Origin of the sequence: Leekyejoonella antrihumi, assembly GCF_007845645.1 — a bacterium.
Lineage (GTDB): Bacteria > Actinomycetota > Actinomycetes > Actinomycetales > Dermatophilaceae > Leekyejoonella > Leekyejoonella antrihumi.
In genome coordinates this window covers 1-54,812 of record NZ_VCQV01000035.1, presented here as the reverse complement: position 1 = coordinate 54,812, position 54,812 = coordinate 1, and the positions used below count along the sequence as shown (strand labels likewise).

58 protein-coding genes, 1 tRNA gene and 3 pseudogenes are annotated in these 54,812 nt (G+C 66.7%); 34 read left to right on the top strand and 28 right to left on the bottom strand.

What is annotated here, in order from left to right:
• The first annotated feature begins 97 nt into the window (after positions 1-97).
• Both FGL98_RS25540 and FGL98_RS19905 read left to right on the top strand, forming a co-directional pair.
• Positions 98-162: transfer RNA gene (locus FGL98_RS25540), tRNA-Ile, on the top strand.
• 141 nt (positions 163-303) lie between these two features.
• A complete protein-coding gene (locus FGL98_RS19905) occupies positions 304-912 on the top strand; it encodes a flavin reductase family protein (RefSeq protein ID WP_146319750.1) in 609 nt (202 codons plus the stop codon).
• A gap of 67 nt (positions 913-979) precedes the next feature.
• Here FGL98_RS19905 and FGL98_RS19900 read toward each other — a convergent pair whose 3' ends face one another.
• Positions 980-1,699: an alpha/beta hydrolase gene (locus FGL98_RS19900; protein ID WP_146319748.1), complete on the bottom strand. Its 720-nt coding sequence runs from the start codon at positions 1,697-1,699 to the stop codon at positions 980-982.
• A gap of 190 nt (positions 1,700-1,889) precedes the next feature.
• On the opposite strand from FGL98_RS19900, the gene bluB reads away from it, so the two are divergent.
• Positions 1,890-3,662: a 5,6-dimethylbenzimidazole synthase gene (bluB, locus tag FGL98_RS19895; protein ID WP_146319746.1), complete on the top strand. Its 1,773-nt coding sequence runs from the start codon at positions 1,890-1,892 to the stop codon at positions 3,660-3,662.
• Between the two features lie 302 nt (positions 3,663-3,964).
• Entirely contained in the window at positions 3,965-4,756 is a 792-nt protein-coding gene (locus FGL98_RS19890) for an SGNH/GDSL hydrolase family protein (RefSeq protein ID WP_146319744.1), read from the top strand.
• 51 nt (positions 4,757-4,807) lie between these two features.
• Here the strand turns inward: FGL98_RS19890 and FGL98_RS19885 are convergent, their stop codons facing one another.
• Entirely contained in the window at positions 4,808-5,869 is a 1,062-nt protein-coding gene (locus FGL98_RS19885) for an alpha/beta fold hydrolase (RefSeq protein WP_146319742.1), read from the bottom strand.
• Positions 5,870-5,966: 97 nt separating this feature from the next.
• On the opposite strand from FGL98_RS19885, the gene FGL98_RS19880 reads away from it, so the two are divergent.
• The 6 genes from FGL98_RS19880 (at position 5,967) to FGL98_RS19855 (ending at position 9,843) form a co-directional block, all read left to right on the top strand.
• On the top strand, positions 5,967-6,698 hold the full coding sequence (locus FGL98_RS19880; protein WP_146319740.1) for a hypothetical protein: 732 nt from the start codon (positions 5,967-5,969) through the stop codon (positions 6,696-6,698).
• A 75-nt stretch (positions 6,699-6,773) separates the two neighbouring features.
• Positions 6,774-7,037 carry a hypothetical protein gene (locus FGL98_RS19875; protein ID WP_146319738.1) on the top strand — a complete coding sequence of 88 codons (264 nt, stop codon included), beginning with the start codon at positions 6,774-6,776 and terminating at the stop codon, positions 7,035-7,037.
• Entirely contained in the window at positions 7,034-8,005 is a 972-nt protein-coding gene (locus FGL98_RS19870) for an FAD:protein FMN transferase (protein WP_146319736.1), read from the top strand. Before FGL98_RS19875 ends, FGL98_RS19870 begins: the two co-directional genes overlap by 4 nt.
• On the top strand, positions 8,002-8,565 hold the full coding sequence (locus FGL98_RS19865; protein ID WP_146319734.1) for a ferric reductase-like transmembrane domain-containing protein: 564 nt from the start codon (positions 8,002-8,004) through the stop codon (positions 8,563-8,565). The genes FGL98_RS19870 and FGL98_RS19865 overlap by 4 nt, the downstream gene beginning before the upstream one ends.
• Positions 8,562-9,644, top strand: coding sequence for an NADH-ubiquinone oxidoreductase-F iron-sulfur binding region domain-containing protein (locus FGL98_RS19860; RefSeq protein WP_146319732.1), 1,083 nt, complete (start codon positions 8,562-8,564; stop codon positions 9,642-9,644). Before FGL98_RS19865 ends, FGL98_RS19860 begins: the two co-directional genes overlap by 4 nt.
• Positions 9,631-9,843, top strand: coding sequence for a ferredoxin (locus FGL98_RS19855; protein WP_146319730.1), 213 nt, complete (start codon positions 9,631-9,633; stop codon positions 9,841-9,843). The genes FGL98_RS19860 and FGL98_RS19855 overlap by 14 nt, the downstream gene beginning before the upstream one ends.
• Before the next feature lie 2 nt (positions 9,844-9,845).
• Here FGL98_RS19855 and FGL98_RS19850 read toward each other — a convergent pair whose 3' ends face one another.
• Positions 9,846-10,208, bottom strand: coding sequence for a HAMP domain-containing histidine kinase (locus FGL98_RS19850; RefSeq protein ID WP_146319728.1), 363 nt, complete (start codon positions 10,206-10,208; stop codon positions 9,846-9,848).
• Positions 10,175-10,333, bottom strand: a pseudogene (locus FGL98_RS27220) (hypothetical protein); the annotation flags it as partial. The pseudogene FGL98_RS27220 and the gene FGL98_RS19850, both read right to left, overlap by 34 nt.
• Before the next feature lie 208 nt (positions 10,334-10,541).
• Here FGL98_RS27220 and FGL98_RS19840 point away from each other — a divergent pair.
• Complete coding sequence (locus FGL98_RS19840; protein WP_146319726.1) at positions 10,542-10,727, top strand: hypothetical protein; 186 nt, start codon at positions 10,542-10,544, stop codon at positions 10,725-10,727.
• On the opposite strand, the gene FGL98_RS19835 is transcribed toward FGL98_RS19840, so the two are convergent.
• Complete coding sequence (locus tag FGL98_RS19835; RefSeq protein ID WP_146319724.1) at positions 10,714-11,127, bottom strand: hypothetical protein; 414 nt, start codon at positions 11,125-11,127, stop codon at positions 10,714-10,716. The two genes, FGL98_RS19840 and FGL98_RS19835, sit on opposite strands and share 14 nt — an antisense overlap.
• Positions 11,124-11,318, bottom strand: a complete 195-nt coding sequence (locus FGL98_RS19830; protein WP_425461012.1) for a winged helix-turn-helix domain-containing protein — start codon at positions 11,316-11,318, stop codon at positions 11,124-11,126. Before FGL98_RS19830 ends, FGL98_RS19835 begins: the two co-directional genes overlap by 4 nt.
• Between FGL98_RS19830 and FGL98_RS26500 the strand changes: the two genes are divergently transcribed.
• Complete coding sequence (locus FGL98_RS26500; protein ID WP_246136657.1) at positions 11,307-11,465, top strand: hypothetical protein; 159 nt, start codon at positions 11,307-11,309, stop codon at positions 11,463-11,465. The genes FGL98_RS19830 and FGL98_RS26500 overlap by 12 nt on opposite strands.
• Positions 11,466-11,694: 229 nt before the next feature.
• On the opposite strand, the gene FGL98_RS19825 is transcribed toward FGL98_RS26500, so the two are convergent.
• The gene (locus FGL98_RS19825) at positions 11,695-11,985 is read right to left on the bottom strand and encodes a YrhK family protein (RefSeq protein WP_146319720.1); all 291 of its coding nucleotides are present in this window, start codon (positions 11,983-11,985) and stop codon (positions 11,695-11,697) included.
• A gap of 375 nt (positions 11,986-12,360) precedes the next feature.
• Here FGL98_RS19825 and FGL98_RS19820 point away from each other — a divergent pair, with 375 nt between their 5' ends.
• The 4 genes from FGL98_RS19820 (at position 12,361) to FGL98_RS19805 (ending at position 16,339) form a co-directional block, all read left to right on the top strand.
• Complete coding sequence (locus FGL98_RS19820; protein ID WP_146319718.1) at positions 12,361-12,822, top strand: hypothetical protein; 462 nt, start codon at positions 12,361-12,363, stop codon at positions 12,820-12,822.
• 111 nt (positions 12,823-12,933) lie between these two features.
• Positions 12,934-13,560, top strand: a complete 627-nt coding sequence (locus FGL98_RS19815) for a gluconate 2-dehydrogenase subunit 3 family protein (protein ID WP_222432286.1) — start codon at positions 12,934-12,936, stop codon at positions 13,558-13,560.
• A complete protein-coding gene (locus FGL98_RS19810) occupies positions 13,557-15,272 on the top strand; it encodes a GMC family oxidoreductase (RefSeq protein ID WP_146319714.1) in 1,716 nt (571 codons plus the stop codon). The genes FGL98_RS19815 and FGL98_RS19810 overlap by 4 nt, the downstream gene beginning before the upstream one ends.
• Before the next feature lie 8 nt (positions 15,273-15,280).
• Positions 15,281-16,339, top strand: coding sequence for a tellurite resistance/C4-dicarboxylate transporter family protein (locus tag FGL98_RS19805; RefSeq protein ID WP_146319712.1), 1,059 nt, complete (start codon positions 15,281-15,283; stop codon positions 16,337-16,339).
• Here the strand turns inward: FGL98_RS19805 and FGL98_RS19800 are convergent.
• Both FGL98_RS19800 and FGL98_RS19795 read right to left on the bottom strand, forming a co-directional pair.
• The gene (locus FGL98_RS19800) at positions 16,302-17,408 is read right to left on the bottom strand and encodes an enolase C-terminal domain-like protein (protein ID WP_146319710.1); all 1,107 of its coding nucleotides are present in this window, start codon (positions 17,406-17,408) and stop codon (positions 16,302-16,304) included. The genes FGL98_RS19805 and FGL98_RS19800 overlap by 38 nt on opposite strands.
• Before the next feature lie 107 nt (positions 17,409-17,515).
• A complete protein-coding gene (locus FGL98_RS19795) occupies positions 17,516-17,992 on the bottom strand; it encodes a MarR family transcriptional regulator (protein ID WP_186526269.1) in 477 nt (158 codons plus the stop codon).
• Between the two features lie 140 nt (positions 17,993-18,132).
• On the opposite strand from FGL98_RS19795, the gene FGL98_RS19790 reads away from it, so the two are divergent.
• Positions 18,133-19,398: a PP2C family protein-serine/threonine phosphatase gene (locus FGL98_RS19790; RefSeq protein ID WP_146319706.1), complete on the top strand. Its 1,266-nt coding sequence runs from the start codon at positions 18,133-18,135 to the stop codon at positions 19,396-19,398.
• Positions 19,399-19,418: 20 nt separating this feature from the next.
• Here the strand turns inward: FGL98_RS19790 and FGL98_RS19785 are convergent, their stop codons facing one another.
• The 5 genes from FGL98_RS19785 to FGL98_RS19765 all read right to left on the bottom strand — a co-directional run bounded on the left by FGL98_RS19785 (position 19,419) and on the right by FGL98_RS19765 (position 25,085).
• Entirely contained in the window at positions 19,419-21,242 is a 1,824-nt protein-coding gene (locus FGL98_RS19785; RefSeq protein ID WP_146319704.1) for a thiamine pyrophosphate-requiring protein, read from the bottom strand.
• Between the two features lie 139 nt (positions 21,243-21,381).
• Positions 21,382-21,831, bottom strand: a complete 450-nt coding sequence (locus FGL98_RS19780; protein ID WP_222432285.1) for a hypothetical protein — start codon at positions 21,829-21,831, stop codon at positions 21,382-21,384.
• Between the two features lie 72 nt (positions 21,832-21,903).
• Positions 21,904-23,697: a glycoside hydrolase family 15 protein gene (locus tag FGL98_RS19775; RefSeq protein ID WP_186526268.1), complete on the bottom strand. Its 1,794-nt coding sequence runs from the start codon at positions 23,695-23,697 to the stop codon at positions 21,904-21,906.
• The gene (locus FGL98_RS19770) at positions 23,697-24,710 is read right to left on the bottom strand and encodes an SDR family oxidoreductase (protein ID WP_146319700.1); all 1,014 of its coding nucleotides are present in this window, start codon (positions 24,708-24,710) and stop codon (positions 23,697-23,699) included. The genes FGL98_RS19775 and FGL98_RS19770 overlap by 1 nt, the downstream gene beginning before the upstream one ends.
• A gap of 180 nt (positions 24,711-24,890) precedes the next feature.
• Positions 24,891-25,085: a hypothetical protein gene (locus tag FGL98_RS19765; protein ID WP_146319698.1), complete on the bottom strand. Its 195-nt coding sequence runs from the start codon at positions 25,083-25,085 to the stop codon at positions 24,891-24,893.
• 307 nt (positions 25,086-25,392) lie between these two features.
• On the opposite strand from FGL98_RS19765, the gene FGL98_RS19760 reads away from it, so the two are divergent.
• The gene (locus FGL98_RS19760; protein ID WP_146319696.1) at positions 25,393-25,671 is read left to right on the top strand and encodes a DUF2277 domain-containing protein; all 279 of its coding nucleotides are present in this window, start codon (positions 25,393-25,395) and stop codon (positions 25,669-25,671) included.
• Positions 25,672-25,732: 61 nt separating this feature from the next.
• On the opposite strand, the gene bla is transcribed toward FGL98_RS19760, so the two are convergent.
• The 3 genes from bla to FGL98_RS19745 form a co-directional block, all read right to left on the bottom strand.
• Positions 25,733-26,683, bottom strand: a complete 951-nt coding sequence (gene bla / locus FGL98_RS19755; RefSeq protein WP_222432284.1) for a class A beta-lactamase — start codon at positions 26,681-26,683, stop codon at positions 25,733-25,735.
• 48 nt (positions 26,684-26,731) lie between these two features.
• On the bottom strand, positions 26,732-27,913 hold the full coding sequence (cds1, locus tag FGL98_RS19750) for an L-cysteine desulfhydrase Cds1 (RefSeq protein ID WP_146319694.1): 1,182 nt from the start codon (positions 27,911-27,913) through the stop codon (positions 26,732-26,734).
• A 201-nt stretch (positions 27,914-28,114) separates the two neighbouring features.
• Entirely contained in the window at positions 28,115-28,435 is a 321-nt protein-coding gene (locus tag FGL98_RS19745; RefSeq protein WP_146319692.1) for an ArsR/SmtB family transcription factor, read from the bottom strand.
• An 86-nt stretch (positions 28,436-28,521) separates the two neighbouring features.
• On the opposite strand from FGL98_RS19745, the gene FGL98_RS19740 reads away from it, so the two are divergent.
• From FGL98_RS19740 to FGL98_RS19715, 6 genes are all read left to right on the top strand, one after another.
• Positions 28,522-29,796: an MFS transporter gene (locus FGL98_RS19740; RefSeq protein ID WP_222432283.1), complete on the top strand. Its 1,275-nt coding sequence runs from the start codon at positions 28,522-28,524 to the stop codon at positions 29,794-29,796.
• 452 nt (positions 29,797-30,248) lie between these two features.
• On the top strand, positions 30,249-30,977 hold the full coding sequence (locus FGL98_RS19735; protein WP_222432288.1) for an amino acid ABC transporter ATP-binding protein: 729 nt from the start codon (positions 30,249-30,251) through the stop codon (positions 30,975-30,977).
• A gap of 75 nt (positions 30,978-31,052) precedes the next feature.
• Positions 31,053-31,883, top strand: coding sequence for a glutamate ABC transporter substrate-binding protein (locus tag FGL98_RS19730; protein ID WP_146319688.1), 831 nt, complete (start codon positions 31,053-31,055; stop codon positions 31,881-31,883).
• Between the two features lie 72 nt (positions 31,884-31,955).
• Positions 31,956-32,636: an amino acid ABC transporter permease gene (locus FGL98_RS19725; protein ID WP_146319686.1), complete on the top strand. Its 681-nt coding sequence runs from the start codon at positions 31,956-31,958 to the stop codon at positions 32,634-32,636.
• On the top strand, positions 32,633-33,508 hold the full coding sequence (locus FGL98_RS19720) for an amino acid ABC transporter permease (protein WP_146319684.1): 876 nt from the start codon (positions 32,633-32,635) through the stop codon (positions 33,506-33,508). Before FGL98_RS19725 ends, FGL98_RS19720 begins: the two co-directional genes overlap by 4 nt.
• A gap of 64 nt (positions 33,509-33,572) precedes the next feature.
• Positions 33,573-34,316 (top strand): enoyl-CoA hydratase-related protein, encoded by a 744-nt coding sequence (locus tag FGL98_RS19715; protein WP_146319682.1) that lies wholly within the window; start codon positions 33,573-33,575, stop codon positions 34,314-34,316.
• A 25-nt stretch (positions 34,317-34,341) separates the two neighbouring features.
• Here FGL98_RS19715 and FGL98_RS19710 read toward each other — a convergent pair whose 3' ends face one another.
• The 5 genes from FGL98_RS19710 to FGL98_RS19690 form a co-directional block, all read right to left on the bottom strand.
• Positions 34,342-35,370 carry a DUF2332 domain-containing protein gene (locus FGL98_RS19710; RefSeq protein WP_146319680.1) on the bottom strand — a complete coding sequence of 343 codons (1,029 nt, stop codon included), beginning with the start codon at positions 35,368-35,370 and terminating at the stop codon, positions 34,342-34,344.
• A gap of 51 nt (positions 35,371-35,421) precedes the next feature.
• Positions 35,422-36,309: a GNAT family N-acetyltransferase gene (locus FGL98_RS19705; protein WP_186526267.1), complete on the bottom strand. Its 888-nt coding sequence runs from the start codon at positions 36,307-36,309 to the stop codon at positions 35,422-35,424.
• Between the two features lie 76 nt (positions 36,310-36,385).
• Positions 36,386-37,498 (bottom strand): right-handed parallel beta-helix repeat-containing protein, encoded by a 1,113-nt coding sequence (locus tag FGL98_RS19700; protein WP_186526266.1) that lies wholly within the window; start codon positions 37,496-37,498, stop codon positions 36,386-36,388.
• Between the two features lie 196 nt (positions 37,499-37,694).
• Positions 37,695-39,131, bottom strand: a complete 1,437-nt coding sequence (locus tag FGL98_RS19695; protein ID WP_186526265.1) for a peptidoglycan DD-metalloendopeptidase family protein — start codon at positions 39,129-39,131, stop codon at positions 37,695-37,697.
• A 164-nt stretch (positions 39,132-39,295) separates the two neighbouring features.
• A complete protein-coding gene (locus tag FGL98_RS19690) occupies positions 39,296-40,579 on the bottom strand; it encodes a PucR family transcriptional regulator (protein WP_146319672.1) in 1,284 nt (427 codons plus the stop codon).
• A gap of 209 nt (positions 40,580-40,788) precedes the next feature.
• On the opposite strand from FGL98_RS19690, the pseudogene FGL98_RS26495 reads away from it, so the two are divergent.
• From FGL98_RS26495 to FGL98_RS19670, 8 genes and pseudogenes are all read left to right on the top strand, one after another.
• A pseudogene (locus FGL98_RS26495) lies at positions 40,789-41,768 on the top strand (class I adenylate-forming enzyme family protein); the annotation flags it as partial.
• Positions 41,745-42,269: a class I adenylate-forming enzyme family protein gene (locus tag FGL98_RS26825; protein ID WP_342779988.1), complete on the top strand. Its 525-nt coding sequence runs from the start codon at positions 41,745-41,747 to the stop codon at positions 42,267-42,269. The pseudogene FGL98_RS26495 and the gene FGL98_RS26825, both read left to right, overlap by 24 nt.
• Before the next feature lie 3 nt (positions 42,270-42,272).
• The gene (locus tag FGL98_RS26820; RefSeq protein WP_222432281.1) at positions 42,273-43,388 is read left to right on the top strand and encodes a DUF3556 domain-containing protein; all 1,116 of its coding nucleotides are present in this window, start codon (positions 42,273-42,275) and stop codon (positions 43,386-43,388) included.
• Positions 43,385-44,086: a DUF3556 domain-containing protein gene (locus tag FGL98_RS26815; RefSeq protein ID WP_222432280.1), complete on the top strand. Its 702-nt coding sequence runs from the start codon at positions 43,385-43,387 to the stop codon at positions 44,084-44,086. The genes FGL98_RS26820 and FGL98_RS26815 overlap by 4 nt, the downstream gene beginning before the upstream one ends.
• Positions 44,083-44,205, top strand: a pseudogene (locus FGL98_RS26480) (FAD-dependent oxidoreductase); the annotation flags it as partial. The gene FGL98_RS26815 and the pseudogene FGL98_RS26480, both read left to right, overlap by 4 nt.
• A 28-nt stretch (positions 44,206-44,233) precedes the next feature.
• Entirely contained in the window at positions 44,234-44,527 is a 294-nt protein-coding gene (locus tag FGL98_RS26475; RefSeq protein WP_246136660.1) for a hypothetical protein, read from the top strand.
• Positions 44,503-45,009, top strand: coding sequence for a phytoene desaturase family protein (locus tag FGL98_RS26470; protein WP_246136659.1), 507 nt, complete (start codon positions 44,503-44,505; stop codon positions 45,007-45,009). The genes FGL98_RS26475 and FGL98_RS26470 overlap by 25 nt, the downstream gene beginning before the upstream one ends.
• Positions 45,010-45,045: 36 nt before the next feature.
• Positions 45,046-46,707, top strand: a complete 1,662-nt coding sequence (locus tag FGL98_RS19670; protein ID WP_146319670.1) for an amidohydrolase — start codon at positions 45,046-45,048, stop codon at positions 46,705-46,707.
• Between the two features lie 38 nt (positions 46,708-46,745).
• On the opposite strand, the gene FGL98_RS19665 is transcribed toward FGL98_RS19670, so the two are convergent.
• Genes FGL98_RS19665 through FGL98_RS19640 form a run of 6 tightly spaced genes read right to left on the bottom strand, consistent with a single transcriptional unit; the run spans position 46,746 to position 53,250 of the window.
• Complete coding sequence (locus tag FGL98_RS19665; protein WP_146319668.1) at positions 46,746-47,516, bottom strand: enoyl-CoA hydratase/isomerase family protein; 771 nt, start codon at positions 47,514-47,516, stop codon at positions 46,746-46,748.
• Positions 47,513-48,781, bottom strand: a complete 1,269-nt coding sequence (locus FGL98_RS19660; protein WP_146319666.1) for a CaiB/BaiF CoA transferase family protein — start codon at positions 48,779-48,781, stop codon at positions 47,513-47,515. Before FGL98_RS19660 ends, FGL98_RS19665 begins: the two co-directional genes overlap by 4 nt.
• A 51-nt stretch (positions 48,782-48,832) precedes the next feature.
• Complete coding sequence (locus FGL98_RS19655; protein ID WP_146319664.1) at positions 48,833-50,116, bottom strand: amidohydrolase; 1,284 nt, start codon at positions 50,114-50,116, stop codon at positions 48,833-48,835.
• Between the two features lies 1 nt (position 50,117).
• The gene (locus FGL98_RS19650) at positions 50,118-51,533 is read right to left on the bottom strand and encodes an amidase (RefSeq protein WP_146319662.1); all 1,416 of its coding nucleotides are present in this window, start codon (positions 51,531-51,533) and stop codon (positions 50,118-50,120) included.
• A complete protein-coding gene (locus tag FGL98_RS19645; RefSeq protein ID WP_146319660.1) occupies positions 51,530-52,978 on the bottom strand; it encodes a sodium:solute symporter family protein in 1,449 nt (482 codons plus the stop codon). The genes FGL98_RS19650 and FGL98_RS19645 overlap by 4 nt, the downstream gene beginning before the upstream one ends.
• The gene (locus FGL98_RS19640; protein ID WP_146319658.1) at positions 52,975-53,250 is read right to left on the bottom strand and encodes a hypothetical protein; all 276 of its coding nucleotides are present in this window, start codon (positions 53,248-53,250) and stop codon (positions 52,975-52,977) included. The genes FGL98_RS19645 and FGL98_RS19640 overlap by 4 nt, the downstream gene beginning before the upstream one ends.
• Before the next feature lie 114 nt (positions 53,251-53,364).
• On the opposite strand from FGL98_RS19640, the gene FGL98_RS19635 reads away from it, so the two are divergent.
• Together FGL98_RS19635 and FGL98_RS19630 are read left to right on the top strand one after the other, a co-directional pair.
• Positions 53,365-54,372: an Lrp/AsnC family transcriptional regulator gene (locus tag FGL98_RS19635; protein ID WP_146319656.1), complete on the top strand. Its 1,008-nt coding sequence runs from the start codon at positions 53,365-53,367 to the stop codon at positions 54,370-54,372.
• 274 nt (positions 54,373-54,646) lie between these two features.
• Positions 54,647-54,812: AsnC family transcriptional regulator (locus FGL98_RS19630; protein ID WP_146319654.1), on the top strand; the 166-nt coding region annotated here is incomplete at its 3' end.

Below are 54,812 nucleotides of genomic sequence, written 5' to 3'. Positions count from 1 at the left end.
CCGGCAGGCCATCCTTCCACCTGTCCCCGACGGACCACATTCTCGCTCAGACTGCCACTCACTGTGTCACCATTGTGTCACGCGGTTACATTTATGCAGGTCAGCGGCCTTCACAGCGGACTCATAATCCGTCGGTCCTGGGTTCAAGCCCCAGCCGCCCCACTCATATCTACGCACGTCAGAAGGCCATACCCCAACTCTGGCTCCTCCATGGCTCCTCCATGGCCCCTCCGGCGTCCCCTTGAGGCTGCCGGTAGGCGCGTCTGCCTTGGAGCGGCGGCGGTTCTCTGCTGACATAGACGGGTGACCGAACACTTCTACCGTCCCGCGGACGGCCACCGGCTGCCGCACGACCCCTTCAACTCCATCGTCGCGCCGCGCCCGATCGGCTGGATCGGGACGCTGGACGCGCAGGGTCGACGCAACCTCGCCCCGTACAGCTTCTTCAACGCGCTCAACTACATCCCGCCACTGGTGGGTTTCTCCAGCAACGGCTGGAAGGGGACCGTGGCCAACGTCGACGCGACGCGCGAGTTCACCTGGAACCTCGCCACCCGTTCGCTGGCCGAGCAGATGAACGCGACCTCAACCACCGAGGACATCGATGAATTCGAGGCGGCCGGGCTCGAGGCCGGAGCCTCGCTGGAGGTGAAGGCGCCGCGTGTGGCGGCGGCGCCAGTCACCTTCGAGTGCCGAGTCACCCAGATCATCGAACTGCAGACTGCCGCGGGTGATGCCACCGGGTCCTGGTTCACGGTCGGTGAGGTGGTAGGCGTGCACATCGACGAGGACCTGCTCGTGGACGGCATCTACGACACGGCTCGTGCGCAGCCGATCCTGCGGGCAGGTGGCCCAACAGCCTACTTCGGCATCGACACCAGCAACCGTTTCGACATGCGCCGCCCGACCTGACGCGACTGCTCAGGTCCGAGTCGCGCACTCGCTGCGCAGCGTTGCTCTAGCTACAGAACGCGCCAGTTCAACGTCCGAACGCCCAGGCAATCATGAGGGGGAACTCGTCCGCCCAGAAGCGGCCCCCGTGGTTGCCGACTCGCTGCGTCATCACGACGTCCGCGCCGGCATCGCGCAGGGCGTCCGCCCACCGGCTCGCGTTCTCGAGGAAGAACGGTTCCAGCGTGCCGGCGACGAGATAGGTGCGCGGCAACCGGCTCGGCATCACAGCAGGCGGCCGGTAGCCGGCTCCCGGCGAGGCGGAGAAGACCACCCCGTAGACGTCCGGATGGCGGAGCCCCATGGCCAGTGAGAGCTCCCCGCTCGCCGACACACCACCCACCGCTGTGCGTTCGGGCGGCAGCGCGACACCGAAGCGGGACCGCACCCATTGGCGGACGTCCTCGACGAAGAATCTCTCGTGCGCGGCGAAACGGTGTTCGTCGAACGACGGCGAGTACTCATGGATGCGCACCATCTCATCCTCGTCGGCCGTCGGGTAGGCACCGACGATCATCGTCGACGGTACGTCGGCCGCCTCCAGGTAGCCGCCCCAATGCGAGATCAGCTGGCCGTCGCCGGCGAACACGACCCCCTCGGGCGGATCCGGCGGTACGTACACAGTGACTCGCCGCCCACCGTCATAATCAAAGGCCTCGGACACGAGTTCGCCCGCTATCGCGTCGGCTCGCGGTGGTTCTGGCTCAGCTTCGGAATCGTTCGCGCCGCCGGTCGCTTGACGAACCATGCCCGCACCTCGATCACTCGAATGTTTCGATGGGCAATCAGTCTTAGCACCACGATGCCACCGAACCGCTCGGGTGCTGCAGATGTGATGTCTCCGCGGCCACCAGAGGTACGGGATCAGACGCTCGTGGGTTTGAGCGTAGAGGCGATCGGGCTCGCCCGTCCCAGCCGTGACGGGTAGCGTGCGCACCATGCCTTGGCCGCGCCCCGTCCCACTCATCGGTGACCAGACCTCCGCCGCACAGCGCGCAACCGATCCGGCGGGGTGGGCACTGGACCCGGCTACGAACGAGTCTCTGGACACCGTGGTCGGCGCCCGTCGAGACATCCGCAGGTTCCGGCCCGACCCGGTGCCACCGCACGTCCTACGGGACATTCTGGCGGCCGGCCACCGGGCACCGTCCGTCGGGCACTCGCAGCCATGGCGATTCATCGTCGTGCAGGAGCAGACCACCCGTGATCATGCTGCTCGGCTTGCGGACCGTGAACGCCTGCGCCAGGCGAACGGGCTCACTCCCGACCGTCGTGCCCGGCTGCTCGACCTCAAGCTCGACGGCATCCGAGACGCCCCGCTCGGCGTCGTCGTAGCCTGCGACCGACGCACAGCGCCCGGCGGTGTGCTCGGACGTGCCAGCTTCCCAGACACGGACCTGTGGAGCTGCGCCTGCGCCATCGAGAACATCTGGCTGACCGCCCGCGCGCGAGGTCTTGGCCTCGGCTGGGTGACACTGTTCCAACCGGCCGACCTGGCGCGCCTGCTGCATCTGCCCGACGGTGTGGAGACACTTGGGTGGCTGTGCCTCGGCTGGCCGGACGAGCGGCCACCGTCGCCGGGCCTGGAGCGGCACGGCTGGTCCAAACGTGCGCCGCTCGAGGAGGTGGTGCTTGCCGAACGATGGCCGGATGGTGGCGAGCCGGCCGCGCCGGCCTCGCATCTCGCCGCATCGCCGGAGCGGCAGGTCGTTGACCCAGCCGTCCGCACGCCCCACGTGACCGCGCCGGATCAGGGGCAGGTCGTAGCGGCCCGTGACAGCGGCGCACGGCTGCTCAGCGTGCCCGGTTCGCTCGGAGTGCTGGACACGGCCGCCGACCGAGTGCTTGCACTCACCCCCACCCAACCCGTCGGCGGCACTGTGGTGCTTGCCGCGGGGAACCACCCGGTCACTCGCCACCGGATCTCCGCCTACGACCCATCGGTCACGGGCGAGGTGCTGGATGCGGCACGCAACGGGGTCAGCCTCGGCGCCAGCACCGCACGTGCCGCCGGACTTGCCTCGAAGGTGGTGTATGCAGAATGCGCCGGGCCCGTCGGAGATCTCGTGACTGCCGACGCGATGAGCATCCACGACACGGAAGCGCTTGTCGCGCAGGGCACTTCCCTGGGCGAAGACCTGGCAACAGCGGGTCTCGTGTGCCTTGGCGAGGTCGGCGTCGGCAACACCACTGTCGCCTCCTGCCTACTGGCCGCGATGCTCGGCCTGAGCCCCGAGGATGCCATCGGCCTCGGCTCGGGGGCGGACACTGCCATGCTGGAACGCAAACGCGACGTCGTCACCGCGTCTTTGGCGCGCGCACGGACCGAGCACGCCGAGCGACTTCGGGACCCGATGACCCTCACTGCGGCTCTCGGTGGGCCCGAGATCGCGTTGCTGGTCGGGGTGGTGCTCGGCGCGGCGTCTCGGCGGGCACCCATCATCCTGGACGGACTGGTCACCTCGGTGGCTGCGCTGCTCGCGGTGCGGATGCAGCCCGCTGCGCAGAGCATGCTCATCGCCGGTCAGTGCAGCCGCGAGCGGGGACACCAGGCAGTGCTCACCGAGCTGGGCTTGGAACCGTTGCTGCAGCTACGGCTTCGAGCCGGCGAGGGCGTTGGCGCCGCCCTCGCCGCGCAGCTGCTGCTCACCGCGATCGGCGCACGGGCAACGTCGGCAGTTGTGGAGGATGACGCTGCGGCGACCCAGTAGCGGATGGCCATCGATGCCTGTTGCTCACTCGACGTGCACCGCAATACCCAACCTGTTCCGCCAGGCACCGGGCGGCTCACCGAATGAGTCGGGGTATGAAGTCGCCCGTTCCATACGGCGGCCACGGCGATGACGACGCACCGCAAGCGGATTGCTCTACGGGAGTTGGGTTCCGTCTGGCGCCACACCGAGGAGTGTTGCGCCACGGTCCGCTGCTGGCCTGTGGCTTGGTTTGTGGGGGTGCGCAAACGCCTCGAATGGTGGTAGACCTGGCATGTCCCACCCGGTGAAAGGCACCGACCATGCATCGACTCCGCTCCGCTCTCGTCGCACTACTCGCCTTGGTCATGGCCGTGATCGTGGCCGCCCCGGCGCAGGCCGCATCGCCCGCGAGTTACGTCGCGTTGGGTGATTCGTACTCCTCCGGAGTGGGTGCCGGTGGGAGCTATTCCGGGGGCAGCTGCGACAGGAGCAACAACGCGTATGCGGCGCTGTGGGCTGCTGCCCACCCGTCCGCCGCGTTCTTGTCGGTGGCCTGCTCGGGTGCGAGCACGTCGAGCGTGTTGAGCAGCCAGGTGCCCTCGCTGTCGGCGTCCACGACGTTGGTCAGCCTGACCGTAGGCGGCAATGACGTCGGCTTCGCCGCGGACATGTCCACCTGCGTCCTGAAGGGCACGAGCGCCTGCGTCAGCGCGGTCCAGGCGGCCGAGAACACCGCGACCTCGGTGCTGCCCGGCCGGCTCGCTTCCCTGTTTGCGGCCATTCACAGTGCCGCGCCATCGGCGAAGGTGGTGGTGCTGGACTACCCGGTGTTCTACAAACTGGGCGTCTGGTACTGCATCGGGTTGTCCAGCACGTCACGGGCCAAGATCGACCAGGGCATCAACCTGCTGGACGGAGTGCTGCGGGAGTCCGCTGCGAAGGCCGGCGTCACCTTCGTCGACGTCCGCAGCGCCTTCGTCGGACACCAGATCTGCAGCAGCAGCTCGTGGCTGCACTCCGTGGACTTCTTCGATCTCAGCGAGTCCTACCACCCCACGAGCACCGGCCAGTCCAGCGGCTACCTCCGGGCATTCTCCACCGCGGTAGGCTGACCCGCCCGGAGGGCGCGCTGCGAGGCAGTCGCCCGGTTACGGCTGACCGGGTCAGTTGGAGGTCGCGAGCAGTTCGCCGAGGTGCCGGTCGATCTGCGTCATGAAGGTCGGCGTGAGACTGAACAGGCCCAGATGTCCGGCAATGTCCTCGACGACGCGGAGCTCGCTGTTCTTGATCAGTCGTTGCTCGGGCTCGCAATCACGCGGCGGGAACAGCACGTCCTCGTCGATCGGCATGACGAACGTCTTCGCGGTGATCCGCCCCAGCGCCGCCGCGAGGTCTCCGTCGGTGTGGCGGCTGACGTCACCACGCTGCCACTTCCATGCCTGGGTGAGCAGGTCGTTGGGGTCCATGGCGGTGAAGTACGGCTCCAAGAATCCTTCGACGAATGCCTCCTTCGAGTCGAACTCCAGCGCACGCCACACTTCCTGCTTCCAGAACTCGCTGGAGAACCCGGTCAACGCCCAGACGTGCGCCTGTCTCTTGAGGCCAGCCTCCGCGTCCTCATTGGACTGGTACTCGCCACCGTTCCAGCCGGGATCGGACATGATGCTCTCACGGCAGTACTCGGCAATCAAAAAGTCGTGGGGTGTGTTCTTCGCGGTGCCGGCGATCGGCGCGGCCCGCAATACCTTGTCCGGGAAACGGACCGCCCACTCGTAGGTCTGCTGGGCACCCATGGAGCCACCGACCACGAGCTGGAGCTGCTCGATACCGAAGTGCTCGCGCAGCAACCGCTCCTGGGCAACCACGTCATCGCCGATGCGCACGCGTGGGAACTTCGACATCGTCAACGGGGCGTTCGCGCCATCGGCATTGTGCGGGGACGTCGACAGCCCACTGCCGATCTGGTCGACCGCGACGATGAAGTACCGCTCCGGATCCAGTGCATGGCCCGCGCCGACGTAGGCATCACGCCAGATCTGGTGAGTGCCCGAATACCAGGAGGTGATCAAGATCGCGTTGTCTTTCGCCTCGCTGAGCTCGCCGAACGTGGCCACCGCCAAGCGACAATCCGGGATCGAACCGCCCTCCTCGAGGTCGAGCGCTCCCACGCCCACGAGCTCGTAGTCACCGTGGAACTCGTGCGTGTAATACCCGTTGTTGATCATGATCGTCCTCCAGGCTCGTCCCACTCACTGATCAAAGCCTCTCACGATTCAGTGTGCGGCGCGCCGGCCGACGTCCACTGTGAGAGCGTCGTCAACGATGTCTCGCGACACTGGTGGGTATGACGCCGACGGACGGCCCGATCCTCGAGCAGCGCGCGCTCAGGTCGCGATCGAGGAGATCACCGGCCGCGCGACCCGGCGCGACCCGATCCTGCCGCGGACCGGAGGGCCCGCCGGCAACGCACGCCTGACCGCCTGGACGGGCCTGGTGCTGTTGGTCCTGCTGGCGGTCGAGGGGGCGACCCTGCTCGATATGCACGGTCTGATCAACTGGCACATCATCGTCGGATTGCTGCTCATCCCACCAGCTCTGCTCAAAGTAGGAACCACCGGCTGGCGGATCGCGCGCTATTACACCGGCGACACGGCCTACCGGCAGGCGGGCGCACCCCAAGCGGTGCTGCGCGTCCTTGGGCCCTTGGTCGTGCTCTTCACGTTGCTGCTGCTCGCCACGGGCCTGCTACTCACGATCGACGGCCCCGCGCAACGCGACAGCAGCGTCCTCGGACTTCCCTTCGGTGCGATGTTCTTGCATCAGGCGTCCTTCTTCGCGTGGCTGGTGGTCATGACCGTCCACGTCCTGGCGCGCACGATGAATGCAGCGAAGATCGTCAGCGGGCGGGCCGTCTCACGTGCCGCGGTCGCCGGCCGTGGGACGCGTGGCGCGGTGCTGCTGGCCATGGCCGGATCCAGCGTCGTGTTGGCAGTGCTGCTCGCGGGGCCATGGATCTCCAGGTGGTCGCAGACCGGGTTCCACTTCCGGCACTGAGTCATAGCCCACCCTGAGCAGGCTCATAGGTTGGGCCGCGACGCTGGAGATGTTCCCGAAGAGAAGGACAATCCGATGATTCCCACCCTCCGGCGCGCTCGGCGCCTCACTCGCGCCACTCTTGCCGTCAGCGCCGTCGCCACGGTCGCCGTCGTCGGCCACCTCGCGGCGGCGGCTCCAGCCAACGCCGCGAACACCGACACGCACACGAGCACCCGCGGTACGTCGGCCACCCCGTCCTCCACCTCGAGCCCCAAGCGGAGCAGCCTCAGCGCCGTCCCGAAGGCCAGCACACCCTCGGCAACGCAGTCGACCCAGGCCAGCACGCACACGTCATGACCGGTTCCCTGCAGCTGCGCGCAATCGGCGTCGACTGCCGGCTCGTGGTCACCCGACCGCAGGTCATGCATGTCGCCGGTCGGTTGATGGAGCAGCGTCTCGCCGACCTCGACGCAGCTGCCTCACGCTTCCGACCCGATTCCGAGGTCTCGGCGCTGGCGGCCCTACCGGCCACGCACCCGGGCACGCCCGTGACGGTCCCCGCGTCCGCCCTTCTCCGGTCCCTGGTCGACGACGCGCTCTGGGCGGCGGACGTGACCGACGGCCTCGTCGATCCCACCCTCGGCCGGGCGATGGAGCTCCTCGGGTATGACGCGGATCTGGCCGACGTCCTCGCCCGGCCCACGGGCGACGGGGCCTCGACAGGCCGCCCGGCGCGCACGAAGCCGTCGGCACGGTTCCGCAGCACGCTGGGTGAGCTGAGCGTGAACGACCGGGCCGGCACGATTACCGCGGCGGCCGGGACACTGATCGACCTCGGTGCGACCGGCAAGGCCTCGATGGCGGACCGGATCGCCCACGAGCTGGACAGCGAGTTGCCCGGTGGGTTCCTGGTCGGCCTCGGTGGAGACATCGCGGTCGCCGGCGCAGCGCCGACAGGCGGGTGGGCCATCGCGGTGGATGACGCCGACCGGACTGTGCCACACCGCATCTCGTTGACTACCCAAGGTGTTGCCACCTCCGGAACCAACCGGAGACGCTGGTCAGTCGGCGACCAGCCCCGGCACCACCTGCTCGACCCGACAACATGCCGGCCCGTGCGGCATACCTGGCAGCAGGTCACCTGCATCGCAGCCTCCGCGTTGGAGGCGAACACCGCAACGACTGCGGCCTGCGCTCTCGGCGACGCCGCGGTCGGCTGGCTGTCCGAGCGTCGCATTCCGGCACGGCTGGTCTCGGAGCGCGGCGTGGTGTTCTGCACGTCATGGTGGCCGCTGCCGGACCGCCTCGTCGGGTGGGCGTCATGAGCGGCGGTCTCTGGTACCTGTCACGCGCGACCGGAATCCTCAGCATCGTGCTGATGACGGCGGTCATCCTGCTGGGGCTGGTGCTGTCCGGGTCTCGCCGGACCGCCGTGACCCGGACTACGGTCATCCAGGGCGTGCACCGCAGCCTGTCGCTCGGCATGCTCACCTTCCTGGTGGTGCACATCGCGACCGCAATCCTCCAGACCTACGTGCGCATCAACCCGATCTCGGCCGTCGTCCCGTTCACCTCGAGCTATGGCCGGTTCACTGTCGGGCTGGGGACGCTGGCCTTCGACCTGCTGGCGGCCATCGTCGTGACGTCCCTGATGCGGCACCGGATGAGCGAACGGGTCTGGCGCATTGTGCACCGGGGCACCTTCGCGATGTGGCCATTGGCACTTTGGCACGGGGTTGCGTTGGGTACCTCGAACGAGCCACTGCTGCGCGGCACCACCATCGCGTGCGCGATCGTCGGCGGAGTCGCCTTGCTGTGGCGGCTGGCCGGCTCACACCACGACAACAATCGTCGCCGTGAGGTCTTGCGACAGGAGTGGACATGAACCTGGTGACGCTGCTGGACGACGCCGGTCTCACCGGCCGCGGAGGGGCGCAGTACCCCACGAGCGTCAAGCTCCAGGCCGCGATCGATCACCGCGCGGACCTGATCGTCAACGCGTGCGACGGCGAGATCGGGGCGCACAAGGACGCGTTCGTCGTCGCGGAGCACCTCGGTGAGCTGCAGCACGGTGCCGGGCTGATCGCCCGCCGGGTGCGCTGGGCGGCCCACCGGGGCAGCGAGACCGAGCGTCGGCTGAGCGATGCCGGTCTGCACGTGCTGTCCGCGCCTGCTCGTTACGTCGCGTCGGAGGAGTCATCGCTGGTCAGCCTGCTCCACAGTGGTCGAGCTCGCCCGGTGATGAGACAGGGTCCGGTCGTGGCTGGCGGCAGGGATTCTCGCGGTCGGAAGCTTCGACCCACGCTCGTGCTCAACGCCGAGACCGTATGGCGGATCAGTCAGATCGAGCGGAATGGTGCCCGTTGGTTTCGCAGCTACGGCACACCGAGCGAGCCGGGACCGCGCCTGGTGACGATTGGCGGCTCGGTCGAGTGGCCAGGAGTGTATGACGCGCAGGCCGGCACTCCGCTGAGGGAGCTTCTCGAGACCGCGGGGGCTAAGGACGTCCGGGCCGTCGGGATATCTGGGCTGAGTGGCGGCTGGCTGTCGAGGGACATCGCACGATCGGTGGCCTGGTCGGACGCCGGCCTCGCAGCACGCGGCCTGTCGACCGGATCGAGCATCGTATACGTGCTCGAGCGCCGGTCCTGCCCGCTGGACCATGTTGCGCGGATGACCACCTATGCGGCGGGCGAGTCGGCCGGCCAGTGCGGGCCCTGCATGTTCGGTCTGCCGGCGGTTGCCGGACAGCTCAGGAATCTTGCAGACGGTGTCCTGCCACCGGTCGAGATGCCCACGCTGCATCAGCGGCTGGGCATGCTCCCCGGCCGGGGAGCATGCCGGCATCCCGACGGCGTTTCGCGATTCGTGACGTCGGCGTTGGAGGTCTTCGCGGCCGATGTCGACGCACACCTGGCCGGCAGCTGCGCCGCGATGAGGGAGCGTGCCGGTGCGAGGCGTTAGGCCGGGCGAGCAGCAGGTCATCGTCGATCGGGTCGCCTGCACGGCTCATGGGGTGTGCGCGGTGGTCTCAAACGGGGCCGTCGAGCTCGACGAGTTCGGATACCCCGTGCAGTCGCGCATCACCCTTACTCGCGCTGAGGCGCATCCGCTCGTCCAGCAGTGCCCGGCCCGGGCGCTGATCCTCGCTCGTCATCAGTAACCTCACCCGTTGGGCAAAGCCGGTTCTGGCGGCAGCGTGACGGTCACCGTCGTGTCCCCCGGTGCGCTCGCGCAATGTCGAGCGACCCGTCGTGTGACTGGGCTGCTTCCTGGACGATCGCCAGGCCCAGCCCGGTGCACATTGGCCACGAGGTTGCCGACCATCCGCCGCAGCTGCTCCTCGTCACCGCGCACCAGCACCGGCGTCTCAGGAACGCTCAGCGCCCAATGATGGTCGGGTGCGGCGGTCCGTGCGTCGTCGAACGCGTCGAGCAGCTGCCGAGTCAGGTCGACGTCCTCACGTCGCTCCCGAACCTCTCGATCGAGTCGGGTCAGCAGTAGCAAATCGTTGACAATGCTTGCCATTCGGCCGGTTCGTCGGTGATTCGGCCCAGCGAGCGGTGCACTTGCTCGGGCAGCTCGGTCGACGACATGTATTCGCGGAGCAGCTCGGCGTGGCTACGTGCGACAGCCAGCGGGGTGCGCAGCTCGTGGCTCGCATGGCGGCGAAGTCACGCAACCGCTGCTCACTCTTGTCCCGTTGCTCGAGGGCGAGGTCGACGTGCCCGAGCATCGCGTTCATCGCCTGCCCGACCTGAGCGACCTCGGTCGGCTCGTCGAGCTCTTCGGCGCGCACCTCGATCCGGCTCTGACCGACTCCAACGGCAGCTGCGTGACTCGACGGGCGACGGTGGCAAGGTGTTGCAGCGGACGCATCGAACGGCGCACGGCGATCGCGCCAAGGCCGGCAACAAGCAGGACGGCCGCAGCAAGGACGAGGCCTCGAGAGTGATCCGCTCGCGGATCGTGTGGTTGACCCGCTCCTGGGGCACGGCCGTGATCAGCTGGTCACCTCCCGAGATCGGGGTGATCAGCACGCGGTAGTCGCCGAGTGACGGGAGGCGCGCGGTCCTTGGGCGCCGCGCTGACGCCACCCTGCGCACGGCGGTCCGGTCGGCAGCCGTAGGCAGATGATCACCGTCAAGGTCGGCCGCCACCACCAGGTCGGTGATCGCTCCGTGCGCGACCTCGCCAGTGATCGTGCCCGGCGGGAGCCCCGTGTCGACGGGTCCGCGATTGTCGGCGTCGTGGTCGTTGTCTCCGGGTGGGTCATGAGTGAGACGTTGTGGGCGGCCGCCTGGGCCAGCTCGGTGTCGAGCTGGCCCATTAAAAGCGCGCGGATGCCGATCGTGCCGGCTACCCCGGCGATCGTGCCGGCGCAAAGTACGAGCGTGGCGAGCAGCAGGGCCAGCCGAGAGGTGAGCGTCCTGGGTCGCAGCCTCATGCGAGTGGTGGGCGCATCACGTAGCCTTCGCCACGAACAGTGTGGATCAACGGTTCTCGACCACTGTCGACCTTCTTGCGCAGGTAGCTCACATACAGCTCGACGACGTGCGCGGCCCCGTCGAAGTCCGCGCCCCAGACCTTGCGCAGCAGCTCGTCCTTCGACAGCACCCGGCGCTGATGCTCGGCCAGGTAACGCAGCAGCGCGAACTCGGTTGCGGTGAGGCTCAGCAGCTCTTGGGCGCGACGTGCCTCGTGCGCGTCGACATCGATAGCCAGATCGGCGACCTGCTACAGGCTGCCCTGCCGTTGCCGCAGGAGACCGGCGCGACGCATTGAGCCGGACGACCTCGGTCGCCTGACCGACCGTGCCTACGCTCTGGGCGTCCCATCCGCGAATGGAGAAGGCGGATACCAACACTTCGGCGAGGCCGGCCTCGTCCTCCACGACCAGGACCCGGAGCTTGCGACCATCGGCCGCCAGCGGAGCCCCGGGCGCCATACGGTCCGCCTCCGCTCAGCGGGATCGAACAGGTCGCCGGTCAGCGACGCGACGATCCGCAGCGGCTCAGAAGTCCATGGCGGACGATGCATACTTCGAGTCACCGCGCACCTTGGCCACGTGCACCTTGCGAGCCAGGCGGATGATGGGGCGGATAATCATCTCGACGCTGCCTGCCAGGAACAGCCAGATGGCCGCCGTGCTCGTGGACGCCGAAAAGAACAAGATGCTGCCGACGATGAACCACGTCCCGACCAGGATGTCGTTGGCGATGCTGAGAGCCTCGTAGCGTTGGCGGATTACCAGCTCGTCGTGACCGATCCGAAAGGTGAGGTCGGTCCGATCAGCGGTAGACATGAGCTCTCCTCAGGGGAACTTGCCCCAATTCTCAGACACGGAGGTGGATGACGCTGCTGCCGAGAGTGTAGCCTCGGGTGCTGTCTCGTAGCCGTTCGGTGACGGATGGATCGCACACGACCCGAAGCCTTCTCCCGCGATCGGCACGGTCACCGAGGGGCTCGTCGCTTCAGATTGCGCTACAGCACCCGTTGCGCCACTATGCTTGTTGTAAGGCAATGATCATCTCCGTGACCGCCGGCTCATTCTGGTCAGGTCCTGGCGCACTGCCGCCGGGCATCGGTTGCGATGAGAACGAGGAGAACCTGTGCGATCGTCGGTCAAGTCTCAGCCACCGCAGGCCGCGTGTCACCGCTCACAAGACGGCGTGCGCCGATGAGCGCGCAGGGGTTGGCCTCACCGGTCAGCGAGCATCTGCTGGACAGGCTGCTGGTCAATGTCGAGTACGGCCGGTTCGAGCGCACCCTGTCGGGGCTGACTGCGTTCGCCGCCGTGGTGACCTGCTCGGAGGTCTACCTGGAGCACTACAAGGCCAGCTTCGGAAACAAGGCCATGTGGAGTCCGATCGCCGTGACCCCACCACTTGTGGTGGCCGGCATCGGCGGCGTATTCAGCAAGAAGTGGGCCAAGACGGCCCTGCCGATCACCTCCGCAATCTTTATGCTCAACGGAATGGCCGGCGAGTACTACCACGCCCGTGGAGTCGCTCGAAAACCCGGCGGCTTCTCGCTGTGGACCTACAACCTGCCGATGGGCCCACCGATCTCGGCGCCGGGGCTGATGGCCATGGTCGGCGGCATGGGCCTGTTGGCTTCCGTGCTTCGTCGCGAGAAGTAGGCCTTGGTGCCCGACTTCCGCAAACCATCCCACCTACCGAATCTGCGCTCCGACGGCCAGCCACCGCACCCTTCTTGGCTGCCCCGTCAACGGGTCGGCATCAGTCCGCAGATGATTGGCCGATACCCCGACTTCGACGTGATGTCCGCGGTCGACACCTGGGATCACGCGACGAAGAAGGTGGTCCTGGCTCGCCTGGAGCCCAGCGGACCGATGAGATTCTTCGACACCGAGCAGGAGAAGACCCTGCGAGCGTTCTGCGATGTGGTGCTCGCACAGGACAGCGAGCCACGGGTGCCGGTGGCCGAGTCCATCGACGAGAAGATGGCGTCGGGTCAGTTGGACGGCTACCAGTACGCCGACATGCCCGATGACCGCGAGACGTGGAAGGCCGTGCTGGGCGGCCTCGACCAGACGGCGGGTGCGCGTGGTGGGCACAGTTTCGCCGAAGCGACGCTCGCCGACCAGGAAGCCATCATCGAAGACTTCTCGACGGGCAAGCTGTCCGGCGGCATCTGGGATCAGCTGGATCCGAAGCGAGCCTGGAGCGTTTGTATGCGCGCCGTCCTTTCGGGCTTCTACTCCCACCCGTGGGCCTGGAACGAGATCGGTTTCGGCGGCCCCGCCTACCCCCGCGGGTTTATGCGCCTGGGGCCCACCAGCACCACCGAGCCATTCGAGAAACACGGCTCGACCAGCGAAGATCCAGCCGACGTCGTCAAGGGGAGTCATTCATGAGCGATCTGCTGCGTGGCCTCCTCAAGGGCGCGGTCGGACCTACGGACAACGACTCCCGATTCTTGCTGGACGTGCACTCGCGCGAACTCCCCGGCGAGGACACCATGCGCCGATACGCTCCCAACGACGAGGTCGACCTCGTGGTCATCGGTGCCGGCGCAGGGGGCTCAGTGCTGGCCCAGCGGCTGGCCCGTCAGGGTTGGCAGGTCGTCATCCTGGAGGCCGGGCCGTTCTGGCACCCTGACGAGGACTGGGTCTCCGATGAGGCCGGCTCACACGGTTTGTACTGGACCCAGAAGCGGATCATCGGCGGATCGGACCCGATCGAGCTGGGCAAGAACAACTCCGGCCGCGGCGTCGGCGGCTCAATGGTTCACTATGCGGGATATACACCACGGTTTCACCCTTCGGACTTCTCCACGATGACCGACGACGCGGTCGGCGCCGACTGGCCGATCCGATACGAGGACATCCGCCCGCATTACGAACAGGTCGAGGCGGAACTGCCTGTGGCAGGCCAGAACTGGCCGTGGGGACACCCACACAAGTACCCGTTCTCACCGCACCCGGTCTCCGGGGCCGCGTCCCGGCTGTGGGAGGGTGCTCGACGCATGGGCATCGAGATGCGGGTCGGCCCGGTGGGCATCGTCAACGGCACGTTCGGCAATCGCCCGCACTGCATCTACCGTGGCTACTGCCTGCAGGGTTGCAAGGTCAACGCCAAGGCCAGCCCCTATGTCACGCACCTGCCGGACGCGCTGTCGCACTCCGTCGAGATCCGAGCCAACTGTATGGCGTCGCGCGTCGAGATCGACCAGTCCACCGGCAAGGCGACGGGCGTGGTCTATCACCAGGAGATCGGTGGGCAGGAAGTCCTGCAGCGCGCGAAATTTGTTGCCGTCGCGGGCTACTCGATCGAGACCCCGCGCCTGCTGCTGAACTCCACGTCGTCGCGCTTCCCGAACGGACTGTGCAACAACGAAGACCAGGTCGGGCGGTACATCATGGTCCAGGGCGCCAGCCAGACCGCTGGTCGATTCCCCGACGAGCTTCGGATGTACAAAGCCCCGCCACCGGAGATCTCCTCCGAGCAGTTCTACGAGACCGACTCCTCGCGCGGCTTCAAGCGCGGCTTCTCCATCCAAACCGTGTCGCCGCTGCCGATCGGTTGGGCCGAGCACGTGCTGGCCGACGGTCACTGGGGGCGAGCAATGCGCGAGTACATGCGCGACTACAACCACTGGGCCACGATCGGGGTGCTGAACGAGTTACTGCCTCAACCGGACAACAGGATCACCATCGCCGACGAGACCGACCCGTACGGCATACCGATCGCCCGGATGGACTACTCGCTGTGCGACAACGACCGCGCCAATGTGGCCTACTCCACGAAGATCATCACGGACATCCTGCATGCTGCCGGCAGCCAGGACGTGCTGACGATCCATCGCTATGCGCACCTGGTAGGCGGCGCGCGCATGGGCTCCACCCCGAGCAACAGCGTGATCGATGCCAATCAACGCAGTTGGGCAGTGCCGAACCTGTTCATCGCAGACGGGTCAGCGTGCCCGACACAGGGCTCGGCCAATCCGGCGCTGACGATCATGGCGCTGGCATCCCGGCTCGCGCAGCAGATGGCCTCAGGGGCAGCGATGAGCGATGATGCGGTGGTCCGAGCCGGCAGAGGAGCCAGCGAACCGGCTCGGCGGTAGGAGCCTGCGTGATCAAGCGTCTCGACCTTCCTCCTGACGTGTTCGCAGTGGTGATGGCGACCGGGATCGTCGCGATTGCCGCCCGCGACCACAGGTACAACGCGATCGACGACTCCCTCACCGCCGTCGCGGTCCTCGCGTTCATCGTCTTGTCGTTCGCCGCGGCGTGGCACCTTCTGCGCGCTCCGGTTCAGGCCGTCCGTCAGGCCCGTTCTCCCGAGGTTGCCATGTCGTCGTTCGCCTTTGTCGCGGCGTGTGCGGTGCTCGCTGCTCGGTTGACGGGGCAGCACGTCGTGACACAGATCCTGGGCGGCGCAGCGGTGCTCGGCTGGCTTGTCCTCGCCCCGTTAGCCACCAGCGACGTTCGCTCACGACCGATCCGCGGCTTGCGTCAGAATGCGCACGGCGGGTGGCTGCTGCCCAGCGTCGCCACTGCCGGCCTGGCGATCACCGCGGCCGGCCTTGCAGCGCAGCATCGCTGGGGCGGCTGGATCGTGCTCGCTGTCATCGCCTGGCTGCTGGCGATATTGCTCTACGCCACGATCGCCGGGCTGATTGTGAGCCGTGCGATCTCGCAGCGCGTGCACCCGGCGCAGGTGACCCCAGACAGCTGGATCTTGATGGGTGCGCTCGGGATAGCCGCCCTCGCGGGAGCTAAGATCTTGCACGACCTGAGCACGACCGGGCAGTACGAGTGGATGACGTCCATCGCACGTCCGCTCACCCTGATCGCCTGGGTCCTCGCCAGTGCGTGGATCCCCGTGCTGCTCTACGCCGAGATGTGGAGCGTCGATCATCGCCGGGGCGCGATGCGGTTCGGCAAGGCTTGGTGGTCCGCAGTGTTCCCGCTCGGAATGTATGCGACCGCGACCCAGGCAACCGCGACAGCACTCGATCTGCCCGCGCTGCACACCGTCTCGCTGGTGCTCTTCTGGAACGCCTTCGCGGTCTGGGTCCTCGTCGCGGTCGGACTGGTGCGCTGGTCGTTCACCACGCTGACCGACTCCACCCAGACCGACACCGGCCCGATCAGCCAACGCGGTACGGCTGCGCGTCGGACTCCTTGAGCTCAAGGCCCAGCCCTGGTTTTTCCTGATCGGGATGCATCGCCCCGCCCTGCGGCGACAGCGCGCCGGCGAAGACGAGATCCTCGATCCGCACGTGGTCGTGGAAGTACTCCAGGTGCGCGAGATTGGGCACCGACGCGGCGACGTGCGCGTGCAAGTTCGGCGCGCAGTGGCCGGACACTGACAGTCCGGCGGCGGCGGCCACCGCCGCGACCCGGACCCATTCGGTGATGCCGCCGCACCGGGTCACATCGACCTGCAGGCAGTCCACGGCCTGCGCCGCGACCATCCGAGCGAAATAGACCAGATCGAAGCCGTATTCGCCCGCAGTAACATCGACCAACAGCTGGTCCCGCACTTCTTTCAGGCCCACCAGATCGTCGGAGGAGACCGGTTCCTCGAACCAGCGCACGTCACACTGTGCCATTTGCTCACCCACGCGGATGGCCTGCTTGCGGGTGTAGCCGCCGTTGGCGTCGACGAAGAGTTCAACATCCGGTCCGATCACCTCGCGGCACAGCGCGATACGCGACAGATCCCGCGCAACATCATTTCCCCACGACTGTCCGATCTTGATCTTCACCCGCGGCAGCTGCCACTCCCCCACCCACTGGGCCAGCTGCTCACGCGTGGCCCGCTCGTCGTACGTCGTGAACCCGCCGCTGCCGTATACCGGCACGTCGGGGTGCACCACGCCCAGTAGCCGACACACGGGGGTGTCGAGCAGCTTGCCCTTGAGGTCCCACAGCGCCGTGTCCACCGCGCTGATTGCGCATGACACGACTCCGGGACGGCCCAGGTTGCGAATCTGGCGGACCATTGCCTCCCACGCCCCATTGACGTCCATCACGGGGCGACCGGAAATGGCACCGGCGAGCACGCCATCGATCAGCGTCTTGCAGGCCGCTCCGGCGTAGGTATACCCGATCCCCCAGTGTGCACCGCTGCGGATCTCGACCAGGATCATTGTCGTGTCGGACCAGGCCAGGGTGCCATCTGCTTCGGGCTGGTCGGTCGGAAACGTGTAGGTCTTCACGACGACCTGATCGATGGTTGGTTCTTCACGCATCGCGCACCTGCCGAACGGAGCACCGGTTCTCGCTAACAGTTGTCATGCGTCAACTGTATTGTCCAGCCACCGCACTGGCTAGCGAGGTCGCCGCGAACTCCAGACTCTTAAGCCTCCCTGTTGCGCGGCTCCCTGTTGTGCGCGGTCGCCTCGCTGAACGCAGTCAAACCCTTGAGCAGTGCTCGCCGAGCCGGCACGCTCATCTCCTCCAGCACGGACGCGAAGTCCTCACGCCGGATCCGCGCGAAAGAGTCCAACCGGTGACGGCCTTCGACGGTCAACCGCAAGGTGATCTCCCGGCGACTGCCGACACTCGTCTCTCGCTCGACCAATCCGGCCGCTTCCAGCCGATCGCACAGCCTGCTGGCCGACGACGGGATCGTGCGCACTGCGCGTGCGAGCTGGGTGAGGTTCATCGAGCCGTGCTGCTCCAACACGGTCAGCACCCGCACCTGCAGCGGCGGGATGCGCGGTGTGACCCAGTCTTCGGCGCGGTCCCAGAGCAGGACCAGGTCGTGAGCGCTGGCCATCACGTCGTCCGCATCGGGGACGACGCTCGTTACGTGATTGACAGTCCGGGCCATCACTACTCCAAGCATCTACGATCCACTCCGGAGTTCTCGTCACCGGAAACGTTCAGGTTCTGGATCTACTCTACGCCGAGCCGTAGACTACCGCTCAGTATCAGCAATGGCCCGCAAATGGTCTGGCTCGGGAGTTTCACATGCGCGGATCTGCACTGAACGACCTCGTACTGCGGACGCTGAACGGCGCTCGGCCGGCCGATACCCTTGCCACCGTCCGATCCCTGATGAGTGAGCACGTAGGCGCGCAGGACGTGCGACTGCTGCTGGCGGACTACCAGCTCACGGCATTGCACCCCATTGACAACCCCGATGACGCCGAAGCCCTGAGCGCGACTACAGCCGGCCATGCCTTCCTGGAGCAGATCCCGCTGGTCTGTGAATTTCCCGGTGCCGGCGTGGAAGTGAACCTGCCGATGGGCATTCGGGGCGACCGGATCGGCGTGCTGCAAATCCGTCTCGACCAGGTACCCGATGCCGAGCAGCTCGAAGAACTGACCCAGCTGAGCACCGTCGTCACGTACGCGATGCGGGCTGCGGGTCGACAGTCGGACGCACTGGTGCGAACCTCCCGCACCCGCCGACTCACGCTCGCAGCGGAACTGCAGTGGCAGTTGCTGCCGGGCCGTGGGTGCGCCGCGCCGGAGTACACCGTCGCCGGGCACCTCGAACCGGCCTACCACGTGTGCGCCGACTCCTTCGACTGGTCCCAGGACGACGATCACCTGACCCTCGCCCTCATTGACGGCTCCGACGGTCGACGAGTGGACGTCATGCTCACGACCTTGGCGGTGACCGCGCTGCGCAACGCCCGCCGAGCGGGGTTGACGATCGAGGACCAGGCACGGCTGACCGACCAGGCGATCTTCGCCCACCACCAAGGCCGCGAGCACGTCGGAGTGCTGCTCCTGCACATCAATATCAACACCGGCCAGGTGGGCGCCCTACTCGCCGGCGCTCCCCGACTGTTGATCCGTCGCGACGGGCAGGTCCTCGAACCCGTGCTGACCGAGTACCCGCCGCTGGGCATGTTCGGCGAAAGCACGTATACCGAGCAACGATTCGCTCTCGTGGCGGGTGACCGGTTGCTGCTGATATCCGATGGCGTGCATGGCGCGCAGTCCGCACAACCACACCACTTCGGCGACACCGCCCTGTTGGAGCTGCTCGACGGGTCTTCCGACCAATCAACCTGCGGTGTCGTGCGGACCGTCATCGAGCACCTCTACCAGCACCGCGGACACGACGATCTGGACGACGACGCCGTCGTGCTCTGCGCCGACTGGCGAGGTCCTGCACAGCCAGCGCCGGATGCGACACCAACAGGCGACGAGGTCGATGTCGAACTGAGACTGGCCGCAAAGCGACCCAGACCCCCAGCGCTACGTGCCGTGGCCGATCGGTGACGGCACGCAGCGAGCAACCTTCAGTCGTCCTGGCCGATATTCAGCTTGCCCTTCACCCGCTCGATCCCCTCAGCGGTCAGCGCCTTCGCCGAGTCTTTCACGACCGCTATCTCATCGGGATCGCGGTGCAACATCGCCTTCGCGGTGTTCTTGGCGAACTCCATGGTGATCTTCGGCGGCAGCGGTGGCACGTTCTTGCTGGTGTACGCGTCGATCAACGTCACGCCCTGATGGGAGAACGCCGCATCCCATGCCGCAGCGACCTCGCCGTCGCTCTTCACCCGAATGCCCTTGAACCCCAGCAACTCCGCCCAACCCGCGTAGTCCACTGACTCCACGTCCTGAGATACCGGCCACACGGGATTGGCGTCCTCGGTGCGCATCTCCCACGACACCTGGGTGAGGTCGTTGTTGTGCAGCACCATGATGATGAACTGCGGGTTGTCCCACTTGCTCAAGTACTTCTTGACGGTGATCAGCTCATTCATGCCGAGCATCTGGAAGGCACCGTCGCCGATGGTGCACACGACACACCGGTCGGAGTGCGCAAATTTCGCCGCCGTCGCGTAGGGCATCGCGGCCGCCATACTGGCCAACCTGCCCGACAGGTCACCGGTCATTCCTTCGCGGAACCGGATGTGGTGCCCGTACCAGTCGGCGGTCGAACCGGCATCGCAGGTGACGATCGCCTTCGCGGGCAGCCGCTTGTTCAGCTCGTAATAGACCCGTCGCGGGTTGACTCCGTCGTCGTAATTGAGCATCGCCTGGGCCTGCATCTCGTTCTCCCACTCGACCATGTCCTTGGCGATTCCCTCCTGCCACGACAGATCGGTCTTCTGCTCCAGGTGCGGGATGAGCGCGAGCAGAGTCTGCTTGACATCGCCCCAGATGTTGAGCTCGGTCGGGTAGCGCAGGCCCATCTGCTCAGGCTTGAGGTCAACCTGGATCGCGCGGGCCTGGCCGCTCTCCGGCAGGAACTGGGAGTAGGGATAGTTCGTGCCGAGCAGCACGAGCGTGTCGCACCCTTCCATCTGGCGCTGGCTGGCTCGCGTGCCCAGCAACCCCAGTTGTTGTGTGTGATAGGGCACATCGGACGGAACGACCTGCTTCGCGCGCAGCGCCGTGACGATGCCTGCGCCGCACAATTTCGCTGCCTGCAGCACCTCGTCGGTCGCACCGTTCGATCCGTGGCCCACCAGGAAGGAGACCTTGCCGCCGGCGTTGATGATGTCCGCGGCCTTCGTGATCTCGGCCTCTGGCGGGATGATCTTGACTGACGGGGCCACTGCGCTGGAGCGCGACACCCCGTTGGCCGGTGTCAGCTCAGGCATGTCCATGCTCTGCACGTCGTGCGGCAGCACGATCACGGCGGGGCCCAGGTGCACCAACGCCGTGCGGAAGGCAGTGTCGACGACGGCCTGCGCCTGCTGCGGCGTCACGATCGTCTTGACGTAGACGGCGACGTCTTCCATCGTGCGCTCCAGGTTGTCCTCCTGCTGCTCGAAGGTGCCCAACGAGCTGAGCGCCTGCTGGCCAACGATCGCGACAACGGGCTGGTTGTCGCTCTTGGCGTCGTACAGCCCGTTGAGCATATGAAAGGCGCCAGGTGAGGAGGTGGCGATGCACACGCCGATCTCGCCGGTGAACTTGGCGTGCGCCGTCGCCATCAGCGAGCAGATCTCCTCGTGCGTGGGACGAATGTAGTCCAGTCCGTCGCCCTTTCGCTGTGCGGCGCCGAGCGCGCCGTCGAACTCGCCGATCCCGTCGCCGGGGAAGGCGAACACCCGACTGACTCCCCACTCCCGGATGCGCTGAATAACGAAGTCGCTGACGTTCCTGGCCATACGGGGAGTCTCCTTGTGAATTCGGGTGAGATCACGGATCTCACACTGTTGCTATCCGACAAACGTTAGCGTCGTTCCCGACGCTTTGCCAGTGACCGCCGACGTGCAGGGCGCGATCAGCGCTCGGGCGCCAGACAACTCACACCTGTCGGTGGCGCTGACTGATGCGTAGCAATGGGCCACCGCCGGGGGCCAGACCAAGCACCGCCCGGGCGAGTTCGTCACGGCGCCGGTCGTGACTTGGCGGAGTGGCTTTGCTGCGCACCAGGTCGCGATATCCGAACCCCGCCCAGGCCAGCGCGACCGCACCATCGGCGATCCCGGCGCGTACCCGGGACCGGTCCGCCACTGCCAGGCCGAATGCCGACGCCGCGTGGGCCAGATCTACCCACACGCCCAGCGCGAGAATCTCTGGGCTGGGCGCAATCCCGGACAGGCCGGCTTGGACCACCTGGCGAGCGCCGAGCACTCTGGCGACAGTGGTGCTCGTCGTGTCGATCTTCAGTCCGTGGATCGTGCTGAGCGTCGTCGCGGGAGTCAGCAGCATCGTTCCACCCCACGCCGCTCGGGCGATCTCTATCGCTCGCATCCGCACCGGGCACTCCTTCCTGCGAAGCTGTCAGTTCAGCAAAACCAAAGCTGGTCGTGCGCTATACCGCTGTCACCCGTCCGCTCTCGCCGCCCGCACCGCGGCGGTCGCCTCGATGTGGCTGAGGTGACTGAGAGCCTGCGGCAGGTTGCCGAGCTGCTCGTTGGTCCCCGGAACGCACATCTCAGCCATCAGTCCGAGCGGTCCGGCCACGGCGTGCAGCTGATTCAGCAGGCTCTGCGCCTCGTCGACCCGACCGACCAGAGCCAACGCCTGCACCCGCCAGAAGCTGCACGCGGTGAACGTCGCCTCTTCACGGTGCACCCCGGTGTATCGGTAGAGCATCGGCCCGGCACCCAGCTCGACACCGAGGGCGTCGATGGTGCTAGACATCCGCGGGCCGGTGTCGAAGCCCGTCTGGGCGCCCAGCAGCACCGACGCGTCCAAGTCATCGCTACCGGCATAGAAGGTGTACGCCTGCTTCTCCTGAGACCAGCAGTTCTCGTTCACCCAGGTTCTGATGACGTCGGCCTCGCCGCGCCAGCGCACACCGGAACCAACCAGGTGGCCGGCCTCGGCCAACCGTGCCGCCGCATCCAACGCGCGCCAACAGTTCATCTTCGACGAGGTGTAGGGACGGTTGGTGTGCAACTCCCAGATGCCGGCATCATCGCGCCGCCACTCGTCCGCGCACAGATCCGCGAGGTCGGCCAGCTCCCGGTTGGAACCCACATCCAGCACATGACCACGAAAAATCCAGTGCGCAATGGTGCCGAACAAGTCACCGTAAACCCCGAGCTGCTTCTGGCCGGCAGCACTGTTGCCGAGCTGGACCGGGAGGCTGTGCTGGTATCCCGGGATGTCGGGAGTGCGGACGCCGTCCGGCTCCCCGCCGCTCAACGTATACATCACGCGAACATCCGGACCATTGGCATGAATCGCGCGCAGCAGCCAGGTGACAGCCGCGTGCACTTCTTCCTGCTGACCGAGCAGGGACAGCGCGTCCATGGTGAACACCGCGTCCCGGATCCAGGAGTAGCGGTAGTCCCAGTTCTTCGGTCCGCCGATACTTTCCGGAAGTGAGGTCGTTGCGGCGGCCGCAATGGCTCCGGTCTCGGCGATGATCAGAGTCTTCAACGCCAGCGCGCTGCGCACGATTTGTTCGCGCCCGGCACCTTCCCACTGAACAGAGGCAGCCCAGTCCCGCCACGACTGCGCACTGATGTCGATCCGCTTGTCGATAGCGTCAACGTGACACATGAAGAGCGGGTCGCCGTCCGCCGCGACGACTCCGATGACGCGTCGCTCCCCCGCGGCCACCTCGAAGCTCGCTTCCACCCGGTCGTGCGAGGACTCCAGTTTGATCTGCTCGCTGCCGATTACGCCCATGATGAGCGAGCCGGCGTGCACGATCGGGCCGCGGTCGTCGTCCTTCACCCAAGGTCGCCACTGCCGCATACCGTCGCCGGGCTGCACCAGCAACCTCATCGCGACAGTGCCGTCCAGTCCGTCGATGCGGCGCGCCAGCTCGCCCCAAGGCAGCGCTCCTGCGCGGCCGGAGTTCAGTGAGTCGGTGACCCGGACTCGGCCGGTGTCCGTGGTCCAGGTGGTTTCCACGAGGTTGGTGTGCGGCAGGTAACGCCATTCGTAGGTCGCCTTCACATCGGCCGGGGACAGCCTGATGCGGCCGCCCCGCTCGGGGTCCAGCAGCGCCGCAACAGCAGGCGTGGAGTCCAGCCGCGGGACCGCCCACCAGTCGACCGATCCGTCCGCCGCGAGAAGGGCGACCCCGCGTCCGTCACCGAGCACGGCATACGCGCCGATCGGTGCGAAACCGTCGGCGTCGCGGGTCAGCCGCTCTCCCATCAGGAACGGCCGCCGACGCGGACGACGGCAGCGATCCCGACTCCAACGGCGGCAACACCGCCGGCCAGCGTGGCGAGCCGGTTCTTCGCGACGAACGACACCGGGTCACGTGTCGCGGCCTTCTTGTTGAACTCGCCACGTGCCCCGCGGTCGTGCTCGGCGTCCTGCGGCTCGAAGACGTTGGATCCCCACCGCGGGTAGTCCTTCTTCACCTGTTGGGACTTCACGCCTGTCTTGCCCAGGTACCAGTCCGCGAACGCCGGTGCGACCCGGTTGCCCATCACCGTGTAGGCCGTCGAGATCCCTACCCACATGTTCCGGCGGGGGTGCTCGGCGGAGAAGCGGATCGCGCTGGCGCACACCTCCGGTTGGACGATCGGTGGCACCGGCATCGGGTGGTCGGGCATCTTGTTGAGGTTCCAGTTGAACTGGGTGGTGTTGACCCCCGGCAGGGTCACCAGACCGATGGTGACCCTGCTGCCGGTTGCGCGCAGCTCGGTGATCACCGACTCGGTCATCCCCTTGATCGCATGCTTCGCACCGCAATACGCCGACTGCAACGGAATCGACCGGTAGGCCATCGCCGACGAGACATTCACGATCGCGCCACGATCACGCGGGCGCATGACCCGCAATGCCGACCTGACCCCATTGACCTGACCGAAATACGTCACCTGCGTCATCCGCTGGTACGCCTGCGGATCGGTATCCCAAAAGAACGACAGTGACCCCACAAACGCGACATTCACCCACACATCAATCGGACCCAGCTCCGACTCGACCCGATCGGTCGCAGCATCCACCGCCTCATGATCGGCAACATCACACTCAATCGCCAACGCCCGCGCCCCGGTAGCCTCCACCTCGCCTGCGGCTCCCGCAAGCCCCGCCGCACCCCGCGCGAGGATCGCGACGTCATACCCTGCGCCCGCAAACTCGCGCACCGTCGCCCTCCCGACCCCGGCGGTACCGCCGGTAACAACAACGATCGGCCGGCTGCGAGGTTGGGTCATGAGGCGTCTCCTTCTATGGAAAGTTCACGATGATTGTGCACACGCTGTAGCCACCATAGGTTCGTCATTGCCGAAGCGCAATTATTGTCTATGCGCAACGGTTAGTCGCCTAGGATCTGGTGGACTGCCCTTCCACGAGACACCGCACCAAAGCTCAGCGGAGTCGTCGAAGAGGTCATCTCAAGGCGATTCCGATCGCGGTCCGGCGTTGGGCAGGTCCGGCACACCGACGGGCGGATGAGGACGAGCAGTGCCTGAGGAGCAGCCGTGGGCATTGAGAATCCGGACGATGCGATCGATCTCCGACGGCCGAATCGGTCCGTGTCCAGCATGCTGACGGATGAAGGCTTCGACGTCGTCGGCCGTGATGGACATGGCTTTCTCCTTGCCGTGCGTGGAGACGAACGATGAGACTCAGGACGTTGTTGCCCTGAGAACACGACGGGTACCAGAGGCAGACGAGGTGGCCAAGGCGGCGCCTACTGCGACGGCGCCCGCCAGAGCGTGCATCCGCGCCGGAACGCCACAGCCACCTGATGCCCACACCTTCTAGCACTGGCAAACCCACCGGGCAACAGCCTCGGCGGCAATCCCACCGGCACACGCTTCACGGCGTCGCCGCTCAGGTCCGGCCATCTTCTGAGGGATACCCGATTCCGGAGTCGTGTGGCACGCTCGTTCTATGTGTCGCAATATCCGCACCCTCTACAATTTCGACCCGCCCGCTACCGACGAGGAGGTTCACGCCTCTGCCCTGCAGTACGTCCGCAAGGTCAGCGGAATGCAGAAGCCGTCAGTTGCCAATCGAGAAGCGATCGACCGCGCCGTCGACGAGGTCGCGCGCATCACCCACGAGCTGCTCGATGCCCTCGTGACGACGGCGTCGCCCAAGGACCGCGAGGTCGAGGCCGCCAAGGCCCGTGAGCGCAGCCTTCAAAGGTTTGGGCAGCAGTCCGGCTGACTCGCCGTCCTGTTCTCCCTGCGGTCAGGCACGTTGCGTCTCAGCTCGACGCGCGGACCGGTCAGGCACCGATCGCGAGAGCCTTCAGGGCAATCCGAGTGGCGCGGGCGACCGCGTGATATCCCTCGGTGGACCCGGGGTCGGTCGGGCGGGTATAGATGGCCATGATCAGCGGGGCGCGACGCGGCGGCCAGATCACGGCGACATCGTTCACCTCGCCATGCACACCGCTTCCGGTCTTGTCGCCAACTGCCCAGCCTCTTGGCAGCCCAGCCCGAATCGACCGATCACCAGTGGTGTTCGCCTTGAGCCAGGCGGTGAGCAGCTTCCGGTTCTGGGCAGTCAACGCATCGCCCAGGACCAGTTTGAGCAGGTCGGCACCGATCGCATCAGCGGTCGTGGTGTCCAGGCTTCCGTCCGCGATGTTCAAAGCGGGCTCATCGCGATCAACCCGGGTCTCGGGATCATCCAGGGTGCGCACGTACTTCGTCACTGAAGTCGGCCCGCCGACCAGATCTACCAGCAGGTTGGCCGCCGTGTTGTCGCTGCGGGTCAGGGCGGCGTCGCACAGCGCGGACACCGTCATACTCTCTGCGGTGTGCGTGGAGGTGACCGGCGAATAGGGCAACACCTCGGCCGCCCGGAAGTGCACGACCTGGTCCATCAGACGAGGCCGCGCTTGCGCCTGCGACAGCGTGGCCGACACCACCAGGACCTTGTAGGTCGAACACATCAGGAACCGCTCGTCGGCCCGGTGTCGCACCGCCGCCCCGGTGCCGGTGTCGAGAGCGTAGAGCCCAACCTTTCCACCGAACGTGGACTCGAGCGCGTCCAGGTCCGGCGCGGCCAGAGCAGTGGGCGACGGCGACCTTGAGTACGCCGTTCCGGACGCCTTCGTGGGGGTTACCCGGCGGCTGTCGGGACCGGGGTCGCCACACCCGCTGAGCATGGCACCGGCCGCGCCGAGGCCAGCCAGCAGTGCCGCCCGCCGAGGAACGCCGTCCTTCATCATCGGTCGCCCCTTGCCGTGCTGTCCTCGACTGAGACCGGGCCCGGACCCCTAGCCCTGGCTTGTCGGCCACTCGCCGGTCTCATGAAAGGTGTTGAGGATCGCCGTATACGGCGCAAGGTCCAGACCGTTCTCGCGTAGCCACGCATCGTTGTAGTACGTGCCGCAGTAGCGCTCTCCCCCGTCGCAGAGCAACGCCACGACGCTGCCTCGCTCGCCACGAGAACGCATCTCCGCGATGATGCGCAGCGCCGCCCACAGGCTGGTGCCCGTCGAGCCACCCGCACGCCGGCCGATCAGCTTTTCCAAGTAGCGCACCGTCGCCACGGAGGCCGCATCCGGGATCCGCATCATCCGATCAACGATGGTAGGCACGAACGACGGCTCCACCTGCGGACGTCCAATGCCTTCGATGCGCGAACCCATGCCCGTCGTGTGCGTCATGTCGTCCTGCACCCAGCCGTCGAAGAAGGCAGAGTTCTCCGGGTCCACCACGCACAGCTTGGTGCTGTGCCGACGGTAGCGGATGTATCGCCCGATGGTCGCACTCGTGCCGCCGGTGCCGGCGCCGACCACGACCCACGCAGGCACCGGATACCTCTCGGCGGCAAGCTGATTGAATATCGACTCGGCGATGTTGTTGCTGCTGCGCCAGTCCGTGGCGCGCTCGGCATAGGTGAACTGGTCCATGAAGTAACCGCCGGTCTCAGCGGCCAACCGCCTCGACTCCGGCGCCGCCTCATCCGCCCCAGCGACGAAATGACAGGTGCCACCGTAGAACTCGATGAGGGAGATCTTTTCAGGGCTGGTGCTCTTCGGGATCACCGCAACGAACGACAATCCGAGCATCCGGGCGAAGTAGGCCTCCGAGACCGCCGTCGACCCGCTCGAGGCCTCGATGATCGTGGTGTCCTCGTGGATCCGGCCACTGCACAGCGCATAGAGAAACAGCGACCGCGCCAGCCGGTGCTTGAGACTGCCCGTCGGGTGGGTCGACTCATCCTTGAGGTACAGGTCGATGCCCCAGTCCCCCGGCAGCGGGATGGGCAGCAGGTGCGTGTCCGCGGAGCGGTTCGCGTCCGCCTCGACCTTGCGGATCGCCTCGTCCAACCAGGCACGATCCTCGGCACTGCAGCGGTCGACCACATCGGCGGTTCCGTCCTGGGCGGACGCACTCTCGACGCTCCGGTCGGTGCCAGAACTCGCCGTGACCGGCTTTTCGTGCAGTGCCATCGAGGAATCCTCCGCGATCGTGCCCACCACCTGTGTGCGGGTCTTGCCAGTAGGAAACCGCGCCAACCTGATCCGGCCGCGCCGCTTGCTCCAGCATGCCTGGAAGGGATCGATAACACAATGGCGTTTATCTATGACTCCCACAAACTCCCGCTTATAGGTCAAGGTGGGCCCGAACCACCCACCGGACCAGGGTCGGGATCAGCGGTTGGCCGCGCGAACGACCGACTCCAGCACGGGGCCGAAGGCCGCTTCCAGCTCGGCCTTGCGCAGCTCCTGGTGCACCTTGCCGTTGATCCTGGCCGTCCGGACGATCCCGGCCTCGCGCAGGACCTTGAAGTGATGGCTGGCGGTCGACTTGCTCACCCCGGCGTAGAGCTGACCACACGGCTTCGGCCCGCCCGCACCCCACATGCGCCGCACCATCTCGAGCCGCACCGGGTCGCCGAGGGCCGCAAGCACATCTTCCAGCGTGCCCACCACAGGGCATTCGTCGGCCTCCGCAGCCGTCTGTGTCGTCATGGCCTCAGGGTATCAAGTTCGACAACCGTCAAACTCATGCTATCTTCATCTAGTTCGATACTCGTCGAACTAGATGAGGAGTCGTCATGACGAGCTGCGCCGAGAGCACCATCAACGCCACCCCGGCCGCCGCGGTCGATCGGATGCGTTCGCCGCGGCGGCGGGGACGCACGACCTACGTCATGCTCTTCGTCCTGCTCGGCCTGGCTCTCGCGGTCTCCGGCACGCCCTCGCCCCTCTACGGCACATACGCCCGCGAGTGGCGACTGAGTCCCCTGGACCTCACTGTCGTCTTCGCCGTCTACGCCCTGGCCGCCATGAGCGCACTTCTGGTGGCCGGTCCGCTGACCGACGCCATCGGCCGCAAGCCGGTCCTGCTGATGTCGGCCGTCGGACTCCTGGCCGGACTGGCGGTGTTCATGACCGCGCACAGCATCGTCGGCCTGCTGATCGCACGAGTCATCCACGGTGCCTCGATCGGCAGCGCGGCGGTCGCGGTCGGCGCCGCCCTGCTGGATGTCCGGCCCGATGACACCGCCCGCACCGGGCACCTCACGGGCATCGTGCTCGCGTCAGGGATGGGCGTGGGCGTGCTCGGCAGTGCAGTCCTGGCCCAGCTGCTCCCCCATCCCCTGGTGCTGCCGTATGCCGTGATCGCGGCCCTGACCGCCCTCACCCTCATCGTGCTCGCGCTCTCCCCGGAGACGCACGGCGCGCGCACCGGACGGATCCGGATCGTGCGACCGGGAGTGCCCGCTCCGATAGCGGCCGACTTCGCCTTCGCCACGCTCGGCGCAATGGCCTCCTGGATCGTGCTCGGCATCTACCTGTCGCTGTTTCCTCAGCTGACCGCCCAGGAGACCGGAATCCACTCCCTCATCTTCGGCGGCAGCGCAGTGGCAGCGATGACGTTCAGCGCCGCTGTCGCCCAGGCCCTCACCCGCCACGCCGGTGCCCGGAGACTCGCCCTGTACGGAGACGTCGGACTGGTTGCCGCGAGCCTGCTCAGCATCCCGATGGTCCTGTCCGGCCACGCGATAGCCGTCTTTGTCGGCTCCGTTGCCCTGGGCGGGAGCTTCGGCATGACCTTCAGTGGGTCCTTCCGCCACCTGACTCAGGTGATTCCGGCCGCCCAGCGCGGAAGCGTCATGTCGGCGTTCTACCTGTGCTGCTATGCCGCAATGGCGGTCCCGACCATCCTCGCCGGCGCCGCCGCCAGCCGCTGGGGCCTGCCGCACACCTACGCCGGGTTTGCGGTCGTGGTCGCAATGGCTTGCGGCGCGGCCGGGATGATGGCCTATCGCTCCGCACCGCCGGTGACCTTGCATGTCGCCGACCGCACGGGCTCGATGAGTCGATGACCACCTCTGGCGAGCTGAGGCGATGCCGGCGTCGACTCGCTCGGCGATGAGTTCGCGTTCGGTTTCTCGGCCGGGAAAGGCACCTCGACGGTTGTTCGTGCGCAAGGCGCCCCATCGGTCACATACGCACGTCGATTCCCATATGGCACACGCCGCGAGTCAGAGCAGTGCCCCGCGGCGGTGCGGGCAGGCGACTTCGGACGTTTGTGCAGACAACTGCTGAACATCACACCTGCCTACCCGACGGTTGGCGAGCCGCGGCTGCGCCGGCTGGAGGCCTGCGGTCTGTCGTCGACGAATTAAGGCAACATTCCGACAACAAAGCGCCGTCCCTAGCGCAATTACCTGAAAATAGTCTGAGATTGCACATAGGCTCCCGGGCTATGACGAACCGCTCTGTCCCGCTGTCCACGCCGGCCGCCGACGCCGTCGCGGCCGCCACGGGCGAACCGCTGATCGTGCTCACCGGCGTGAACAAGCACTTCGGCGACCTGCACGTGCTGCGAGACATCGATCTCACGGTCGCCAAAGGCGAGGTCGTCGTGGTGCTCGGCCCGTCAGGTTCCGGCAAGTCCACACTCTGCCGCGCGATCAACCGACTGGAGACCTACGAGTCGGGATCCATCACGATCGACGGCATGCCGCTTCCCGAGGAGGGCGCCGCGCTGGCTCGTCTGCGGGCCGATGTCGGGATGGTCTTCCAGGCGTTCAACCTCTTCGCGCACAAGACCATCCTGCAGAACGTCACCCTCGGTCCCATCAAGGTCAGAGGGCGATCCAAGGCTCAGGCGGAGAAGCGCGCCATCGAACTGCTCACCCGAGTCGGGGTCGAACAGCAGGCGCACAAGTATCCGGCTCAGCTCTCCGGTGGGCAGCAGCAGCGGGTGGCCATCGCCCGATCGCTGGCGATGGAACCGAAGGCGATGCTCTTCGACGAACCCACCTCGGCCCTCGACCCGGAGATGATCAACGAGGTTCTCGACGTGATGGGTCAGCTGGCCCAAGAGGGCATGACCATGATCGTGGTCACCCACGAGATGGGCTTCGCCCGCCGCGCCGCCGACCGGGTGATCTTCATGTCGGACGGTCAGGTCCTTGAACAGGCACCCCCCGAAGAGTTCTTCAACCATCCGACCACCGAGCGGGCGAAGGACTTTCTCGGCAAGATCCTCACGCACTGACCAAGCCCGCGACCGTCACCGCGGGCACAAACCGTCACAACCGTTCAACCCCGTCACCGAATTCAGGGAGAAGTCATGCACCTTCGTCGCAGCACCGTATCCATCGCCATCCTTGCCGCCGCCGGTCTCAGCCTGACCGCCTGCGGCGGATCCAGCGGTGACTCGAGCTCCGGCTCGGGCGACAAGATCAAGATCGGCACGAAGTTCGACCAGCCGGGCCTCGGCCTGAAAGAGGGCAACAAGTACACCGGCTTCGATGTCGACGTGGCGACCTATGTGGCCGGCAAGATGGGCTACAAGCCCGACCAGATCGAGTGGGTTCAGGCACCCAGCAAGCAACGCGAGACTCTGATCAAGTCCGGTCAGGTCAAGCTCGTGGTCGCCTCCTACTCGATCACCGACGACCGCAAGAAGGAGGTGTCCTTCGCGGGCCCGTACTTCATCGCCGGCCAGTCGCTGCTGGTCAAGGCCGACAGCACCATCAACGGCGTGAAGGATGTGAAGGGAAAGAAGGTCTGCTCGGTGACCGGTTCGACCTCCGTGGAGAACCTCAAGAAGGAGCAGCCCGACCTGGTGCCGCAGAAGTTCGACACCTACTCCAAGTGCGCGGAGGCGCTGTCCAACGGAGTGATCGACGCGATGACCACGGATGACACCATCCTGGCCGGCTACGCCAACCAGTCCGCCTACAAGGGCAAACTGAAGCTGGCCGGCGACACCTTTTCTGAGGAGAACTACGGCATCGGTCTGAAGAAGGGCGACACCGCCACCTGTGAGAAGGTCAACACGGCCATCAAGGACATGGTCAAGGACGGCACCTGGGAGAAGCTCGTCAAGGCGGACTTCGGAGACTCCTACGAGTACAACCAGAAGACGAACCCGCCCACCCCGGCCACCTGCTCATGACCCGTCCCCGGTGGTGGAGCGGCACAGTCCGCTCCACCACCGGGGATTGTCGCCGCCCAGCCTGGAGCTCACATGAATGCCCTCTTCAGCCAGTTCGATCTGTGGTCCGCGTTCTGGATGACCATCAAGCTCACCGTGATCGGCGCCATCGGTAGCCTGATTCTCGGCACCCTCGTGGCTGTGCTGCGCCTGTCTCCCGTGCGTATGCTGCGCGCCGCCGGGACGGCCTACGTCACCGTCTTCCGCAACACTCCCCTGACGCTGATCGTCTTTGCGTGCAGCCTCGTGCTCTGGCAGACCCTTGGTATCACCCTGGCGAACGACCACAGCCGAGACTTCTTCACCGTCAACAACTTCCGGCTTGCACTGGTCGCACTGATCGTCTATCACGCCTCCTTCGTGTGCGAGGCACTACGCAGCGGTGTCAACACGATTCCGCTCGGACAGGCCGAGGCCGCTCGGTCGATCGGGCTGACCTTCACCCAAAGCCTGCGCGAGGTGGTCCTGCCGCAGGCCTTCCGTGGTGCCGTGACGCCGCTGGGCAACACCCTGATTGCATTGACCAAGAACACCACGGTCGTCATGACCATCGGAGTCGCCGAGCTCGCGTACCAGCTGGCGAGAATCAACGAGTTCCGCTCCGACCTGCTGAATCTGGCGTTCGCCGTGATGGCCATGCTCTTCGTCATCCTCACCGTGCCGGTGGGGATCTTCCTCAATACCTTCTCCAAGCGCCTGGCGGTGAAGCGATGAGCGCCGGGGTTCTCTTCGACGCACCCGGCCCGAAGGCCAGGGCGCGCAACCGAATCCTGTCCGGCATCGGCATACTGCTGATGCTGGTCGTCGCCGCCGCGATCGTCTGGAAGCTGGACAGCAAGCACCAGTTCACCGGCGCCAAGTGGGAACCCTTCATCCACGGGACACTGTGGAGGTCCTACTTGCTCCCAGGCCTGTGGGGCACGATCAAGGCCGCGCTGATCAGCATCGCGCTCGCGTCGGTGCTGGGTGTGCTGCTCGCTCTGGCGCGCATGTCCAGCGTCCGGGTGCTGAACTGGTTCTGCACCGTGTGGGTGGAGGTCTTCCGCGCCATTCCGGTGCTGCTGATGATGATCTTCTCCTTCGGCCTGTATGCGTACAACAACGTCTTTCCCTCGTCGATGAATGCCCTCGCCGGCACCGTCACCGGACTCACCCTCTACAACAGCGCGGTGATCTGCGAGATCCTTCGCTCGGGAGTCGACCAGGTGCCGGGTGGGCAACGGGAGGCCGGGCTGTCGATCGGGCTGCGCCCCCAGCAGACCCTGCGCAGCATCATGCTGCCCCAGGCAATCACCTCGATGCTGCCGACGCTGGTCAGCCAGCTGGTCGTGATTCTCAAGGACACGGCGCTCGGCTACAACATCACCTACATGGAGCTGCTCAACTCGGGCAGCACCTCCGCGTCGACCTACAGCAACATGCTGCCGATCGTGATCGTCGTGGCGCTCATCTACATCGTGGTGAACTACTCGATCACGAAGGTCGCCGAGATGCTCGAGCACCGGATGCGGCGCCGGAGCAGTGCACCGCCGGCTGCGGCCGGCGGACTCGCCGGAGCGGAACCGCAGAAGGTCCCTGCTACCTGATCCCGGCACGCTTGCAACCTTGCTGATCCCCGAGTGCACCCGTCCACGAACTAGGGTCGGCCTCATGCCTGTTGCCACCGAACGCATCCACCACAGCCTCGTCGTGCGCATCGACCGCGAGGAGAAGCGCAACGCCATCGACGCCGAGACCACCGAGGGACTCGACGCTGCGCTCAACGACTTCGAGGACGACGCGGAGCTATGGGTCGCGATCATCACCGGCACGGAGTCGGTCTTCAGTGCGGGCAGCGACCTCAAGGGCAGTGGGGCCACCTCCCGTGGCGGAGAGTACGGGGTCATCCGTCGCCGGTCCGTCAAGCCCATCCTCGCCGCGGTCGAAGGTCCCGCGCTCGGCGGCGGCTTGGAGATCGCCCTGGCCTGTGATCTCGTCGTCGCGTCGTCGACCGCGACGTTCGGACTGCCGGAGACCTTGCGAGGACTTGTCCCGACGTCGGGCGCACTCCTACGAGCAACCAGGCGGCTGCCGGCAAACATCGCCCACGAACTGATGATCACCGGGCGGTGTCTGTCGGCACAGCGCGCGTACGACGTGGGTTTCGTCAATGAGCTCACCACCGCCGGCAAGGCCCTGGAGGCAGCCCTTGCCCTGGCCGAGGAGATCTGCCGGTCCTCGCCGTATGCCGTGCAGCAGGTGCTCGGCGCCCTGCGCGAGCAGGACGCCACCCTCGAGCAGACCGGCTGGGACGTCACCGACCGGGCCAAGGCTCGCGTGGCCTCCTCGCACGATGCGGCTGAAGGGGTTGCCGCGTTCTTCGAGAGGCGCCCGCCGCGCTGGGCAGGGAGCTGACAGCAGGGGCTCGGTCGCACGGAACCTAGCTCAGGACGATCGGTGGCCCGTGGTGGTGGCTGCGCGCGATCACCTCGCCATCCAGCGCGAGCTCGGGACCTTGCGTGGCGATGTCATAGCCACCTCCCGTCTGCGCAGGTGGCACACCCTCCATCGTGATGTGCGCGAGTGCGATCTGCGCCCTGCCCGCGCCGACAATCTCCTGCACGCGCGCCGATTCCGCTGCGGCCCAGTATTGCTGGGTGATCGACTGCCACACGACGGTGAGCACCTCCGCGCCCGGGTCGTCGGCCAGCTGTCGGTCCAGCCACTCGGAGGCCGCCAATCGTTCGATGCTCACCGGGTGCTCGCGGACCACTTCGAGCGCAGTCGCCAGACGCCGGTGCCGGTCCAGGTCGAACGGCCAGACGTATGACGTGAGGTATCGTCCGCCGTCGCTGGTCGACGCATCGACGGGGTCCAGGTCGCAACCTCGACGCTCGATGATGGTCAAGGGCTCCGGTCGCACGCCGACGGCTTTGGTGTCCAGGCACACCGGGCTGTTCCCGGGCCCCCAGGACCACGCCGGGCCGACCATCCGGTATCTGTCGACGTTCAGGTTCAGCCCCGCCGATGCTCCGGGTTCCAGCAGCCGGATGCGTCGCAGACCGGTGCGCCGAACCGCCTCAAACAGTCCGATCACCAGGCAGGCGGATCGGCCGACCTCGTTGGTCTGCGGTGGTTTGGCGAGCGCATCGTGCAGCTCACCTACGTGCCGCTCCAGCACGGGGCGAAACGCCGGCCAGGCATCCCGCGGGTCGGCAGTCCCACCAAGACTCGGGTAGAACCGCTCGAGCGCCGGCGCGTCGCCACGCAGCACGATCCGGAATATCCCGGCCAGCAGACGCAGCTGCACCGCCGCACCGCGCGACACCTCGTCATACCCCTCGCAGATTCGCGCAGTCACACCGCCGGCATCGAGGTCATCCGCGAGCTCGCCCAGCAGGACTCCATACAGATGGTCGCGATGACCGAAGTGGCTGCGAAACTGGTCCGCGAGCGAAGGATCCGCCATCGAACCAGTATGCCGCTCGCGCCTGCCACCATAGCCTGACTCTCAGTGGAGCTATCGCGCCTCTGGAGCGTCGAACTGGACCTGCAGATCGTCCCCGACGCGACGGTAGCCCATGGCCTGGTAGATCTTGTTCGATGTCGGGTTCGACAGCTGCGTGTAGAGCATGCACCGGTGGCCGAGATCCTGCTGACGACGGCTGGCCGCACACACCACCGCGCTGGCGTAGCCGTGCCCCCGCAGCTCCGATGGCGTGTAGACCCCCGATATCCGGACCACGCCCGCGTGCGAGGTCGACGCCCAGCACATTGCTACGGGAACGCCGTTCGCCAGCCACAGCCCAAGCCTCCCAGCGGCGATGTGACGCCCCACGAGACTCCGCTCGGTCCCATCGCACGGTGTGCCGATGTCGGCCTTGAACGCTCGGACCCATGCGGTGGCCAGGCCCAAGTGGTCTTCACCTGCGACCAGGTAGTCACCGGGAACCGCCCGCGAGAGCTCCGGCTCGCTCGGCAGGTCGAACACACCCTTGCCCTCGACGGCGAAGCCGGTTCGTCCGGTGATCGCTGTGTACCGATCGAGAAAGGCTTCGACGGCGGCGCGGTCTCCCCCGACGCCGGGGATCGGCTGAGCCGTCTCGGCCACGAACGTCGCCAACTCCTGCGTCGCACCCGGCACATGCGTCGACACGTGCAGAGCCTGCGGCGGGGTGTGCATCGCCACGGCGTCGACGCCCCTGCCACGACCGAGGAAGAACCAGCACGGATCCTTGTGCCGCTCCGGCTCATCGACCAATGCGGCTGTCACTGTGGCGAATACAGAGTGCCGGACGGCATCAGCTGCGATGAGAGGCTGTGCGCGATCCAGTGCTTCGACCGCGGATCTGCCGACCTGCACAGTCCACTTGTCATCCGGTAGGTCACTCGCGGGTTCGACGGGCACACGCCCAGTCTGGGTGGTCATGGCCTCCCTTGCCACCCAATATGTGTGTGTGCCCGCCAAACCCCGGACTACTGGTTCAGCCGATGGAGACCGGCATACCACCTGCGGTCACCCGGATGTAGTTCCATCGGACCTTAGGCGCCTGGTTTCCCGTGGCCCAGATCCCATAGAACTGCGAGGTGATGAAGTTCCTCGTAATCACCGTGTTGATGTTGACCGGAGCCTTCGCCTGCGGCGGCACGGGCTGCGCGTTCCATCCGGGGTTCTCGAAGACGACGACCCCGGCGGTCTTCGGTGCCTCCTGGGCGCCCCAGTTGTTGCCCGAGAGCCTGTTGCCCTCCACCGTGACATCCTTGGTGAACGAGTTGAAGGCTTCAGCGTTGACAACCACTCCGCCCTCGACCGAGTTGGTTACCCTGTTGCCGCGCACACTCACGTTGCTCACCGAGGAGTCCGGCGGGTCGGCAGCCACCACGAGCCCACCGACGTCGGCACCCTTTGTCATCGAGAGCCCTTGTCCGGCGATGGTGTTGTCAGCCAGCATCAGGTGCGAGAGACTGCCGCCGAAGTTCTGGGTCGCGGCGACCAGGCCGCACCCGTTGTAGTTTGCCCACGTCCGGTTGCCGACGACCGAGTCGTACGACGCATCCACCGGCGCCGCCGAGGGGTTCTGGTACGGCGCCATGCTCAGGTGTCCCGGATCATTGGCACCGTTGTCCATCACCCCGATCCCGCCACGCCCGTTGTTGAACACCAGGTTGCCTCTGACCGTGGAGTGCGAAACTCCGAACAAGCTGATCGCGAACGACTGACCCACGTAGGAGTGCAACCCGTTGCCCGCCAGCGGTGGCGCCGTGGGATCGATCGTTTTCCAGCCGCCATCCGTGACGACCGAGTGCTCGATGCTGATGTGCGAGGTCTTCTCGGCGAAGATGCCCTGGAACCCGGCGCCCGTGACCCACACGCCGTCGATCCGCACGTGCGAGACGCCCTGACCGACATAGATGCCGATATCGCACCCCGTCGCGTTGATTGCGCGGTAGGCAATCCGCTGGCCAGAATGCGCCACCACCGCCGCGCTCAAACCCGAATTACCCACATTTGCCGTGCAGGACCGGTTCGGCGCCGCCTGCGCCGGGCTCGCCACCACCACTCCAACCAATGCGGTCGACGCTGCAACCGCGCTCACTAAAATCGACTTCTTATGCGAGACCACTGGAGTCGCCTAGCCTTTCTGTTCCTGATCATCCGGCGCGCCCTCATGGTGCGTCTGAGGTAGTGCATCGTCGTGCGCGCGGATATTAGGCTCTGTGGTGTCGGCTCGGTTGGGAGCGCATCACATCGACAGGTATCACCCCGGGTGCAGCGTGCAGGAGAAGGTTCGGTCAGGGTCTGGTGGATCCCCCCGTCGGCGCGTTGACGCGCCAGATCTCGAAGATGTGCTTGCTCTGCGCAGCACCGGCATAGCTCGCATAGCTCACGCCGAGCTTGGGGTTGCGCGCGGCAATCCCGCGCTGGGAGCCCGGATCGGAGACAAGCATGACAAAGCCGATCTTGTCCGGACCGAGATAGCTGTTCTCGAAGATCAGGTCGCCGGCCTTCTCCTGCCCCGGCTGCACCCGCACGCCATGGCCGGAGGCGAGCCAGTTGCGCTGCGCCTGTGCTGTTCTCGGGATCTGCACACCAATCTTTGCGTAGGCCGCCTGCACGAAGGACGAGCTGTCCCAGGTGTCCGGCCCATCCGAGCCGAAGCGGTAGGCATGCCCGACCTGACCCCGCGCCCAGGCCACCACACCAGCAGTCTGTGCCGGTGACGCTGATCCGTCCGACGTACTGGTGCACGCGATGCCGCCGGCGCCGGCCGCGTACGAGGCGGCGTAGTAGAGCACGTCGTTGACGTACCAGATGGCGTGGTTGTAGCTGAAGAGTGCCGTCCGCACGCCGGCCGCACCATCCTTGACACCGAACTCGCTGAGCGCGTGCGCCGCGGAGTAGACGCTGTCGGCGTCGTTGTGGATGTCGATCTTGCCGTCACCGTTGCCATCGACGCTATAGCGCGCGAAGGTGGCCGGCAGGAACTGCATGAGACCCTGCGCTCCGGCGCTCGACTCGTGGTTGTTGCGGCCCTGCCCGGTCTCCTCCATGCCCACGCCGGCGAGCAGCGGCCAGGGCACGCCATACTTCTGCCCCGCCGCGACATACAGGTCCATGATCGTGGCGGGCACCGACAGTGCCGGCTGGTTGATGCTGTCCTTGCGTACCTTGCCTGCCGCCGGCAGCACAAAGCCCGCAGAGACCGCAGTCGTCGAGGCCGACCCGGTCAGTGGTGCACCGTGCTGGACCATGAACGGCACCGGGTTGACCGGCTTGCCGTTCACGAGGACCTCGAAGTGCAGGTGGTCGCCGGTGCTCTGCCCGGTGGACCCCTCCACACCGAGCACCTGACCCGCCGCGACCTGGACCCCCGGTCTGATGCTCGGGTCGATCCGCGCCATGTGCCCGTAGAGGGTCTGCACGCCGTCCGCGTGCTGCAGGGTGACCTCGTTGCCCAGCCCGCCGTATGGCCCGGCATGCACGACGGTGCCCACGTCAGCCGCCACGACGGGGCCGGCGCCCGGCAGCATCGCCAGGTCGACGCCGGCATGCAGCTGCCGCCTGTGGGTGATCGGGTCGACTCGCATGCCGAACGGCGACGTGATGACGTAGCGCTGCTCGACCGGCGCACGCCAGCCGGTGGACGCCGACGCGCAGCTCACTCCGGACTCGCCGGCTGCGGACGCGGGCGCCATCGGCAACGCGAGCGCCATCGCAGCAACAGGCACCATCGCCACCGCCAAAACCCATGCCCGAACTCCTGCCGGCCCAGTGCCCATGCCACCTCGCTCCCTCGACTGTCATCATAGGAGCGCGAAGTGGCCCATCAGTGGGTTGTTGCGCACCTTCGGCGGCCGCAGACACAAAGCGCGGCGGGTGCTCGAGTGGCGGTTCACCCGTTGCGCATCACCGCGGATCCCAACCAGCGGCAGGCGAGCAGAGCGAGTTCGAGCTCCATGTGATCCACGTCCAGTGGACGGCCGCGTTCTTCGATCGCCTTGTCCACGCGGTACTTGACGGTGTTCTTGTGCAGGTATACGAGATCCGCGGTGGCTGTGTAGCTGCCGTTCTGGTTGAGGAACGTCAGCAGGGTCTCCCTGAGGCGGGCTGCCGGCTCGCTGTCAACGGCGAGCCGGCCCAATGACCGTGCGACCATGCGTCGTGCCGAGTCCAGATCGGTGGCCAGCAGGGCCACCATCCGCACCTCCGGATCTGCATACGACGTGAGCCGGCACGCGACGGGACGGGTAGCGTGCGCCAGATCCTGGGCCCGGCGAGCCTCCAGGTGGGTATGTCGGAACCCGTCCAGTCCGGCCGCCGGGAATCCCATCGCCGCGAACACGTGCGGGTCCGTGTCGGACATGGACGCGACCAGCCGCTCGAGGTCCATGGTGCCCGGCTCGCGGCCGAGCTGCACCCATCCCCACGCACTCGACTGGTCACGAGGAAAGAACAGCGGGTCGGCGCGGCCGCCGGCCGCCTTCGCCAAGCTCTGTAGGCACCGTTCGAGCTCGAGCAGGTTCACCCCGGCCGGTGCGGGTTCGGCGACCCACAGGGTGAATCCCACGTGGTTCTGGCGAAGGCGACAGCCCAGCGCCTGCTCGGCGCTGACGAGGTCGACGCGCTCATTGGCGAGTATGCCGATGAGCATCGCGGCGCGCAGCGTGTTGCGGTTGGCCATCCACCGCTCGCGCTCCGACTCATACTCGAGGACAACTTGCTCGGAGATGGTGTCGATGTACCGAAAGGTCAGCTCGGTGAAGTCCCTGCTCGCGCGGTAGGCAACCTCCAGATCCGGTGAGCGGACGACGCACTCGCCCAACGCCCAATCCATCAGAGCCTGTTGCCCCAGCCGGTAGGCACGAACCAGGGTGTTGGACGAAATCCCTCGTTGGGCGAGACGCCGGGCGAACTCTCTGGCCGCAGGCGGGGCCACCAGATCGTCCACGCGCGTGTCGTAGCGCATGACCTGAGCCAGCATCGCGAGGTTGCTCTCGATGCTGGCGTAGAGCACGTCCAGAAGCTGCCGGTCGCCGGCCATCTCCTCCCCCGCTGCGGCGAGCACCTCGTACAGACGTGACGTCAGTGCCGACAGCTGCGCGCCGAGATCGACTCCGACGTCTGCGATCAGGGTCCGGGCCTGTTTTTGAGTCTCCTCGCTGGTCCGCGCAGCCATGCCCGTCGTCCTCTCGTGGCTCCGCCGAGCGGGGAACCGATGTGAGCCAAGTCTGACGACCCGAGCCCGAAACCGCCAGGACCCCGTGGGCAGGAGGGTACAACGCGGCTGCGCTTCTTTGGTCCGTGGACACAGGCGCCACCGGCTCGGTAGCACCTAGTTTTCTCATGGGCCACTAATCGCGGCCTGCCGATCCGAGGAGACGAATCGTGACGACACTCGACTACCTTCCCTGGCAACGTCCCGCTGCCTACGACGCACGTCGTTGCGTCCAGGACGACCGCAACGCCCTCACCTACGCCGAGCTGGGTGACTGGGCGGACGCGGTCGCGGAGCAGTTTGCAGAGCTCGGCGTCGCTCGCGGGTCGGTCGTCGCGGTCATGCTGCCGAACCGGGTCGAGCTGCTGGTGGCCATGCTCGACTCGGCGCCGTCGCGACCCCGATCAACCCGGTCTTCACGGCATACGAGGCGGACTTCCAGATCCACGACGCGGAGGCGGTGCTCGTCGTCAACGCAGGATCGGACGCCCCGAACGGTGGATGCCAGGCGGTTTCCGCGGATGACCTTCGGCGAACCCGAACCGGCGAGACGGACCTGCCCGAGGCGGTCACGTCGGCCACAGACCTCGCGCTGGTGATCTACACCAGTGGCTCCACCGGCCGACCCAAGGGTGTCATGCTGAGCCACTCGAACATTGCGGCGATGGCCACCATGATGGCCACTCATCTGGGGATCAACCGCGACGACCACTGCCTGCTGATCCTCCCCCTCTTCCACGTCAACGCGATCTGCGTGAGTTTCCTGACCCCGATGACCGTGGGCGGCCGGCTGAGCGTCCTCGACCGGTTCCAGCCTCGCGAGCTCCTCTCCGCCATCGAGCGGTTGCGGCCCACCTACTTCTCCGCCGTGCCGACGATCTACTCCCAGCTCGTCTCGCAGCCGTCGACCGTGGTCGCCGACACGTCCTCCGTCCGGTTCGCGATCTGCGGCGCGGCGCCGGCGTCGAAGGAGCTGCTCGATGCGACCGAACGACGGTTCGGTTTCCCGCTGGTCGAGGGGTATGGCCTCACCGAGGGCACCTGCGCCTCCACGGCGAACCCGCCGGCAGGCGACCGCAGGCTCGGCACGGTCGGCGTGGCCCTTCCGGGCCAGAGGGTCGAGGTCATGGCGTCGGACGGCAGGATACTGCCCACCGGTCAGCGTGGCGAGGTCGTCATCCAGGGCCCGAACGTCATGCTGGGCTACCTCAACCGGGACGACGCCACGGCACAGGCGCTGGGCGACGGTTGGCTGCATACCGGAGACGTCGGCATTCTCGACGAGGACTGCTATCTGCGGATCGTCGACCGCATCAAGGACCTGATCATCAGGGGCGGGGAGAACATCTACCCCAAGGAGATCGAGACCGTCCTGCATGGCCACCCGGCGGTCCTCGAGGCCGCCGTGGTCGGCGCGCCGCACGACGTGTACGGCGAGGTGCCCCTCGCCTACGTGGCGACCTACCCGGACGCGGTCGTCGAACCGTATGAGCTCGTCGGCCTGTGCCGCGACAAGTTGACCAAGATCAAGGTCCCCTCCGCCATCCATCTGATGGTTTCTCTGCCCAAGAACGCGGTCGGCAAGATCGACAAGCAAGCGCTGCGCGACCTCGACACCACCCGTTGCGCCAGCGGTCACCAAGGAGCGTGAGTCATGGGATTCCTCACCCCCTCGCCCCAGCCCGTCGAACCGTCGGAGTTCGTCCGGCTTTCCTTCCTCGACCGGGTCCGGATCCTGTCCACCCATTGGGTCGACGACGACTTCGGAACCCCGAAGATGCTCTATGTCGTGTACACCGTCAAGATGCTCGGCCTCTACCTGGCCTGCGGCATCCTGATCGCGTCCCTGACCAGTGACATCAGCTTCCTGCACGTCACCTCCTGGTGGGACAACATCGTGGTCTACCAGAAGCTGGCCGTATGGCTGATGCTCCTGGAGGTGATCGGGCTCGGCGGCGCCTGGGGACCCCTGTGTGGCCACTTCAAGCCGATGACCGGCAACATTCGGTACTGGCTGCGGCCCGGGACGATTCGGATGGCGCCCTGGGGCAAAAAGGTACCGCTTACCGGCGGCGACACCCGCACTGTCGGCGACGTGGTGCTCTACCTGGCCGTGCTCGGGAGCCTCATCGTCCCCTTGGCGGTCCACGCCGAGAATGTGGCCGGGTTCGCCGGCCAGCAGAGCATTCCCGGATGGACCTTCGTGCCGATCCTCATCATGATGCCGTTGATGGGCCTACGGGACAAGGTGGTCTTCCTGGCCGGCCGATCCGAGCAGTACCTGCCGATCATGTTGTACACCTTCCTGCTCAGCGGCAGCTTCGTGGACATGGTCATCGCGTTCAAGGTCGTCATCGCCTGTGTGTGGATCTGTGCCGGTATCTCGAAGTTCGGCGACCACTTCATCAAGGTGGTGCCGCCGATGGTCTCCAACAGCCCGGCGATGCCCGGCAAGTTCATCAAGCGCCTGCACCACAAGAACGCGCCGGAGGACATCCGGCCCTCCTCCTTCTCCTGGTTCATGGCCCACCTCGGTGGCACCAGCGTGGATATCGTGATCCCCCTGGTCCTGCTGTTCACCACCAACATCGTCGTTGCCGCGGTCGCGGCGATCGCGATGCTGGTCTTCCACCTGTTCATCACCTCGACGTTCCCGTTGGCGGTGCCCTTGGAGTGGAACGCCTTCTTCGGGTTCGCCGCCATCACCCTGTGGATCGGTCACAACCCGGGTGACTTCGCGATCTATACTTCTCCCACCCGCTGGGTTTGATCCCGATCTTCGCGCTGGCGTTCCTCTTTCCGATCATCGGCAACCTGCGACCCGACCTGGTCTCGTTCCTGCCCTCGCTGCGGCAGTATGCCGGCAACTGGGCGTCGGCAACCTGGGCGATGCGCCCCGGGGTCGAAGAACGCCTGTCGGACCTGCCGCTGGTGACCAACCTCACCGATCAGTTGGTCGCGATGAAGTACGAGCCGAACGATGCCGAGATGACGCTGCAGAAGCTGCTCGGCTGGCGTGGCATGCACAGCCAGGGCCGTGGCCTGTACTCGCTGCTCCTCGACCATCTCGACGATCTCAATTCCCGCACCGTCCGCGAGGGCGAGTTCGTGTGCAACACGGTCCTCGGCTGGAACTTCGGCGACGGGCACCTGCACGACGACCGGATGGTCGCGGCGGTCCAGAGGCGGCTCCAGCTTGCGCCGGGCGACCTGGTGGTGATGTACGTCGAGTCTCAGCCGATCCACAAGAAGACCCAGGAGTACCGGGTCATCGATGCCGCGCTGGGTGTCGTCGAACGCGGCACCTGGAACGTCGCCGACTGCATCGAGGAGCAGCCCTGGTTGCCCAACGGCCCGGTTCCGCTGAAGGTCAGCTGGACGGCCGACGGTTATGTCCGCCAGGAGACGCTGACCTTGGTCCGGAACCAGGTCGACGAGCAGAAGCAGAAGCAGGAGCAGCAGGCGTGACCACGGCGGTGGTGGTCGGCAGCGGCCCGAACGGGTTGTCCGCCGCGATCCGACTCGCCCAGCACGGCCTCGAGGTCACGGTGCTCGAGGCGGGCGACCGGCCCGGCGGCCGGGGCGCGAACCTCGCAGCTGACCCTTCCCGGCCTGTTGCACGACGACTGCGCGGCGTTCCACCCCACCGGCATCGCCTCACCGTACTTCGCCTCGCTCGGCCTCGAACGCCACGGACTGCGCTGGCTGTGGCCCGAGGTCGATCTGGCCCACCCGCTCGACGACGGCCGCGCCGGGCTCGCAGTGCGCGGGATGACGCGCACCGAGACCCTCGGTCTGGACGCGGATCGCTGGGAGCGGGTGTTCGGCCCGTCCGTCCGAATCTTCGACGACCTCATCGCCGAGGTCTTCCAACCCTCGCCCATGTGCCGAGGCACCCGGTCGCGTTGACCCGATTCGGTATCAAGGCACTCCTGCCGGCGAGCTGGACCGCGCGCCGATTCAAGGACGACCCGGACCGGCCGTTCGTGCTCCTGGGCCAGCAGTACCTCGTCGACCGCTCGCGCTCGATCGGGACGGCGAACCCCGTCTACGCCTACGCCCACGTGCCGCACGGCTACCCCGGTGACGCGACCGACGCGATCATCGGACAGATCGAACGGTTCGCGCCGGGCTTCGGCGACCAGATCCTCGCCACCTCGACCCGCAGCCCGGCCGACCTCGCGACATACAACCTCAACTACGTCGGCGGCGACATCAGCTCCGGCGCGAACACCGCGCTGCAGATCGCCTTCCTCCCGCGGCCGACCCCGAACCCGTACTCACTGGGCATACCTGGTGTGTACCTGTACTCGTCCGCGACAACGCCCGGTGCCGGAGTGCATGGAATAGGCGGCTACAACGCCGCCGAGACCGCCCTCGCCCACCTGTGACTCCGCCCTCCGCCAGCCTGGCGCCGGGGCTTTTCAATGAGTACGCCAAGTGCGTGGCCACCCAGTAGTTCAAGCAACCGCCAAGGAAGGTGCCGGGTTGACGCTCTGAGCAGGCGCTGGAGCTATGGACGCTCTCGTTGCCTTCGAAGAAGGGTTGCGCCTGGAGTTGAGCCGCGACGAGGGCAAGCCTGCCAGACCGAGGTGCGCGACCTGGCTGGCCGGTTCGTAATGCCGGGCCTGACCGACGTACACAATCACCACGCGCTGGCGGGGCGCGCCGACCTCTTCGAGGTGACGTTCTCGGTCACCGCGACGCTGTCGCAGATCCTCGACGCCGTGCGTGCCCAGGCGACCGGTCTGCCGGTCGACGCGTGGGTTATCGGCGGCAGTTGGGGCTCCGGACTGATGAGCGAGCTTGCCACGCACACCGCCCGGTTTCGGCTGGACGAGGCGGCAGGCGGCCGGGCGGTGCTGTTGACCGACGACAGTCACCACAACCGGTGGGTGTCGAGCCGGGCCCTGGAGATCGCCGGGGTTACGGCGTCCGCACCGGATCCCGAGGGCGGGCAGATGCTCCGCGAAGACGGGCCGCCGACCGGGGTGATGCTGGAGGCGGCAGGTCGAATGATGGAGCAGGCCGTGCCGGAGTCTGCCCGCATCGATGCCGAGGCGCAGCGGGCCTGTTCGCGCCGCGGCAGCGAGATCCTGCACCGGCACGGCATCACCGCGTTCCAGGATGCGGCCGTGTCCACCGACATCATGGCCACCCTAAAGTCACTGGATGACGAGGGTCTGCTGGACGCGTGGGTCGTCACCTCCATGCTGGTCAACGACCTGACCTTCGGGTTCGCGCCAATCGGTGAGGAGCTGTGTGCGCGGGGGAAATCGTATGCGAACGAGCACCACCGGCCGACGTTCGTCAAGATCTTCCTGGACGGCGTGCCGCCGGCCCGCACCGGCGCGTTCCTTCATCCGTACCTGCCTGACGCGCACGGCGACCACTACTGCGGCGAGCCAACGATGAGCCCCGACGAACTGCTGCACTGGATGCGCCTGGGGGCGCAAGCCGGTCTCTCTGCGAAAGTTCACTGCACCGGCGACAAGTCAGTGCACATGGTGCTCGACGCCGTGGAGCGACTCCGCGGCGAGGGATTCACCAACCAGCGGCACCACATCGCGCGTGGCCAGTTCATCGCACCGGACGACCTACCGCGGCTCGCCGCGCTCGGCATCGACGCCGATATCTCCCCGTTCCTGTGGGTTCCCGGCGTGATCCCGCAGGCGATCGCCGAAGTGCTGCCTCCCGAGCGAGCTGCGCGGATGCAGCCGAACCGCGACCTGCTGGACTCGGGCGCCCTCGTCGCGGGCGGCTCCGACTGGCCCGTCAGTGAGTCACCGAACGTGTTCGAGGCCATCGCCGGACTCGTCACCCGCCAGGACCCGACCGGCACCTTCCCCGGTGCGCTGTGGCCCGAGCAGGCCGTCACCCGTGAGGAAGCGATCGAGATCTTCTCGGTCAACGGCGCGACCGCGATGGGCCTGGGCGACATCACCGGCACCCTCACCACCGGCAGGTCGGCCGACTTCGTCATGCTCGACCGCGACATCACCGCCGTCGACCCAACCGAGCTGCTCGACACCACGGTTGAGGAGACCTGGTTCGCCGGCCGTCAGGTGTATGCCGGGTCGAGAACCTAGCAGGGATCGTCACCGACTCACGAGGTATGCCGTCCATCTCAGCTGGGGATCGAGCCGTTCAGGACCGGTCGCGTCGAACCTCTGGCGAAGAAGGCATTGATCTGGTTCCGGAAGGTGTCGAAATCGACCGTGGGAGCCCGGTCGCGGCCCGGCGAAGGGTGCCGAGTGACCGCTAGCATCATCGACTTCGCCGCGTTGACGGCGGCCGGTGGTTGCTGCTGCAGCCCGGTGGCGATGTCCAGGGCTGCGGCGAGCGTGGTCCCCGGTGGGGCCACCCGCGCGACCAGTCCCGCGGCCTGGGCCTCGTCGGCGCGCAGCAGCCTTCCGGTGAGGTAGAGGTCGGCGGTCAGGGCGGCGCCGATCCGCGCCGAGAGGCGTTCGACGAACGCGTCGGAGGCGAGGATGCCCAGCCGGACGATGGGCATACCCAGTTTCGCCGACGCTGAGACCACTGCCACGTCACAGGCCAGTGCCAGCTGGCAGCCGGCCCCCGCGGCCGTGCCTTCGACCGCAGCGATGACCGGGATGGATGCCCGCTCGATCGCCTGAAAGCAGTCCTCCATCGCCTGGAAGCTGCGCTCGACGTCGGGCAAGTCCGCCCCAACCCACTCGGTCAGGTCGGAGCCCGCGCTGAACGTCTGGTCCCGGCCAGTGATCACCACGACCCGGGGGCGCGGGTCAGCATCCAGGGCTCGGATCTCGGCGGTCAGGTCACGCCAGTCGGACTGGCCCAGTGCGTTGCGTCGCAGCCCGTCGCCGACGGTGACCGTCGCCACCGGCGAGTTGCGGTCCACCACGATGCGCGTCATCGGCGCACCGCCCCCGTCGCGGCCAGGGCCTCGATCTCGCTCGGAGACAGTCCCAGCCCATCCAGGATCTGGGTGGTGTGCTCACCGAGGATGGGAGAGCCCTGCCGCAGCGCCAGGGGCGTCGAGGACAGCTTGATCGGGGATCCGAGCGTGCGGATGCTGCCCTCGGCGGTATGTGGCAGGTCCACGACCATGTCCCGGGCCAGCAGCTGCGGCTGCGCGAGGGCCTCCGGCACGGTGTTGATCGGCCCGACGGGCACCCCGGCATCGGTCAGCAGCTCGCTCCACTGCGCGGCCGTGCGCATGCGCAGTGCGTCCTCGACCAGGGGCAGCAGGGTATCGCGGTGCGCGACCCGCTGCGGGTTCGTGACATACGCCGGGTCGTTGAGGACGTGATCGAGACCGGCGACCCGGGCAAATCGCTGCCACAGCAGGTCGTTGCCGACGGCGACCATGATCTCGCCGTCCTTGGTGGCAAATCCCTGGTAGGGAACGATGTTCGGGTGGGCCGACCCGTAGCGTCGCGGTGTCTGGCCCGTGGCAAAGTAGTTCTGCGCAACGTAGGTCAGCCAGGAGGTCTGACTGTCCAGCAGCGACACGTCGACGTGCTGCCCGCACCCGGTCTGGGTTCGGGAGTGCAGCGCGGCCAGCACACCCACGGTGACCCACATGCCGGCTGCGATGTCGGCTCCGGCGACTCCGAAGCGCACGGGCGGCCCGTCGGACTCGCCGGTCACGCTCATCATGCCGGACATCGCCTGGGCGATCGCGTCATATCCGGCCCGCTCGCGAAGCGGTCCGGTGTGTCCAAACCCGCTGACCGAGCCGTAGACCAGCCGCGGGTTTCGTTCGGCGAGCTGCGCATAGCCGAGTCCGAGGCGCTCCGCGGTACCGGGACGGAAGTTCTCGAGCACCACGTCAGCCGCGTTCGCCAGCCGCAGTGCAATGTCACGGCCCGTCGCCGACTTCAGGTCCACGGCCAGGGACCGCTTGTTGCGGTTGACTGCGTGGAAGTACGCCGCGTCGTCGCCCTGAAAGGGAGGCCCCCACCTTCGAGTGTCATCCCCGGCCGTGGTGTTCTCGATCTTGATCACGTCGGCGCCAAGGTCCGCCATGACCATCGAGGCGAACGGGCCGGAAAGGACACGTGTCAGGTCGAGCACCCGGATCCCGGACAAGGCGCCGGGGTGTTGCTCCCACGGGCCGGTCGCCGGCGTAAGGCCGGTTCCGAGATCTGTGCTGGCATCGCTGGGGCCGTCATTCATGGGGTATTGCTCTTTCTGTTGTGGCAGAACCAGTCTGCGGTCGTGGCGGGTTCATGGTTGGTTGGGTTGGTCGATGCCGATCCAGGCCAGGGCAGCGGACAGCAGGCAGCGCACACCGACCTGCAGGGTCGGATCGATGACCGGCGCGAACTGCGGCGAGTGGTTGCCCGGCACACCGTCGGGCAGCGTGCCGCTCGCGATGAGGGGCGCGAACCGTGCCTCCTGCGCCGGGTCGTGACCGCCCCAGAACCAGAACACGGAGGGGACCCCTGCGGTCGTCCCGAAGGTGCCGAAGTCTTCGCTCCCGGACAGGGGTGGAACCTCGTGCACGTGCTCCTCCCCCAGCTCTTGGGACAGCGCGGCTTGCACGGACCGTGTGGCCGCCTCGTCATTGACGGTGACGGGGAACCGGTTGAGAGTCGTGATCCGCGGCGGCTCCGGCGCACCGGAGGCAGTCGCCTCGGCCCCCACGATCCGGTCGATCGCGTGAAGGACCTTCGTGCGAGTGCCCTCGGTGAAGGAGCGAATATTCAGCTTCAACTCGGCCTGCGCCGGAATGATGTTCTCCTTGGTGCCGGCATGCACCGACCCCACGGTCAGCACCGCCGACTCGTTCGGTGCGACCACGCGGGATACGACCGTCTGCAGGCGCATGATGGTCGCGGCGGCCATCACCACCGGGTCCACCGTTGCCTCCGGTGTTGAGCCGTGTCCACCGCGGCCGAACAGTTGCACGCGCAGGCTGTCGGAGGCGGCCATCGCGGTGCCGCTGCGGATCGCGACGTGACCCGCGGGCAGGGGCATGACGTGCTGGCCCAGGCAGACATCCGGCCGCCCGAAGCGTTCCAGGAAGCGATCGTCGAGCATCGCCTGTGCACCGGCGGCGATCTCCTCACCCGGTTGGAACACCGCCAGGATCGTGCCATTCCAGGCGTCGAGGTGGCGGGCGAGCAGCGCGGTCACCCCGAGCAGACAGGTGATGTGGGTATCGTGCCCGCACGCGTGCATCACGGGTTGCTCGGTGCCGTCGGCATCGAGCCCCATGGCGGTGCTGGCGTATGCCAGGCCCGTGTCCTCTTTGACGGGGAGCCCGTCCATGTCGGCGCGCAGCAGCACGGTCGGACCGTCGCCGTGACGCAGGACCCCGACGACGCCGGTCACCCCGACGTGCTCGGTGACCTCCCAGCCTTGCTCGCGCAACTGATCTCCGACGATCCCGGCCGTACGGGTCTCCTGCATGGATAGCTCCGGGTGCGCGTGCAAGTCCCGGTACCGCGCGGACAGCTCGGGCTGCAGCGCGGTCAGATCGGCACGCATCGATTCGGAAAGGGGCATGTCACTCCTGGCAGATGGGTGGGCGAGTAGGGGAAGGCAGGGCACTCTGGAAGGCGTGACCGGCCCGCAGCACGGCCAGGTCGGCGTGATGCGGGCCGACAATTTGCAGCCCGACCGGAAGTCCCGCGGGCGTCAGTCCTGCAGGGACAGACAGTGCTGGACATCCGGTGGCAGAGATCAGGTATGCCGAGCGCATCCAGTCCAGATAGCTGCGCTGGGGCTGCCCCGCGACCCTCGTCGGGTACTCGAGCGTCGCATCGAACGGGACGACTTGGCTGACCGGCAGCAGCAACAGGTCGTACTGCCCGAAGAACTCCCGCACCCGGTGGAACAACGCTGCATGCAGGCTGTGGGCGCGATTCAGGTCGGCAACCGTGAGCTTGCGACCTTCATTGATGTTCCAGGCAATGCTTGCCTTGACCTGGTTCGGGTGCTCGTCGAGGTGGACGCCAAGGCCGCGGTCGAACAGCCGCGCGCGCAGCGTCCGGAAGACCTCTTCGGCGCCGGTCAGGTCGGGGCAGTCGAGCTCGACCCGGCAGCCCAGCTCCTCGAACACCTTCACCTGCGGAGTAAGGACGTCGGTCACCGCCTGGTCCACCGGAACGGCACCGCCCAGATCCGGTGACCAGGCGACCCGCAACCCGCACAGGTCCTGCTCGAGGGGACCGGCGAACGCCTTGCCGGGCTGCTCGATGGCAATCGGTGACCGTGCGTCAGGTCCGGCCTGGACCGACAACAACAGCGCCGCGTCGGCGACGGTACGACCCAGCGGTCCCTGCACCGCCATGGTCGACCACGGGTCCGCGTTCGGCCAGGTCGGGACTCGCCCGGGCGAGGGGCGGAATCCGACCACGTTGCAGAAGGATGCGGGATTGCGCAACGAGCCGCCCATGTCGCTGCCATCCGCGAGCGGCACCATCCCGCAGGCCAGAGCTGCTGCGGCACCACCACTGGATCCGCCGGCGGACCGCGAGAGGTCATAGGGGTTGCGGGTCACGCCGAACACCTCGTTGAAGGTGTGCGACCCGGCGGCAAACTCCGGGACGTTGGTCTTGCCCAGGGTGATCGCGCCGGCCGCCTTGACCCGCCCGACCACCAGCTCGTCCCGCTCAGGCACATGATCGGCGAACAGCGGGGAGCCGTACGTCGTACGGACCCCGACCGTATCGTCAGTGTCCTTAAACGCGAACGGCATTCCGTGCAGTGGCCCAATGCGTTCCCCGGCTGCGAGCCGGTCGTCCGCGGCGGCCGCGTCGGCGAACGCCTGCTCCGCGGTGAGCGTGACGATCGCGTTCACCTGCGGGTTGACCCGCCCAATCTGGTCCAGGTGGGCGGTGACGACCTCGCGGGCGGACACCTCCTTGCGACGCAGCATCCCGGCAAGCTCTCTCGCGTCCAGGAAACACAGGTCGGTCATGCCAGCACCTCCGATGCCTCCGCCTTCCGCGTGGCGTCCTGGACGCTGCCGCTGCGAAGGATGACGACCGCCTGGGCGGCCGCTGCAACGACGACGTTGGCGACCAGCCCGATGATGCCCACGTTGACGTTGTGCGTGGGGATCGCGGTGTCGAAGGTGAGCAGGCCCACCACACCGACGCCGACGACGATGCCCAGCAGGGCAGGAGTCGCGTTCAGCCAGCGGCGGCGACCGACGGCGGCCGCCAGCGCGGGCGCGAGCTGCGCCAGTCCGCTGAAGGTCAGCAGGAGCAGGTTCGCGAGGGCATTCGGCCGGGTCAACCCGAGCGTGAGGGCTAGGCCCGCCGCGACCAGGACCGTGCCATGGTTGATCGCCAGGCGGGTCCGCTCGGTGCGAGTCGGCAGCAGGTTGTGCGCGACCAAGGTCGACATTCCGATGCACAAGGCCGCGGCGGGAATCATCGCCGACGCGGCGGCGGCGACCGCGATAACCCCGGTGAGCCAGTCCGGCAGCGCGCCATGCGCGAGGGTCAGTAGGACATCGTTACCGTCGGTGCTTTTCTTCAGCGCGACCACCCCGGTAAAGCCAATGATCACCGGCAGGATGATGACCACCTGGTAGAGCGGCAGGAAGGTGAAGTTGCGCCGCAGCGTGCGCGGCCCCCGCGCGGCGAGCAGCCCCGGCCACAGGTGCGGCAGAGTCATGAACAGAGAGCCGATCGTGCTGATCAGCACGCTGCTGACCCACCAGATGCCGTCGGTCGGGCCGGAGTGCAGGGTGAGCAGCTGCGGCTCGTGGGCGCTGACGGTCCGGAACAGGGCGCCGATCCCGCCGGCATAGTGCACCGGGACCGCGATGATCAGCACGATCATCGCCAGGATCATCAGCGCATCCTTCAGGTAGGCCGTCTGGGCCAGACCGCGGATACCCGACCACAGCACGAACGCCACCATCAGCACCGTGGCCACTACCATGCTCAGCGTCCCGGACTGGTGGCTGCCGGTAACCAGTTCCACGATCAGGCCGAGGCCGGTGATCTGCAACTGCAGGTACGGCAACAAGAACACCACTCCGACGACCGCGACGATCCTGCCGAGCAGCGGGCTGCGATATCGCTCCGAAAAGAAGTCGGCCTGAGTGAGGTACCCGTGCTGCTTTCCCAGTCGCCACAGCTTCGGCCCCAGGAAGTACAGCCCGATGAACGACAACGGGATATACGGGATGGCGTAGGTCGCGGCGGCGCCGCTGGTAAACGCGAGGCCCGCCACGGCGAGAAAGGTGAAGGTCGTGAAGGACTCACCGGCCATGAGGAACCAGGTGACGATGCCACCAAAGTTGCGCTGGCCAACGGTCCAGTCCTCCAGCGTCGCCGACGGTCGGCGGCGACCGATGAAGGCGCAGGAGGCAATCACGACCATGCCGATGAGCGCTACCGCCAAGATCATGATGCATCCCCCAGGAGGTCAGGGCTGCCGTCAGTGGCGTCCGGGCGGAAACGGGACCAGCGCCGCTCAACAGTCAGCAAAGTGACAGGAATCAAGAGGACCCATATCGAGGTCCAGATGAACAGCGCCGGAACCCCCAGCCAGAGGGTGGCCGTGTTGACGAAGGCCAACCAGGGCGCCAGCAAAAGAGCCACCGCTGGGATGACCGGAAGGATACAGACCGCACGAGATCGAGAAGATGTGGAACGCTCGGCGACGGGCGACACGGTCATGTCGACCTCCTTTCGCTTTGTCGAACAAGTGGGATACGTCACACCATGACGCGGCGTGACGGACCTCGACAAGGCCCTCCCCGCAGGTGATGGAATCCGACATAGAATTGGCTCATGTCGTCATCGTTGGTCGACTCGCTCGACCTGCAGATCGTTGCCGCGCTGCAGATCGACGCCCGCGTCGCCTGGCGGACCGTCGCGGTCGCGCTCGACGAGCAGGAACGCACGATCGCCCGCCGGGGCGCCCGCCTGCTCAGCAGCGGCGCCGTACGCGTGACCGGCCTATCGACCTTCGGTGAGTCCCTACTGGTCAGGGTGCGGTGCGCGCCCGGCACTACGAGGATCGCGGCGCAAGCCCTCGCCGCGCGCCGCGACACCACCTTCAGCTACCTGCTCGCCGGTGCCGCAGACTGCTGCGCCGAACTGATCTGTCCACCGGCCAGACTGAACACCCTGCTGCTGGACGACCTGCCCGCGGTGCCCGGCGTGACGTCCTGCGAGTCGCTGCCAGTGCTGCGATACCTGCGCGCCATACACGAGTGGCATCCGTTCGCCCTTCCCCAGCCCGCAGTCGACCTTTTGCAGGGTGCCCCAGTCGTCACGCCCGACGCGGCGACCTCGACGCAGCAGCGGTCCACCGTCGATCGAGCCATCCTTCGGGCTCTGCGGGAGGACGGACGCACGACGCATGAGGATCTCGCCCGGCTCGCGGGTATCTCTCCATCAACAGCGCGGCGGCGCGTGGAAGCCATGCGGGCGGAAGGCGCGCTGTTCATCCGTGCTGTGGCAAACCCGACCATGCTCGGCCTCGGTGTGCAGGCAATGCTGTGGGTCTGCACGGCGCCCACCCGGATAGAGTCGGCGAGCGCCACGCTGCTGAGCTCCCCGCAGGTCCGCTATGCAGCCGTGATCAGTGGGCGCTACCAACTGGCCGTCGAGGTCGCCGTGCCAGAGCGCTCAGATCTCTACGATTTCGTCACCCGGGCTGCGTGGCTCGACCATGTGGAGTCCGTCGAGACCACCCTGGTGATCCAGGCGCTCAAGAGCAGCGGCGTACCCATGCCCCAACCACGAACAGACAACACCAGCAGATGGCCCGCCGCCGACCGCGCTCCACACTAATCGGAAAAGCGCGTTGTGCAGATCTGTTTGTTACGGCGAATGTTCGCCTGCTGCTGATAGGTCCTCAACAAGTCGCGCCGCCGTTCCCCGGCCGACATTCGCACCGACCCGATCCAGCAATAGAGGGGTTGAGGCCACCGGCACCATCGGTCGGCGCCCGCGCGGCTTCGCAACCGCGACAACCACCTCCTTTGCATGCTGCTAATTTGGTAGATACTTCTGATTCCGCACTGAATTGGTTGTATTGCCACTGATCTGGTGGCACTATGAGGCTGTGACGAGGGAAAATCGCACGGTAGGGCCGATACTTGATGACGTCTCGAAGTCGATCATTGGTTTGTTGCAGCGCGATGGGCGTGCGGCGTACTCGACGATCGCGCGCGAGGTCGGCCTGTCCGAGGCCGCCGTGCGGCAACGGGTGCAGCGACTGCTGGACTGCG

What these genes read in the sequence shown, in the direction of transcription:
- FGL98_RS19900 (WP_146319748.1), bottom strand. Translation starts at nt 1,699, where the DNA reads ATGGTTCGTCAAGCGACCGGCGGCGCGAACGATTCCGAAGCTGAGCCA.
- bluB (WP_146319746.1), top strand. Translation starts at nt 1,890, where the DNA reads ATGCCTTGGCCGCGCCCCGTCCCACTCATCGGTGACCAGACCTCCGCC.
- FGL98_RS19890 (WP_146319744.1), top strand. Translation starts at nt 3,965, where the DNA reads ATGCATCGACTCCGCTCCGCTCTCGTCGCACTACTCGCCTTGGTCATG.
- FGL98_RS19885 (WP_146319742.1), bottom strand. Translation starts at nt 5,869, where the DNA reads ATGATCAACAACGGGTATTACACGCACGAGTTCCACGGTGACTACGAG.
- FGL98_RS19880 (WP_146319740.1), top strand. Translation starts at nt 5,967, where the DNA reads ATGTCTCGCGACACTGGTGGGTATGACGCCGACGGACGGCCCGATCCT.
- FGL98_RS19875 (WP_146319738.1), top strand. Translation starts at nt 6,774, where the DNA reads ATGATTCCCACCCTCCGGCGCGCTCGGCGCCTCACTCGCGCCACTCTT.
- FGL98_RS19870 (WP_146319736.1), top strand. Translation starts at nt 7,034, where the DNA reads ATGACCGGTTCCCTGCAGCTGCGCGCAATCGGCGTCGACTGCCGGCTC.
- FGL98_RS19865 (WP_146319734.1), top strand. Translation starts at nt 8,002, where the DNA reads ATGAGCGGCGGTCTCTGGTACCTGTCACGCGCGACCGGAATCCTCAGC.
- FGL98_RS19860 (WP_146319732.1), top strand. Translation starts at nt 8,562, where the DNA reads ATGAACCTGGTGACGCTGCTGGACGACGCCGGTCTCACCGGCCGCGGA.
- FGL98_RS19850 (WP_146319728.1), bottom strand. Translation starts at nt 10,208, where the DNA reads ATGGCAAGCATTGTCAACGATTTGCTACTGCTGACCCGACTCGATCGA.
- FGL98_RS19835 (WP_146319724.1), bottom strand. Translation starts at nt 11,127, where the DNA reads ATGAGGCTGCGACCCAGGACGCTCACCTCTCGGCTGGCCCTGCTGCTC.
- FGL98_RS26500 (WP_246136657.1), top strand. Translation starts at nt 11,307, where the DNA reads ATGCTCGGCCAGGTAACGCAGCAGCGCGAACTCGGTTGCGGTGAGGCT.
- FGL98_RS19825 (WP_146319720.1), bottom strand. Translation starts at nt 11,985, where the DNA reads ATGTCTACCGCTGATCGGACCGACCTCACCTTTCGGATCGGTCACGAC.
- FGL98_RS19820 (WP_146319718.1), top strand. Translation starts at nt 12,361, where the DNA reads ATGAGCGCGCAGGGGTTGGCCTCACCGGTCAGCGAGCATCTGCTGGAC.
- FGL98_RS19815 (WP_222432286.1), top strand. Translation starts at nt 12,934, where the DNA reads ATGATTGGCCGATACCCCGACTTCGACGTGATGTCCGCGGTCGACACC.
- FGL98_RS19810 (WP_146319714.1), top strand. Translation starts at nt 13,557, where the DNA reads ATGAGCGATCTGCTGCGTGGCCTCCTCAAGGGCGCGGTCGGACCTACG.
- FGL98_RS19800 (WP_146319710.1), bottom strand. Translation starts at nt 17,408, where the DNA reads ATGCGTGAAGAACCAACCATCGATCAGGTCGTCGTGAAGACCTACACG.
- FGL98_RS19795 (WP_186526269.1), bottom strand. Translation starts at nt 17,992, where the DNA reads ATGGCCCGGACTGTCAATCACGTAACGAGCGTCGTCCCCGATGCGGAC.
- FGL98_RS19790 (WP_146319706.1), top strand. Translation starts at nt 18,133, where the DNA reads ATGCGCGGATCTGCACTGAACGACCTCGTACTGCGGACGCTGAACGGC.
- FGL98_RS19785 (WP_146319704.1), bottom strand. Translation starts at nt 21,242, where the DNA reads ATGGCCAGGAACGTCAGCGACTTCGTTATTCAGCGCATCCGGGAGTGG.
- FGL98_RS19780 (WP_222432285.1), bottom strand. Translation starts at nt 21,831, where the DNA reads ATGCGAGCGATAGAGATCGCCCGAGCGGCGTGGGGTGGAACGATGCTG.
- FGL98_RS19775 (WP_186526268.1), bottom strand. Translation starts at nt 23,697, where the DNA reads ATGGGAGAGCGGCTGACCCGCGACGCCGACGGTTTCGCACCGATCGGC.
- FGL98_RS19770 (WP_146319700.1), bottom strand. Translation starts at nt 24,710, where the DNA reads ATGACCCAACCTCGCAGCCGGCCGATCGTTGTTGTTACCGGCGGTACC.
- FGL98_RS19765 (WP_146319698.1), bottom strand. Translation starts at nt 25,085, where the DNA reads ATGTCCATCACGGCCGACGACGTCGAAGCCTTCATCCGTCAGCATGCT.
- FGL98_RS19760 (WP_146319696.1), top strand. Translation starts at nt 25,393, where the DNA reads ATGTGTCGCAATATCCGCACCCTCTACAATTTCGACCCGCCCGCTACC.
- bla (WP_222432284.1), bottom strand. Translation starts at nt 26,683, where the DNA reads ATGATGAAGGACGGCGTTCCTCGGCGGGCGGCACTGCTGGCTGGCCTC.
- cds1 (WP_146319694.1), bottom strand. Translation starts at nt 27,913, where the DNA reads ATGGCACTGCACGAAAAGCCGGTCACGGCGAGTTCTGGCACCGACCGG.
- FGL98_RS19745 (WP_146319692.1), bottom strand. Translation starts at nt 28,435, where the DNA reads ATGACGACACAGACGGCTGCGGAGGCCGACGAATGCCCTGTGGTGGGC.
- FGL98_RS19740 (WP_222432283.1), top strand. Translation starts at nt 28,522, where the DNA reads ATGACGAGCTGCGCCGAGAGCACCATCAACGCCACCCCGGCCGCCGCG.
- FGL98_RS19730 (WP_146319688.1), top strand. Translation starts at nt 31,053, where the DNA reads ATGCACCTTCGTCGCAGCACCGTATCCATCGCCATCCTTGCCGCCGCC.
- FGL98_RS19725 (WP_146319686.1), top strand. Translation starts at nt 31,956, where the DNA reads ATGAATGCCCTCTTCAGCCAGTTCGATCTGTGGTCCGCGTTCTGGATG.
- FGL98_RS19720 (WP_146319684.1), top strand. Translation starts at nt 32,633, where the DNA reads ATGAGCGCCGGGGTTCTCTTCGACGCACCCGGCCCGAAGGCCAGGGCG.
- FGL98_RS19715 (WP_146319682.1), top strand. Translation starts at nt 33,573, where the DNA reads ATGCCTGTTGCCACCGAACGCATCCACCACAGCCTCGTCGTGCGCATC.
- FGL98_RS19710 (WP_146319680.1), bottom strand. Translation starts at nt 35,370, where the DNA reads ATGGCGGATCCTTCGCTCGCGGACCAGTTTCGCAGCCACTTCGGTCAT.
- FGL98_RS19690 (WP_146319672.1), bottom strand. Translation starts at nt 40,579, where the DNA reads ATGGCTGCGCGGACCAGCGAGGAGACTCAAAAACAGGCCCGGACCCTG.
- FGL98_RS26825 (WP_342779988.1), top strand. Translation starts at nt 41,745, where the DNA reads ATGGCGTCGGACGGCAGGATACTGCCCACCGGTCAGCGTGGCGAGGTC.
- FGL98_RS26820 (WP_222432281.1), top strand. Translation starts at nt 42,273, where the DNA reads ATGGGATTCCTCACCCCCTCGCCCCAGCCCGTCGAACCGTCGGAGTTC.
- FGL98_RS19670 (WP_146319670.1), top strand. Translation starts at nt 45,046, where the DNA reads ATGAGTACGCCAAGTGCGTGGCCACCCAGTAGTTCAAGCAACCGCCAA.
- FGL98_RS19665 (WP_146319668.1), bottom strand. Translation starts at nt 47,516, where the DNA reads ATGACGCGCATCGTGGTGGACCGCAACTCGCCGGTGGCGACGGTCACC.
- FGL98_RS19660 (WP_146319666.1), bottom strand. Translation starts at nt 48,781, where the DNA reads ATGAATGACGGCCCCAGCGATGCCAGCACAGATCTCGGAACCGGCCTT.
- FGL98_RS19655 (WP_146319664.1), bottom strand. Translation starts at nt 50,116, where the DNA reads ATGCCCCTTTCCGAATCGATGCGTGCCGATCTGACCGCGCTGCAGCCC.
- FGL98_RS19650 (WP_146319662.1), bottom strand. Translation starts at nt 51,533, where the DNA reads ATGACCGACCTGTGTTTCCTGGACGCGAGAGAGCTTGCCGGGATGCTG.
- FGL98_RS19645 (WP_146319660.1), bottom strand. Translation starts at nt 52,978, where the DNA reads ATGATCTTGGCGGTAGCGCTCATCGGCATGGTCGTGATTGCCTCCTGC.
- FGL98_RS19640 (WP_146319658.1), bottom strand. Translation starts at nt 53,250, where the DNA reads ATGACCGTGTCGCCCGTCGCCGAGCGTTCCACATCTTCTCGATCTCGT.
- FGL98_RS19635 (WP_146319656.1), top strand. Translation starts at nt 53,365, where the DNA reads ATGTCGTCATCGTTGGTCGACTCGCTCGACCTGCAGATCGTTGCCGCG.